45 protein-coding genes are annotated in these 46,219 nt (G+C 36.6%); 9 read left to right on the forward strand and 36 right to left on the reverse strand.

The window, feature by feature from the left end; genetic code table 11:
- Positions 1-10: 10 nt before the first annotated feature.
- The 5 genes from HBB17_RS03040 to HBB17_RS03060 form a co-directional block, all read right to left on the reverse strand.
- Positions 11-148 carry a hypothetical protein gene (locus HBB17_RS03040; RefSeq protein ID WP_167955289.1) on the reverse strand — a complete coding sequence of 46 codons (138 nt, stop codon included), beginning with the start codon at positions 146-148 and terminating at the stop codon, positions 11-13.
- A 913-nt stretch (positions 149-1,061) separates the two neighbouring features.
- Positions 1,062-2,687, reverse strand: a complete 1,626-nt coding sequence (locus HBB17_RS03045; RefSeq protein ID WP_167955720.1) for a Na/Pi cotransporter family protein — start codon at positions 2,685-2,687, stop codon at positions 1,062-1,064.
- Positions 2,688-3,193: 506 nt separating this feature from the next.
- The gene (gene spoVG, locus HBB17_RS03050; protein WP_167955643.1) at positions 3,194-3,475 is read right to left on the reverse strand and encodes a septation regulator SpoVG; all 282 of its coding nucleotides are present in this window, start codon (positions 3,473-3,475) and stop codon (positions 3,194-3,196) included.
- Between the two features lie 108 nt (positions 3,476-3,583).
- Positions 3,584-4,705, reverse strand: coding sequence for a glucose-1-phosphate adenylyltransferase subunit GlgD (glgD, locus tag HBB17_RS03055; protein ID WP_167955644.1), 1,122 nt, complete (start codon positions 4,703-4,705; stop codon positions 3,584-3,586).
- Positions 4,705-5,976, reverse strand: a complete 1,272-nt coding sequence (locus HBB17_RS03060) for a glucose-1-phosphate adenylyltransferase (RefSeq protein WP_167955645.1) — start codon at positions 5,974-5,976, stop codon at positions 4,705-4,707. Before HBB17_RS03060 ends, glgD begins: the two co-directional genes overlap by 1 nt.
- A gap of 324 nt (positions 5,977-6,300) precedes the next feature.
- Between HBB17_RS03060 and murC the strand changes: the two genes are divergently transcribed.
- The 4 genes from murC (at position 6,301) to HBB17_RS03080 (ending at position 11,372) form a co-directional block, all read left to right on the forward strand.
- Positions 6,301-7,692, forward strand: a complete 1,392-nt coding sequence (gene murC, locus HBB17_RS03065; RefSeq protein WP_167955646.1) for a UDP-N-acetylmuramate--L-alanine ligase — start codon at positions 6,301-6,303, stop codon at positions 7,690-7,692.
- A gap of 291 nt (positions 7,693-7,983) precedes the next feature.
- Positions 7,984-9,090: a DnaD domain protein gene (locus HBB17_RS03070; protein WP_167955647.1), complete on the forward strand. Its 1,107-nt coding sequence runs from the start codon at positions 7,984-7,986 to the stop codon at positions 9,088-9,090.
- A 14-nt stretch (positions 9,091-9,104) separates the two neighbouring features.
- A complete protein-coding gene (locus tag HBB17_RS03075; RefSeq protein ID WP_167955649.1) occupies positions 9,105-10,097 on the forward strand; it encodes an ATP-binding protein in 993 nt (330 codons plus the stop codon).
- 105 nt (positions 10,098-10,202) lie between these two features.
- Positions 10,203-11,372, forward strand: a complete 1,170-nt coding sequence (locus HBB17_RS03080) for a ribose-phosphate pyrophosphokinase (protein WP_167955651.1) — start codon at positions 10,203-10,205, stop codon at positions 11,370-11,372.
- A 93-nt stretch (positions 11,373-11,465) separates the two neighbouring features.
- Here HBB17_RS03080 and HBB17_RS03085 read toward each other — a convergent pair whose 3' ends face one another.
- The 6 genes from HBB17_RS03085 to HBB17_RS03110 all read right to left on the reverse strand — a co-directional run bounded on the left by HBB17_RS03085 (position 11,466) and on the right by HBB17_RS03110 (position 19,152).
- The gene (locus tag HBB17_RS03085) at positions 11,466-13,910 is read right to left on the reverse strand and encodes a PBP1A family penicillin-binding protein (protein ID WP_167955653.1); all 2,445 of its coding nucleotides are present in this window, start codon (positions 13,908-13,910) and stop codon (positions 11,466-11,468) included.
- On the reverse strand, positions 13,907-14,074 hold the full coding sequence (locus tag HBB17_RS03090; protein ID WP_167955655.1) for a hypothetical protein: 168 nt from the start codon (positions 14,072-14,074) through the stop codon (positions 13,907-13,909). The genes HBB17_RS03085 and HBB17_RS03090 overlap by 4 nt, the downstream gene beginning before the upstream one ends.
- Before the next feature lie 261 nt (positions 14,075-14,335).
- The gene (locus HBB17_RS03095; protein ID WP_167955657.1) at positions 14,336-16,324 is read right to left on the reverse strand and encodes an ATP-binding protein; all 1,989 of its coding nucleotides are present in this window, start codon (positions 16,322-16,324) and stop codon (positions 14,336-14,338) included.
- A gap of 14 nt (positions 16,325-16,338) precedes the next feature.
- Positions 16,339-17,400, reverse strand: a complete 1,062-nt coding sequence (locus HBB17_RS03100; RefSeq protein ID WP_167955659.1) for a metallophosphoesterase family protein — start codon at positions 17,398-17,400, stop codon at positions 16,339-16,341.
- Positions 17,401-17,751: 351 nt separating this feature from the next.
- The gene (locus HBB17_RS03105) at positions 17,752-18,243 is read right to left on the reverse strand and encodes a QueT transporter family protein (RefSeq protein ID WP_167955661.1); all 492 of its coding nucleotides are present in this window, start codon (positions 18,241-18,243) and stop codon (positions 17,752-17,754) included.
- Between the two features lie 168 nt (positions 18,244-18,411).
- Positions 18,412-19,152 (reverse strand): AAC(3) family N-acetyltransferase, encoded by a 741-nt coding sequence (locus tag HBB17_RS03110; protein ID WP_167955663.1) that lies wholly within the window; start codon positions 19,150-19,152, stop codon positions 18,412-18,414.
- A 765-nt stretch (positions 19,153-19,917) separates the two neighbouring features.
- Between HBB17_RS03110 and HBB17_RS03115 the strand changes: the two genes are divergently transcribed.
- Both HBB17_RS03115 and HBB17_RS03120 read left to right on the forward strand, forming a co-directional pair.
- The gene (locus HBB17_RS03115) at positions 19,918-20,193 is read left to right on the forward strand and encodes a CD3324 family protein (protein WP_167955665.1); all 276 of its coding nucleotides are present in this window, start codon (positions 19,918-19,920) and stop codon (positions 20,191-20,193) included.
- A 241-nt stretch (positions 20,194-20,434) separates the two neighbouring features.
- Positions 20,435-21,238 (forward strand): GNAT family N-acetyltransferase, encoded by an 804-nt coding sequence (locus tag HBB17_RS03120; protein WP_167955667.1) that lies wholly within the window; start codon positions 20,435-20,437, stop codon positions 21,236-21,238.
- Here the strand turns inward: HBB17_RS03120 and HBB17_RS03125 are convergent.
- The 14 genes from HBB17_RS03125 to HBB17_RS03190 form a co-directional block, all read right to left on the reverse strand.
- Positions 21,233-21,844 (reverse strand): hypothetical protein, encoded by a 612-nt coding sequence (locus tag HBB17_RS03125; protein WP_167955669.1) that lies wholly within the window; start codon positions 21,842-21,844, stop codon positions 21,233-21,235. The genes HBB17_RS03120 and HBB17_RS03125 overlap by 6 nt on opposite strands.
- 238 nt (positions 21,845-22,082) lie before the next feature.
- Positions 22,083-23,180 (reverse strand): PRK06851 family protein, encoded by a 1,098-nt coding sequence (locus HBB17_RS03130; protein WP_167955671.1) that lies wholly within the window; start codon positions 23,178-23,180, stop codon positions 22,083-22,085.
- 100 nt (positions 23,181-23,280) lie between these two features.
- On the reverse strand, positions 23,281-23,850 hold the full coding sequence (locus tag HBB17_RS03135; RefSeq protein ID WP_167955673.1) for a hypothetical protein: 570 nt from the start codon (positions 23,848-23,850) through the stop codon (positions 23,281-23,283).
- A 227-nt stretch (positions 23,851-24,077) separates the two neighbouring features.
- Positions 24,078-24,578 (reverse strand): flavin reductase family protein, encoded by a 501-nt coding sequence (locus HBB17_RS03140; protein WP_167955675.1) that lies wholly within the window; start codon positions 24,576-24,578, stop codon positions 24,078-24,080.
- Between the two features lie 113 nt (positions 24,579-24,691).
- Positions 24,692-25,762, reverse strand: coding sequence for a hypothetical protein (locus HBB17_RS03145; protein ID WP_167955677.1), 1,071 nt, complete (start codon positions 25,760-25,762; stop codon positions 24,692-24,694).
- Positions 25,763-25,969: 207 nt separating this feature from the next.
- Entirely contained in the window at positions 25,970-26,260 is a 291-nt protein-coding gene (locus HBB17_RS03150) for a hypothetical protein (RefSeq protein WP_167955679.1), read from the reverse strand.
- 15 nt (positions 26,261-26,275) lie between these two features.
- Positions 26,276-27,520, reverse strand: coding sequence for a phosphodiester glycosidase family protein (locus tag HBB17_RS03155; RefSeq protein WP_238483659.1), 1,245 nt, complete (start codon positions 27,518-27,520; stop codon positions 26,276-26,278).
- 112 nt (positions 27,521-27,632) lie between these two features.
- A complete protein-coding gene (locus tag HBB17_RS03160) occupies positions 27,633-28,697 on the reverse strand; it encodes a bifunctional glycosyltransferase family 2/GtrA family protein (RefSeq protein ID WP_167955681.1) in 1,065 nt (354 codons plus the stop codon).
- Between the two features lie 97 nt (positions 28,698-28,794).
- Complete coding sequence (locus HBB17_RS03165) at positions 28,795-30,777, reverse strand: carbohydrate-binding domain-containing protein (protein WP_167955683.1); 1,983 nt, start codon at positions 30,775-30,777, stop codon at positions 28,795-28,797.
- 71 nt (positions 30,778-30,848) lie between these two features.
- Positions 30,849-31,523 (reverse strand): DUF4956 domain-containing protein, encoded by a 675-nt coding sequence (locus tag HBB17_RS03170; protein WP_167955685.1) that lies wholly within the window; start codon positions 31,521-31,523, stop codon positions 30,849-30,851.
- Positions 31,516-32,232, reverse strand: coding sequence for a polyphosphate polymerase domain-containing protein (locus tag HBB17_RS03175; protein WP_167955687.1), 717 nt, complete (start codon positions 32,230-32,232; stop codon positions 31,516-31,518). The genes HBB17_RS03170 and HBB17_RS03175 overlap by 8 nt, the downstream gene beginning before the upstream one ends.
- Before the next feature lie 316 nt (positions 32,233-32,548).
- Positions 32,549-33,874, reverse strand: a complete 1,326-nt coding sequence (locus tag HBB17_RS03180; RefSeq protein ID WP_167955689.1) for a glycoside hydrolase family 5 protein — start codon at positions 33,872-33,874, stop codon at positions 32,549-32,551.
- Between the two features lie 162 nt (positions 33,875-34,036).
- A complete protein-coding gene (locus tag HBB17_RS03185; protein WP_167955691.1) occupies positions 34,037-34,579 on the reverse strand; it encodes a DUF2812 domain-containing protein in 543 nt (180 codons plus the stop codon).
- Positions 34,560-34,901: a PadR family transcriptional regulator gene (locus tag HBB17_RS03190; RefSeq protein WP_167955693.1), complete on the reverse strand. Its 342-nt coding sequence runs from the start codon at positions 34,899-34,901 to the stop codon at positions 34,560-34,562. The genes HBB17_RS03185 and HBB17_RS03190 overlap by 20 nt, the downstream gene beginning before the upstream one ends.
- 307 nt (positions 34,902-35,208) lie before the next feature.
- Between HBB17_RS03190 and argC the strand changes: the two genes are divergently transcribed.
- The gene (gene argC / locus HBB17_RS03195) at positions 35,209-36,156 is read left to right on the forward strand and encodes an N-acetyl-gamma-glutamyl-phosphate reductase (RefSeq protein ID WP_167955694.1); all 948 of its coding nucleotides are present in this window, start codon (positions 35,209-35,211) and stop codon (positions 36,154-36,156) included.
- A 121-nt stretch (positions 36,157-36,277) separates the two neighbouring features.
- Here argC and HBB17_RS03200 read toward each other — a convergent pair whose 3' ends face one another.
- Positions 36,278-37,831, reverse strand: coding sequence for an alpha-amylase family glycosyl hydrolase (locus HBB17_RS03200; protein WP_167955696.1), 1,554 nt, complete (start codon positions 37,829-37,831; stop codon positions 36,278-36,280).
- Positions 37,832-38,279: 448 nt separating this feature from the next.
- Between HBB17_RS03200 and HBB17_RS03205 the strand changes: the two genes are divergently transcribed.
- Positions 38,280-39,164 (forward strand): AraC family transcriptional regulator, encoded by an 885-nt coding sequence (locus HBB17_RS03205; RefSeq protein WP_167955698.1) that lies wholly within the window; start codon positions 38,280-38,282, stop codon positions 39,162-39,164.
- A gap of 63 nt (positions 39,165-39,227) precedes the next feature.
- On the opposite strand, the gene HBB17_RS03210 is transcribed toward HBB17_RS03205, so the two are convergent.
- From HBB17_RS03210 to HBB17_RS03255, 10 genes are all read right to left on the reverse strand, one after another.
- Entirely contained in the window at positions 39,228-39,527 is a 300-nt protein-coding gene (locus HBB17_RS03210) for a WXG100 family type VII secretion target (RefSeq protein ID WP_167955700.1), read from the reverse strand.
- 71 nt (positions 39,528-39,598) lie between these two features.
- The gene (locus HBB17_RS03215) at positions 39,599-39,904 is read right to left on the reverse strand and encodes a WXG100 family type VII secretion target (RefSeq protein ID WP_167955702.1); all 306 of its coding nucleotides are present in this window, start codon (positions 39,902-39,904) and stop codon (positions 39,599-39,601) included.
- A 14-nt stretch (positions 39,905-39,918) separates the two neighbouring features.
- Entirely contained in the window at positions 39,919-41,232 is a 1,314-nt protein-coding gene (locus HBB17_RS03220; protein ID WP_167955704.1) for a tetratricopeptide repeat protein, read from the reverse strand.
- The gene (locus HBB17_RS03225; RefSeq protein WP_167955706.1) at positions 41,223-41,438 is read right to left on the reverse strand and encodes a hypothetical protein; all 216 of its coding nucleotides are present in this window, start codon (positions 41,436-41,438) and stop codon (positions 41,223-41,225) included. Before HBB17_RS03225 ends, HBB17_RS03220 begins: the two co-directional genes overlap by 10 nt.
- A gap of 34 nt (positions 41,439-41,472) precedes the next feature.
- Positions 41,473-42,135, reverse strand: a complete 663-nt coding sequence (locus HBB17_RS03230) for a hypothetical protein (RefSeq protein ID WP_167955708.1) — start codon at positions 42,133-42,135, stop codon at positions 41,473-41,475.
- Positions 42,136-42,165: 30 nt separating this feature from the next.
- Positions 42,166-43,686: a hypothetical protein gene (locus tag HBB17_RS03235; RefSeq protein WP_167955710.1), complete on the reverse strand. Its 1,521-nt coding sequence runs from the start codon at positions 43,684-43,686 to the stop codon at positions 42,166-42,168.
- A gap of 56 nt (positions 43,687-43,742) precedes the next feature.
- Entirely contained in the window at positions 43,743-44,165 is a 423-nt protein-coding gene (locus tag HBB17_RS03240) for a hypothetical protein (protein ID WP_167955712.1), read from the reverse strand.
- Positions 44,166-44,180: 15 nt separating this feature from the next.
- The gene (locus HBB17_RS03245) at positions 44,181-44,507 is read right to left on the reverse strand and encodes a WXG100 family type VII secretion target (RefSeq protein ID WP_167955714.1); all 327 of its coding nucleotides are present in this window, start codon (positions 44,505-44,507) and stop codon (positions 44,181-44,183) included.
- A gap of 637 nt (positions 44,508-45,144) precedes the next feature.
- Entirely contained in the window at positions 45,145-45,561 is a 417-nt protein-coding gene (locus HBB17_RS03250; protein WP_167955716.1) for a hypothetical protein, read from the reverse strand.
- 17 nt (positions 45,562-45,578) lie between these two features.
- A complete protein-coding gene (locus HBB17_RS03255; RefSeq protein ID WP_167955718.1) occupies positions 45,579-45,737 on the reverse strand; it encodes a polymorphic toxin type 35 domain-containing protein in 159 nt (52 codons plus the stop codon).
- Between the two features lie 294 nt (positions 45,738-46,031).
- Here HBB17_RS03255 and HBB17_RS03260 point away from each other — a divergent pair.
- Positions 46,032-46,219 (forward strand): helix-turn-helix domain-containing protein (locus HBB17_RS03260; RefSeq protein WP_167955719.1); only part of this gene is annotated, 188 nt, incomplete at its 3' end.

A 46,219-nucleotide genomic window follows, 5' to 3' on the forward strand; every position in this document is an offset into this window, starting at 1 on the left:
AACAATTTGTTTAATCTTTTTCAGAATCAACTAACCAAACTGGCTTATTGTTTCCGTTTGTCTTTCGACATTTGGGTGTATCTTCCGTTATCTCTAACTTCCGATACGGTTTGTTCTTTATAAGAACCGAAAATCTTTTCGTGTTCATCTAAGTCAATGACTTGTGAACACTGGAATTTTCAAGGTTGTTTCACTGTTCAGTTTTCAATGTTCCATGTTAGGTTCGAGAACTTGTCTCTTACTAACATTCTTGCCGACCGCTTTCGATTTGTTTCATTCGTTTGCGACAGCTTATCTAGTTTATCATGTTGCTGTTTGTTTGTCAAGCATTTTTTTAAGAAATATATTCATTTCTCGTTTTTTCAGTAAATGTTTCCTTATCTTTCTTAGACTTGAACCATGATACTAATACATCGAAATATGCTCTCACAAACAACTTTTTAAATTATACAACATGTACTCTGATATGTCAACAAGTTTTTTGTTTTTTTCGAAATGTTTATACTATTCAAACATTTCGTAATCAACTTGTATTACTATAACAGCTTTTATTATAAATGTAAAGTATATTTTCACTATATAATCATGTTATATTATTCCATTGTATTCATTGCTCAGATTTATTAAACATAGTATCTCTTTATATTTCAATATGATTCTAAAATGATACTAGCTCTGTTAAAGTTGTTTATCATCTAATTCAGATATATATTCCTATAATGACATAATATCTAACTCCATAGACATTATATCATTATAAGAATATATTACCTCACAGATATTATAACTTTATAAAGCACATTACCTCATAGTCATTATATTATTTTAAAATTATATTACCTCACAGTCATTATATCATTTTAAGAATATATTACTTCACAGACTTTATATCATTATAAGAATATATTACTTTACAGACTTTATATCGAAATAAGAGTATATAAGATTACAAGTATTATTTCATTATAAAAACATCTAGCTTCACAGCTATTATCTAATACAGGCAAATTAAACAGGCACAAACATAATTCTTCTCATGTTCGTGCCTGTCTAGCCATTATTTAAGCGCTCATATATTCAGCAATATTTAAGATATGATCTCCAATTCTTTCAAAATCAGTGATCATTTCAGAATAGATTACACTAATATCACCCTTTGATTCATTCTTACGCAATCGACATAATTGATTTTCTCTATAAATAACAGCCATTTCATCAATTCGTTCTTCCGCTTTCTGTACTTCATGAAATTTTTCTTCTATAATATGTGTTTCAAATAAATTAACATTATTTAATCCTGCTAATGTAACTCTCTTCATATCTTTTACTTCCATAATAACGGTTTCATCAAGCATCGAGTTTTTCTCTTGAAGTAGTTGTGAATAGCCGGAAATATTTACAGCATGATCACTTATTCTTTCTATATTACTAATTATACTAAAATACATACTAATTTCCGTACCATCTTTTTCTGACATTTCCATTGACATAATGCTAGAAATGTATTTTGAAATTTCAGCATTAAGGAAATCGATGTACTCTTCATTCATATTAATCTTATCTATTGCTTTTTCATCATAATGTAAAACTTGTTCAAATGAAAGATCAACGTTCTCTACCGCCAACTTATACATTCTGTTTACTTCATTATGAATCTGTGAAACTGCAACGCTAACACTACCTAATTTGTGGTTAACTACTGTAGCTGGCGAAATAAATTGTAAACTCATCTCATCTTGTGTTTCATCTTCTCGTTCCGGAAGAATCTTCTTAGCAATAGCCTCAAGTTTTGTCCCCACTGGTAAAAGAAGTAATGTTGTTACGATATTAAATATTGTATGCACATTTGCAATCTGTGCTGCAGAATTATTTGGTGTCAAACTTACGACCCAATCCGTAAATGGTACCAACATACAGATCGTAGTAAATACTACTGTTCCTATAATATTAAACATTAAGTGAATAATTGTTGTTCGTTTTGCATTACGTGTCGTCCCAATAGATGCTAAAACTGCTGTAATACAGGTTCCAATATTTTGTCCAAATAATACATAGACAGAATTATGCAAAGAAATTGCTCCACTCATAGATAGTGCTTGTAATATTCCAACAGATGCAGAGGATGACTGAATAATTGCAGTAAATATTGCTCCAATTGCAATTCCTAGAAAAGGATTTGATAGATTTGTTACAGCATCCATAAATATTTGAGAGTCACGTAAGCCGCTCATGCTACCACTCATCATCTCCATACCAATAAACAATACCCCTAGACCACTTACTATGTATCCAATATGATATAGTTTCTTAGACTTAACAAACACAATAAATACGATACCTAAAAACGCAAAAACTGGTGCAATCACACCAACATCCAATGCAATTAATTGTCCCGTTATGGTAGTACCAATATTTGCACCCATAATAACCCATATTGCTTGTCTTAATGTCATCAATCTTGAATTAACAAATCCAACAACCATAACTGTTGTAGCAGACGATGATTGAATAACTGCTGTGATTGCTGCTCCAACGATTACTCCTGTGATTCGATTGGAGGTTAATTTCTCAAGAATCTTCTTCATTTTATTACCGGCAGCTTTCTCTAGTCCGTCACTCATCATTTTCATTCCTAACAAAAATAATGCCAAACCACCTAGCAACGATAACACCTGTGTACTATTCATCTTAATATCCATTCCCTTTCATAAGTCTGGCGACTTTGCATAAAGCACAAATCGCCGTGTGTAAGGTTCCTCACACACACCAGTACTCTTCCTTTTTTGTTAAGCAGTCATATCTTTTGTAGAGTAAAAACATAAACTGCCATTATTATTATACATCAGGTTTTCTATTCTTTATGCTAATATTCCGTTAAGAAAATTCTTCATCAATTCTTCATGTATTCTTTTAATTCAACCTCTTTGTAGACTTAAAGAAATCAACTGTTTAGAGGCAAATTCATTTCATTTAAAAAACTGCAAAGAAAAAAATGTACTTCGTACACTTTCACGTTAATAACAATTTCAAAATACACTTTGTTCTTCGCACAAGCACAGTCACCTTCAGCTAACATCTACCTAATGTGCGAGTGTGCTTCTCTCGGAGGTTTTTTTAATAGGAACGTCGGAAGACTTTCCTATTACAAAAAAAACTATCATCTCAGCATAACTGCGAAATGATAGTCTCTTTATTATTCTTCGTCAACAGTATCAGTTTCTAATATTGCAATTTCATACTTTTCAAGAATGATCTTTTGAATACGATCTCTTGTTTCTGAATTAATCGGATGTGCAATATCTCTGTATTCTCCATCACCTGCTCTGCGACTAGGCATTGCGATAAACAGTCCTTTCTCACCTTCTATAACTTTGATGTCATGTACGACAAACTCGTTATCCAATGTGATTGATACAACTGCTTTCATTTTGCCTTCTTTACTTACTTTTCTTACTCGAACGTCTGTAATCTGCATTTGAGTAAACCCCCTTTGGTTTGAACTTAAGTCAATTTTTAGGTCATATTCTCGCTATATTTATGAAGAGAATCTTAAAGATTCTCTCTGCGACATAATTATAAATTGCTATAATACATATCGTTCATTTTTCTCAATGACAATCTTAATATCTCCATTTTCACCAACATGTCTTGTATTCGAACGAATGGTATCTCGACTCTCAACGATACAGTTTTCAATGTAAGTATTGTCCCCAATATGAACATCATTCAAAATAATTGAGTTCTTAATAACACAATTATTTCCTATATACACCTTCTTAAATAGAACAGAATTTTCTACAACACCATTAATAATACAACCACTAGAGACTAAGCTGTTTGCAACATATGCACCTTTATTGTATTTGGCTGGTGGCAGATCATCAATTTTACTATATACACCTGGATACTCCTTAAAGAAATAGTCTCTGATCTCTTTGTTAAGGAAGTCCATATTTGTCTTATAATAAGACTCTACTGTCGCAATATTGCTCCAGTAACTTTCCAAATTATACGCATAGATTTTCTTCAAGTTTTTGTATCGGATTAGTATATCCTTTACAAAATCATGACGTTCCTCTAATGCTGATTTTTCAATCAATTCAATTAATTGTCGTCTTCTAATTACATAAACCCCTGCTGATACGGTATTTTCCGTAGTTACAATTGGTTTTTCTTCAAATTCCTCAATTCTACCGTCTTCGTTAGTCTTAATAACTCCAAATCGACTGGCATCTTCGTTTTCATCGAGTTTTTTGCAAACAACTGTTATGTCTGCTTTCTTAGCAATATGATATTCTAAGACTTTATTATAATCTAACTTATAAACTCCATCACCAGAAGCAATGATGACATATGGCTCATGGCTATTCTTTAAGAAGCTTAAGTTCTGATACATCGCATCTGCCGTTCCACGGAACCAGAAACTATTATCAACTGTAATTGTTGGATTGAATACGAACAATCCTCCTTGTTTTCTACCAAAATCCCACCATTTAGAGGAATTCAAGTGTTCATTCAATGATTTAGCATTATATTGTGTAAATACTGCTACTTTTTGTATATGGGAATTTGACATATTACTCAAAGCAAAATCAATGCTTCGATATCCACCTGCAACAGGCATTGCTGCTATTGCACGCTTGTTTGACAATTCCTTCATTCTGTTACTATTACCACCCGCTAATACAATTCCTATTGCTCTCATTATAGATCACCTGCCTTAATTAAAGTCTCTCCACTTGGTAAATAACCATCCGGATAATCCTCTGGTACCGTTGCTCCTGAAATAGCGGTATTCTTACCAACTTTAACATTGTCAGGTATATACGAATTCTCACCGATTGTCACTAAACCAAAAGCATAGATATTAGGTTCTACAACATTAGGTACTTCATCACCAATACCAAGTTCAACATTATTTCCAATATCAACATTCTCGGCAATGATTGCTTTGTTAATCTTGCAATTATTCTCTATTCGGGAGGAGGTCATAATGATTGAATCTCTTACTACGGTACCTTCTCCTATATAAACGCCAGAACCAATGACAGAATTATAAACCTCTCCATATATTTCTGCACCTTCTCCAATAATTGCCTTGTCAACCTTTGCTTGGCTTGCAATGTATTGTGGTGGAATAATCTCACTCTTTGTATAGATCTTCCAGAATTCCTCATACAGATTGAATTCAGGTATTAAATCAATTAATTCCATATTCGCTTCCCAATAGGCGCCCAAAGTACCTACATCTTTCCAATATCCGTTATACTCATATGCAAAGATGCGGTTTCCATTCTCATGACAGTATGGAATAATATGTTTACCAAAGTCACAGCCCTTTTGGTCTGATAATTGAATCAATGCATTCTTTAGAATCTTCCAACTAAATATGTAGATTCCCATAGAAGCTAAATTACTTCTTGGCACTTTTGGTTTCTCTTGAAAGTCTTTAATTTGCCCATGTTCATCAGTGATTACTACTCCAAATCGGCTTGCTTCTTCCATTGGCACTGGAATTGTTGCGATTGTTACATCTGCATTATTTGACTTGTGATACTCTAACATTACTTCATAATCCATTTTGTAAATATGATCTCCGCCAAGGATTAATACATATTCCGGATTATAATACTCCATATATTCAAGGTTTTGATATATTGCATTCGCAGTTCCCGTATACCATTCACTACTATTACTCTTTTCATAAGGAGGTAAAATGGATACACCACCAATATTCCTATCTAAATCCCATGGAATTCCTATCCCAATATGTGTATTAAGACGTAGAGGTTGATATTGTGTTAGTACACCAACGGTATCAACTCCAGAATTAATACAATTACTTAGCGGGAAATCAATAATACGATATTTCCCTCCAAACGCAACAGCAGGCTTCGCAACTTTTGATGTTAATACTCCCAGTCTTGAACCTTGTCCCCCAGCAAGTAACATTGCTATCATTTCTTTTCTAATCACGTAATCACCTCTTGTTGTTTTATAATTATAATTATACCATGAATTCTTTTAAATGTGAACAAATTTTTCCATATAAAATTTATTTTTTTGTAACTAATCTACTAACCCATTTTTTTCACTACTCCAATTCATTGTAATATTTGCCTTCTCCTTAGCATATTTTCATAATTTTTCCGAGCCATTCCATATCATGGTATAATGAATAAAGATAAAATATGTATAGATATATTTACCATACCTCATTTTCTATTTGTTTTTTTCATAGAAATGGTTATAATAACAATATATTATCATATACTAATTTAGAATAGGAAGTGTCGTTCCATGTATAAAATTAATTTTAACGAACCAATCCACATTCATTTTATAGGCATTGGTGGAATCAGTATGAGTGGTTTTGCTGAACTGTTACATACAGCAGGTTTTACTATCAGTGGTTCCGATTCAAAAAAGAGCAAAATAACAGAGCACCTAGAAGCAAAAGGCATTACTATATTATATGGTCAAAAAGCTTCAAATATTACTCCTGATATAGATTTAGTTGTATATACCGCTGCAATTCACGAAGATAATCCGGAAATGCAGGCTGTATTACAACATAACATTCCTCGAATGGACCGTGCAGAAATGGTTGGTCAGGTTATGTTAAACTATCAGAATGCGATTGCTATTTCAGGTACTCACGGCAAAACAACTACTACATCTATGCTTTCCCAAATCTTTCTGGAAGGCAACCTCGACCCAACAATTTCTGTTGGCGGTATACTCAAAGCAATCCACGGAAATATCCGAATCGGTAATTCAGAGAACTTCCTTATTGAAGCTTGCGAATACACCAATAGTTTTCTAAAATTCAATCCAAAATATAGTATTATCCTGAACATTGAAGAAGATCATCTTGACTTTTTCAAAGATATTAATGATATCCGACATTCTTTCCATTTATTTGCTAAGAGACTTCCTGATGATGGTGTATTATTCATTAATGGAGAAATCGAAAATTATGAAGAGATTACCAAAGATCTTGCCTGCAAAGTTGTAACCTATGGTATTGATAATGGAAATCCAACTGCATATACGTATAGTGCAACGAACATTACGTTTAATGAAGATGGCTATGGCGAATATGATTTACTTCATAATGGTTCATTCGTAGACCATATCACATTAGGGGTTGTAGGAATTCACAATGTATCAAACTCCTTACCTGTTATTGGTTTATCTATTGAACAAAATATTCCTATGGAAGCCATTAAGAAAGGACTTACCATCTTTCATGGTACAGAAAGACGATTTGAATACAAGGGTGAAGTTGCTGGCATTACTATCATTGATGATTATGCCCATCATCCAACAGAAATCAAGGCAACACTTGAAGCAGCAAAACGTTATCCACATAAATCTACTTGGTGTGTTTTCCAACCACACACCTATACACGTACAAAAGCTTTCTTAAAAGAGTTTGCAGAAGCACTTACTTTAGCTGATAAAATTGTTTTAACAGATATCTATGCAGCACGTGAAGTCAACACAGGAGAGATTTCTGCCCGCGATCTGCAAGCTGAGCTCCAAAAACTTGGTAAGGAAGTTTACTATTTCCCTGCTTTTGATGAAATTGAAAACTTTTTATTACAAAATTGTACTAACGGTGATTTGTTGATAACTATGGGTGCTGGAGACGTTGTTTCTATTGGAGAATCCCTATTAGGTAAATAGTTATCCACATAATCCACAATCTTATCAACAATTTTTTTCGGATAAGATTGTGGATTATTTTTTTATTTTTTTCTTGCAGGGGTATCCTGTTTCTCGGTACCTGTCCTATTTTCTTTTTTCACCGCCATATGTTATCCACAATATCCACAATTTCTATCCACATTCCAAAAACATTCCCATCCAAAATCCCCTATTTGCATTATGACCTGATTATGCTATAATGTTAAAACATTGGGTAACAAAGCAAGAAACCGCACGTAAATCGCAAGTTAGCAGAAAGGATATGTCCGTATGAAACCTATTACGTTACATACTAATCATATGAATGATGTAACAATAATCTCAAATATCTTTATCGATGAATATATGCCAAAAGCAAACGGCTCGTTTGTAAAGGTATATCTTTATCTTCTTCGTCTCTTATCAAGTGCTGATAAGATTGTTTCTGTTGCTGTTATTGCAGATTGTCTGGAAGTTACAGAAAAAGATATCATTCGTGCTCTAAATTATTGGGACAAGACAGGGGTTCTTTCCTTAGAGAAAGATCGAAAAGATACGATTATTGGTATTACCTTAAACGATCTGGCTTTGCTAGATCAAACTGCACTTGATGAAATTGCTGCTTCTTCTGATGAAGACGTAACAAGCGTGAATGAATCAGATGTAGAAATAGGTTCTACTTTGTTAGCAGAGAACGATTCAAAAACTGCAACTTTTGAAAAGCCTACGTATTCTCCTTCACAAATCGAAGCATTAACAAAGAGCGATGAGATCAAATGGCTTATGAATATTATTGAAATTTATCTAGAACGGTTACTAAAGCCAACGGATATTCAACTCATTCTCTTCTTATATGAGAACGTCGGCTTTTCTGTAGAATTAATCATGTATCTATATGAATACTGTGTTTCAAAGAACAAGAAGAATTCTTCCTATATTGAAGCGGTTGCTTTACGATGGGCAGAAGAAGGAATTGATACAGTAGAAAAAGCAGAAGCTACTGCTATTGCCTACAATGCGAACTTTAATGCCGTATCCAAAGCTTTTGGATTAAATCGTATGCCTGGTGCAATCGAACAAAAGTACATCACCAAATGGATTCGTACTTATGCATTTAGTATCGATATTATTGTTGAAGCTTGTAACCGGACAATCTTGTCTACTAAAAAACCAGATTTTAAATACGCAGATAAAATCTTAGAAAGTTGGTCTAAGAAAGGAGTTCATCACTTGAGTGATATCGAAAAACTTGACTTAGAACATGCCAAGAATACAGCTACCCCTAAGACAAGTTCAATGCCAAAACAACCAACGAACAAATTCAACGCATTTCCTCAGAGGACATACACAGCTACGGATTATTCCTCTCTTGAACAACGTTTATTGAATAAGCAATAAAAAGGAGGGAATCTATGCAACTAAAGAATTTTCAATATAACAAGATCATAAGGGAGTATGATAAACGTCAATTAGATAATCGGCATCAATTAGAAGAACGAATCAAAGAAATCTACAATCTTTTTCCTGAGATGAAAGAAATTGATGACCAGATTGTATCAAATTCCATACAAAGTGCTAAACTATCTTTAATGGGAGATGACCAAGCGCTAACAACACTAGCAGACCGTAACATGGATTTATCCATGAGAAAAATTGAGATTCTAACGGAAAACGGATATTCTTCCACGTATCTGACACCTTCCTTTCAATGCAAGGACTGCAAGGATACTGGATATATTGGAAAAGAAAAATGTCATTGTTTTAAGCAGGCCATCGTCGACTTGCTCTATTCACAATCGAATATAAAAGGTATTATGCAACAAGAGAATTTTTCATCGTTTCGTTACGATTTCTATCCGGATTCTTATGTAGAAGAAACAACTGGTTTGACTCCCCTCGCAAATATTCGTAAAGTGGTAGCCAGTTGTATGGAGTATATTGATTCCTTTGATACGACGTACGCAAACTTGCTTCTATATGGAAATGCAGGTGTAGGGAAGACCTTCCTTGCAAATTGTATTGCGAAAGAACTATTAGACCGTTCCCACACCGTGATTTATCTCACTGCATTTCAATTATTTGATATATTAGAAAAGAATAAGTTCAATAAAGATCAAGAAAAAGAAGAAGCAAACGAACAATTTGCCTATATTCTTGATTGTGATCTGTTGATTATTGATGACCTTGGTACAGAATTAAATAATAGCTTTGTTACATCGCAATTATATCTTTGTATCAATGAACGCCACCTCCGTAAAAACTCTACGATTATCTCAACCAATCTATCCTGGGATAATCTTAATACAAACTATAGCGAACGTATCTTTTCTCGAATTGCTAGTAATTACAAATTACTTAAAATTGTTGGAGATGATATACGAATCAAGAAAGCATTTTCCAACTAATTTTTACTGTTACGCCTTGACTTGCGTGTAACATAATGGTATAAATTTAATGGACATTTTATGACACGTGTATACAACCGTTTACATTTTATGGAGGACGAAGTAATGCCACAACAAGAAAAATTATTTGAAACAATACCTGTAGGAACATTGGGAATTATCGCTTTAGAAAGCAGTCAGTCTTTAGGTCAAAAAGTAAATGACTACATTGTAAAGTGGAGAAAGGAACGAGAAAGCGAACACAAAACAACAATCGCTTTTGCTGGATATCAAAGAGATTCCTACTTGATCAACGCTTCTTGCCCACGTTTTGGATCAGGTGAAGCCAAAGGATCCATCAACGAATCTGTACGTGGTACAGACCTTTACTTATTAGTTGATGTATGTAATCATAGTCTTACTTATACGATGAGTGGACATGAGAATCACATGTCACCAGATGATCATTACCAGGATCTTAAACGTATTATAGCAGCCGTTGGTGGTAAGGCTCGTCGAATTACCGTTATCATGCCATTCTTATATGAAGGAAGACAACATAAACGTAGTTCAAGAGAATCCCTAGACTGTGCACTTGCACTTCAGGAATTAACAAATATGGGTGTAGAAAGTATCATTACATTTGATGCACATGACCCTCGTGTTCAAAATTCAATTCCACTAAAGAGTTTTGAAACAATCAAACCTACGTACCAGTTCATCAAAGCTTTATTAAAGAATGTTCCTGACTTAAAGGTAAATGCAAAAGATATGATGATCATCAGCCCTGATGAAGGTGCAATGGGACGTGCCGTTTACTTTGCCAATGTATTAGGTGTAGATATGGGTATGTTCTATAAACGTCGCGACTATACAACAATCGTGAATGGTCGTAATCCAATTGTGGCACATGAATTCCTAGGAACTGATGTAGAAGGAAAAGATGTCGTAATCATTGATGACATGATCTCATCAGGAGAAAGTATGCTTGATGTAGCTGCCGAGTTAAAGAGAAGAAAAGCCGGAAGAATCTTTGTTGCTGCTACATTCGGATTATTTACAAATGGATTCGATAAGTTCGATGAAGCTTACGAACAAGGATTGATCTACCGTGTAATCACAACAAACTTAGTTTATCAGCCAGCTGAATTATTAACAAAAGAATACTATATCAGCGCGGATATGAGTAAATATATTGCTTTATTGATTGATACTCTTAATCATGATGCATCAATCAGCGAATTACTAAGTCCAACAGAACGTATTCAAAGTATAATAAACAAATACAAAAAATAAGTATTCCATAAAAGTAAAAAAGAAGGTTGCTGTTGCAACCTTCTTTTTTACTTTTATATATTGAAAACACACGGCTCACAGTTATCTAGTCTTTTACGGCACTTGTCCCCCATTCTCTGTATTACCAGTATCCTCTTCCGGTTCATCAACCGGATTATCACCATCGTCTGGTACCAATCCATCGTCTTCCTCATCCGGTAATGGTTCTTCTCCACCATCATCTACGACTCCGTCATCTTCCTCTGGAATATCCGTATTACCAGAATCATCTTCTGGTGTAGTATCCTGCTCTCCGCCGTGAATTACATCTGAATCATCTGGCGTCTGGTGTTGAGTATCTGTCTCTTCCTCTTCAACCATACCACCTTGATCATCTATAATCTCATCCTCTACCTCTGAATTATCAATCTGGGCTTCCCCTTCTTCTTTCTTTGGTGATGTATCCTTGTATGCAGGGAACGTTGCTTTCTCTAATCCTTCGTGTATCTGCGTCATATAATCATACCAGATCTGCCCCGGATATGTGGAACCCATTAATCCATCTAATTTCTTTGGCATATCATATCCTACCCATACACTTGTTGTATAATATGGGGTATATCCAACAAACCAACCATCTTTCTTCTCATTGGTTGTTCCCGTTTTTCCTGCTGTATCCATGTTCGGAATACTAAGGCCTTTTCCTGTACCATACTTCACAACGCCAGTAAGAATATTCGTCATCATTCGAGCTGCATTTTTATCATATACCTGATAATCACTTCGCTCTCCACTAATGATTACCGCACCTTCCGCATCGGTAATCTTCACAATACAGGTTGGTTCACGGTAGATTCCATCATTCTCAATCGTTGCATATGCAGATGCCATCTCTACAGCACTAACACCGTTGGTAAATCCACCAAGTGATGCTGCTGGATAGTAATCATTTTTATCGATCTTAGCAAAATTCATACGTTTCAGATAACGTAACCCTACTTTCGGTGTAATCTCTTCAAACAATTTCCATGCAATTGTATTCTTAGATTGTTCCACCGCCTTTCGTAAAGTTATCTTACCGGAATATACTCCATTGGAATTACTTGGTCCATCTTTAAACTTCTCATCTACCACCGTTTCTTCTGGATAATGTCCATTCTCTAATATAGGTGTATATACGATTAATGGCTTGATGGAACTTCCTGGTTGTCGGTAACTTTGAAATGCACGATTTAGTGTATAACCATTACTCTTTTGCTTTCTACCACCAACAATCGCTGTAACATAACCGGTCTGGTTATCAATACATACTGCCGAACCTTGTAACTTATAAACACCGTCTTCTGTTACCTCGGTGAATTTTTCAAGTGCTTCATCAACAGAATTCTGCAGCAACTTCTGTTGATCCATATTAATTGATGTATAGATTCGATACCCCTCTCTATATAAGGATTGCTGGCAATCGCTATACATATTGTTGTAACGCTCATTGTAATCCTCTTCATCTTCTTCTGATTCAAACTCATAACGGAATACAAAGCCATTTGCCTGCATAATCGCACGTGTTGCACAATAATTCACATATGTCTCAACATAATCTTTCTTCTTGATTTTCTTAAGTTTTAATGTAATCTCTTGATCATACGCTTCCTGATACTCTTCTTGTGATATCTTCCCATCTTCCCACATCTGTTTAATAATCTTATTACGACGAGAAATGGTGTTATCATAATTATCAATCGGATCAAATACCGTTGGATTGTTAGGAATTGCACATAAGAAAGCAATCTCTGATAATGTCAGATCTTTTACTTCTTTGCTAAAATAACCTTCACTTGCTGCTTGAATTCCATAATAACCGTTGGCAAAATAGATATTATTAATATAGAACTCAAGAATCTGCCATTTTTCATACTTTTTCTCTAATTCTGTTGCTATAAATATCTCCTCAATCTTACGATCCCAACTTACTGTATGTGTCAAGAATATATTACGACTTAGCTGCTGTGTTATGGTACTCGCACCTTGCTTAATCTTGCCTCGATTCTTAATAAGTACTAATACTGCACGTAGATTTGCCTTTAAGTCAACCCCTTTATGTTTTAAGAAGTTTTTGTCCTCAATGGTGATAAATGCATCGATTACCTCCTGTGGTATATCCTGATAGTCCAGATAATACACATCTTTTTCCCCTTTTAATTCCGATATGACATCACCTTCGACATCATATACCAAACTCGTTTCGCTGGCTCGGAATGTATCTAGGGTAGACTCACTTACAAACTTTTTCGCTTCTGCCTGCATACGAAGAATCTTCTTTCCGTACTTGTTATAGAAAAGAAGTATCAGGACTAGTGCTACGATTAACATAACAAGAAACATGATCTTCAGACCTAATTTTAAGTGATACCGTACCGGGTGTTGTTTCTTAAAGCGAATAGCTTTTTCCCGCTTCAGCTGTTTCTTTGATTTCTGTGGTTTCTTAGCGTTGGATTGATTACTTTGTCCATTGCCAGTATTACTTCCTGCGGAAGTTCGACTTTCCGAAGCTGCTCTCATGTTTGATGAAGGATTTGTGGTTCTGCTATTGGTTGTTCGATTAGTCGTCCCACTTGTTGTCCTTCCCGTGGTTCTACCTGTGGTTGATCTACTTGTTGTTGACTTTCCTGTGGTTGACATATAAGATCTTCCACTACCTGATTGTTGTCTAGTTCTTTGAACACTAGAGTTCATACTTCCCCTATTTCTGTTACTATCATTATTCATAATAATACCATATCGATCGTAATTCCTACGATACTGCCTCATAATGATTTTGAAGCATATTCCTTTCTCTCTTAATCTCTATTCCTCTTCTATTGTTGCTTTCTTTCATTAATCTTGCTTTTGCTTTCACATACCTATATATGCTCTTAACTCAATTTCTATTGAAAAACAAGCATATAAACAAGCATTGTTAATGGACTTCTTATCCCTAATATTCGCTATACTTCAATATAGGTATATGGAATCTGGCAGCGTTCTAGAATCTCATGTTCTCTGTTATGACAAGTAAACAACAGAATCTGCCTCTGGGATTCCTTAGCAAGTCTCTGAAGAGTTTCCTCCAGACGCCCCTCGTCATAGTAGACAAATGCATCATCTAATATGATTGGCATCTGTTTATCCTTGAGTAAAAGATCCGCAGCGACCATTCGTATTGCTAGATATAATTGTTCCAGTGTACCTGTACTCACATACTCCATTGGTACATAATCACTGCCTTTCACAATCTTCATATTCAGCTTTTCATCCACCCGTACATCATAACAGCTTCCGCCTGTAAATGCTGTTGCTGTTTCCGATATGATCTGGTTAAGTCTTTCACCGAAATCATCATGTATGCGTGCTGACAATTCTTGAATGGTTTGTATACTGATTTCTAGTGCCTTTAATTGTTTCTCTTCTTTATCACGTTTTTCCAACAGTTCATCCCGTAATGCTCTTTTTTTTCCATAGTCCGCAACATTTTCTTCTAATTTAGCAAATTCCCATCTCAGTTTTTCTTCCTTCACATGCAAGGTTTCCTTCTGCTGTCTAATTTCTCTCTCCTGTATCTGCTTCATGGAAATTCGCTGTTTTTGTTGATCGACCTGTTTGGCTATGCCTTGGATCTCTCCTCGTAGATTTTCCATACTATTCACATCTACCATTTCCATAGCCATCACTTTGTTTCCATATTGAAGAATTTCCTGATCCAACTGTTGGATACGACCTTGAAGTCTCTTTCTTGTTGTTTCATACTCTAAAAGTAACTGCTGTTTTTTTTGTTCAGACTGCTGCTTCTGTTCGTATTGTTGTTTCTGAGGGGGCATTGGTGTATGCGGCGAAATCTCCTGCCCTTTTATAAATCCCGCGTCGTTCTTTTTTCTATTTCCTATTCTGGACCATATTTGTATTAGAATAATGCCAATGACCATCAATATCGCACCTGCATATGCTACGGTATCTTCCACTAAATCAAGTGGAATCAGTATACAAAGAGCGAAACTAAGAACTGCTAGAATAACACTTGTAATCATCGTCTTCTTATTGACGGTCCGTTTTTCTTGCTTCTCCATGATCGGTGGACTGTTATCCATCATCTCTGTATCATCCAACAACTTGATCTGTTGTTCAATCTGGTTCTGATAGGACTGACAATCCATTCGATTATTGTATTTTTCCATAATCAGATCATAATCCTTAACAAACGACTCTAGTACTTGTATTTTCTTAAGATAGTTAGGTTCAATCTTACATTCTACTAAACTCTTATCCAGTTCCTTCTCTTTTTGATCTAAGCTTATAATCTGTCGTTCCAATTCTTTTAGCATAAAATCCGTAGACTGAATCTGCTGCAACTCCAATTGCAATTCTTTCAATTGTTGATTCGTTTGTCTAGATTCAATCTCTTTTCTTTTGCCTTGCAATTCTTGGATCGCTTGATTTACATTCACTTCGCTGTTTTGTGTGGTGGACATATTCGTGATGTAATTATTCACGCGATAGGCTAATTCTTTGCCTGTAGCTGCCTGCTGCTGTCCCATTAATACGGTATTTACATAATTACTTTCTGTTACCCCCTCAATAAAACAGCTTCCTCGTTGCTCTTTGTAAGGTATTTCCCTGCCTGTTTCCTTGTGAATAATCTGAAGGGATTTTTCTTCCTTATAAAAATTACGTTTGATCACATAGGTCTCACCATCTACTTCAACTTCCATTTCACCGTCATATAATGTCGGTGTGTCCCATGGACGGTATTTCGTATAGGAATCAAAACTTGTTCTCCCTCGCTGCTTTTCGATTCCAAACAACATTCCTCGAATAAAGGTATGAATGGTACTCTTTCCTGCTTCATTATCTCCATATAAGAGATTGATGCCATTCTGAAGTTCCATCTTTTTGTCTTGGAATTTTCCAAAATGTTTTAATGTCAATGAGTTAATCATCATAATACGATTCACCTCTATTTCAGTTTCATCAAGGCCTTTACCCCTAGAAATAATGCTTGGTTTATAATATCATCTTCGTAATCCAACCCATTTACTTGATCGATAAACATCCCAATAATATTGTCCTGATTTTCTCTTTGTAAGGCCTCAAAATCATAATCTGGCACGGTTTGATCCGATACTTCTATGATTCTACCAAGGGATAAGATTTCCTCCTCCTCTAGTGTAATCTCTGGATCTCTTGCACCTTCCAAAACAATAAGATAGGTATGTTGTAAACCTTGGCTCCTCATACATTCCTTAATGGTATCTAGCCACTCTAGTTGGGTCATTGTTGGATTTCCTTCTATAGTAAGAAGCCTATATTGTCTCTGGCTAAATGGAACAAACCGAATGGAGGTCTGGTAACCGATTTCGCTTTCTGTTATCTCCCCCTCCACATAACCATGTTCTCCTATTTCTGTCTTATCCAATGGTTCTAGGGAACCTGCATAAGCCATCTGTCCCGTAATCTTTGCCGGTTTATGAATATGTCCTAGAGCAATATAATGATATCCTAGAGATTGCATTTTCCTAAAATCCATAGGAATATCCTTCTCATCTCCTCCATGCGCCAACAAGATTCGTATCTCCTGTTGGTTTTGCAATACAGATATATCATATTTGCTTTCTGTAATATCACGATTACAATAACTTAATCCATAGATTCTTGTATTCAATTCCTCTATATAAATATCAGTCAGTTGCTCCTGTTCAAACATATGTACACGAGCGTTCCAAGGAAAGTGCAGATAATTCGATGTATGACTTATGTAATCATGATTTCCTGCCATAAGTACAACATGGGTTTTCGTTAATCTTCCAAAAAGATAATTTACCTCTTTTAATTCACGCAACAATGGCTGTTTATGAAAGAGATCTCCTGCGATCAATAAGAGATCAATCTGCTCTTCCTCACACCGGTTGATTACATTCTCAAATGTTTTCCAAATTTCCTTGCCTCTTTCCTTACTCCAGTCTCTCCTAAGGTCTGGCTGCATTCCCAAATGCACATCTGCCAAGTGAATAAACCGCATTGTCTCACGCTCCTTACTCTTCCTTGCTATTCTCTACTTCTCCTTAATTATGCATTGCATTATACCATATTCCCAATCGTCTGGCAATGCAAACCGAACACCTGTTTCCTTAATATTCCCTTAATATTTTCTTAAGTCATTCCAGTATACGACCAACTTATGTCTTTTTTATGACGATTTTCTTTATGATTTGTCCGCTTTTCTATGAATAAATACCATTTTACAGCCCCAAAGTCGGTGGACTTTCCTAATAGAAAAGAATGCGGTTATCATAGAATTTCTTCTTTGATAACCGCATTCTTTTCTTTCCCGTTGTTGACCTTGTTTTTGTTCTAAACAAATATATGATATTTACGCTACACGTTGTTTAAAGATTACATTTTTATATTTATCCAATGCCATTAGTAACATTGTTCCTAAAATTCCACAAGAAATGATTTCTCCGATTCCTACGGTGAGCATCATTAATGGAATTGGTGTTGGAATTGCATATCCAATTCTAAGAACAAATGGTACAACCAGCGCATTCCCAATGATTGGTGGAAGTGCTACCAGATACTTGTTTTTTCTAAGTAAATAGGATATTGCCGCTGCTGCAAGTGTTGTCAAACTTCCAAGAATGATATCTAACAAACACGCTCCTCCAAGGATATTACCAAGGAAACACCCTACGAACAAACCTGGTATGGCTGCCGGTGTAAAAAATGGTAAGATCGTTAAGGCTTCTGCAATACGTACCTGAACATCCATAAAACCAAATGGTTGGAACAAGTACGTCAAAACGACATAAAGAGCAGCAATCATCGCTGCCTGAGTTAAAAATTGTACTTTTGATCTCTTCATATTCTATTCTCCTTTAGTTTTGTTTAACGAGTGGAAGGTCTCGAACACTCGATTGCATTTGCGAACCAATTAAGAATTGGCTCAACTTTATCACTATATCATAAAGTCCTTGATAAGGCAAGTGCTAGAACCCTTATTGCTTTTTCCATAGAATGAATCGATGTAAGCTTAATCCCGCACGATGCCATATAGCTTGTACGGATTTGTTTTTAGTTCTTTCTCATACAACTGGACCACATCCCAAACGTCAAAAAACATGACCTTACAGTCCCCAATCTTTCCATCGGTGATTATGCCTTTTTCATATGCCATTTTTTGAATCGTATACCAGGCTTTGATTGGTGGATGTCCTGTCTCGATAAACCATTTATCGGGTGGGTAGATTTGATTGACTTTTTCACTCGGTGCAAATATTGCACCGATATCTTCTGGCATATAACACTCCACATAATGCATTGCGGTTAATTTGTAGATATCAACTCCTAGTAACAATGCTTTTCCACCATGATGAAGGACATAATCAAGACCACCCTTCGCAGCCTCTACTGCATGTTTTCCCCAGCCTGAAGTTTGCATGATCCCCTCTCCCGTAATTGTTCCTTTTTCCATACGAAATGTATCTGCGATGACTCCCATTGCGCTTTTGGTCCGATTCTCAGGCAAAATCTCAATCTTACAGGTAATTCCTAGCTTTCGATCTGCCTCCGTAATTGGCAAGTCGGGACTTAACCGAAGCGCCGGCATAAATATACTTCCTTCTTCTCCAACACATTCTTTTAACGCCGCTATTACTGTTTGGGCTCCACCTTCAACATACCCGAAACTGCTTAAGCTACTGTGAACTTCTAATGCCATCCCCTCTGTGACACCGAGCTTTTTTAATTCTGTCACTATGTACTCTTTATTCATGATACGTTCCCCCTCTTCGATTTACTTATTTGTTAATTTGCTTTGTTATGAAAAGCGTAAACATCAAAACAATGCTTTTCTCCTTCTCTATTTTCCTTCTCGTTTCCTCGACTTCAGTAGTGTTTGATCCCCATTAAACTGTTATGCAAACAATACCCCAGTATCATTAAATTATATCACATAATATTTATTACAACATACGAAAGATCCCTATTTCAATATTTTTCGACATATTTTCATGGGTTTATTCTTCCTTCCTGTTTGTATAATCGTTTTCTCTTGTACCCATTGCTAATATACTTCTCTTTATACTTTTCCCATATCCCTTCCATATATAAAATTTCCTATCGAAACTTTACAATTGCCAAATCTTTTGATAAACTACAAACAACAAATCAATTATTTCAATCTTCCTGATCCTTTTGTTTGAAGAAAGTCAGGATTACTTACAAAGGAGGGAATTACAATGTTTACACTAAATAAAAATAGTCGTAACTCCATGCAATGTCTGCAAAACCATACGAATTTGTATGCGTAACAGATGGCGATCTTTACATGGAGGTTAAGCCTGTTATTATCTGATCCACATTCGGACGGACCAGACAATACAACTTTCGCCATTCGTACTTATCCTTACTCAACACATCCATTGTGATTTTGTTGAAAAGGAGCATTACAAACATTCTAACAAGTGGTTTTGCATACTTGCATCTGAACAAATGGTAACGAGAAACCGTCACATTTCAGTAAGGAGCAGGAGTTAGAATGAAGTATAAGAATGCAAAGGATATATTACCACCAGAATTAGTACAGGAGATTCAAAAATACTTAAAAGGAGAATTGCTGTATATTCCCAACGACGAAACCAAGCGCAAAAAATGGGGTGAATGTTCTGGTATACGAAAAGAATTATTACATAGAAACCAAGAAATCAAACGTCTCTACCTTGATGGACTTACATTTGATGAATTATCCGATCAATATGCACTTTCCGTAGAGACCGTCAAAAAAATTGTCTATACTACAAAGTTGGTTGCATAGACAATGACACGATCCACATATAAAACAAGTAAGGACGACAGCTAAGCTTTCTAATTAGCAGTCGTCCTTACTTGTTTTTTTATAATCATTTTACTCCTATTCTTCCTATCGTTCACGTTGTATACTATTCGTATACCTGCTACATACCAATATCTCTATTTCACTTGTTTTATTTAAAATACTAAGGTCAAACGTTCATTTCCGTTTGCATTCAATACTACAATAAAGGAGAATAAAACATATGATAACACAAGACACCTATCAAGCAATCATTGATCAACTCGATGATTTTACCTATACTTCCATGCGCTATACCCCTTACGAATATGTAGAAGACGCTTCTGTCTGTATTCATACAAAAGATCTTATCCTGATCAAAGGCTATAGCAAAGAACTTTCCATGACAGAGATTTATTTCTGTGTGAATGACATCCAGATTCTTCTTCATGCACTGGATGAGATAAAAGAACCTGTCTACCTCCAATTTGTTCCGAATGAACATACCACAGAATTCACTAGGCATGGTTTTACTCACTTTGCACATTTTCGAGAAATGTATGCCTACTCCTTTCCAGAAGGAACACCGATACAAATCTTATCCTTAGATGAAGCCAAAGATGCCGCTGCAATCACAAGAGATTGCCGTTTACAAAGCCGTGGCTTTCTTGGTGAAACCGACAGCTGGGCAATTAATTGGATGCAAGGCAAAGATCCCAATGCCGATTATTGTAAATACTGTGCCATCTTAGGTACAAAAGCCGGTAATACCCTCACTGGTATGGTAGCTGTTGCTCTTTATTCCTTTGATAAGCCAGAAGGTCCAACTCTTTGGGTTCGTGAAGTTTGTGTAAAACCAGAATATCAAGGTCAAGGCTATGGAAAGCAACTGCTCGCGCAAGCATTGGCTTATGGAGCGAAGTACCATGCGCATAAAGCCTTTTTAATGGCGGATGTCTTAAATAAGAACGCCATCTCCTTGTATGAGAAGAATGGATTTACTTTTCTTGATGATGATGGACAGATTGACATGATTCGCGAATCATAGGGTTTCCTGATCTAACAATAGTCTATGATACAGCTCATTGCCTAATTGGAGCTGTTCTTCATTCATCAGAATTAACTTACGGTAAAGAAATGGTTGCAGGCTATGCAATGTCTGCTGCCGCTGCTTTACCTGTTCTATATCTTTTAAAATTGCAATGATAAGTTTTGATCTTGCATGATAAAACTTAAGATTTGCTAGTAGGGGATCCAGTGACTTTTGCGTGGAGTCACACGTATAGGATTCAAAACATTTTCCCATCTGAAGATAGGTAGCGGGCACCACCTCATTTTCTATGGTCTCTTCTCTACGATAATGGACAAGGTTCATTCGTACTGTTCGAAATACTTCTCCAAAACCTTTTAAGGCAGAGACAATTTCCTTTATGTAAGTAGATATCTCTTCTTTTTCATAACTATGATCCACCACAATGGTCATCTCAAGTACGCCACCTGTATAATTTCCTGGTACATGTAACACCCGTTCTACTGCATTCTTTAACTGCATCTTCTGTACTGTTGATAATTTCATTCCATTCACCCTTTGTTCCCTATTTTCTATTCCATTCATCTCTGTATCTGATGTTAAAGACTCTATCCTGTTATTCATATGAATGAATACATATGTTTTATTGATTACAAAGATACCATTCGAAACCACATATATAAAACAGCTATCTTACAAATGTGTTCGTACGTGTTCTATCTAAGACCAAATCCATCTATAAACAATTCCATTGCTTACTATCTATAGTACAATCCGAATAGAAATGATGCAAGAGTCAAAAGTGAATATGACCTTTGACCCTTGCATCTTATTCTGTCAAGTAACTTCCTCTATTGGAATTTTAAATCTGTTTATTTGGTTCTATGGAAGCAATGCGCTCTAGGATCTGTTCTGTAATCTGATCAATTATTGTATAATCTGTTGCAGCAATATAATATTTCTCCAGATCATCATGAAGGTCTTTTGCCTTCTTCAAGTATGCAATTCCTTTCGCTACTGTATCACGATATCGTTTTTTGATATCCTTCAATTCCTCTTCATACTTCTCATCCGTACCTGGTGTGATAAGTTTCTCATACATATCAATAACCTCATCATTCTCACGATTTGGTTCATATTCATGTGGTGCCGTAGAATCAAATATACATACCTGCAAAGATGGTAACAAGATCATGTCCAAGCTATTCGGATCAAAACCACAATGATAGACTTCCACATCAAGTCCCAAACTTTGTGCTCTTCTCCATATCTTTTTTAGCATAGTGGATTTTCCAGAACCTGGTCTACCTTTAATCAAGTAACGCTTTTTACAAGTAGCAGTGATATTCTCCACATAATCCATTGCACCTTTTGGCGTGGAACCACCAAAGAAACGATGTCGTGTAACGCCTCCTGTCTCACTATTACACTCTCCAAGAATCTTCTTAACCACTTGCTCTGTCAGGATATTCGCCCCTTCCAGATCCATATTGGTTATATAGATTTTCTCCCATTCATCATGTATGGATAGGGCTTTGGCAAACTGGTCGTACGCTTTTGGATAGCAACTATGGATTTCATCTAATACTCGTTTGATTACCTCAACTTTTTCCTCTAACATACGGATATTCCATGCAGTTCCAAGGTTCACATATTCCTCTATTCCACCAGCTACTTTTGGTTCGATTACGTGTGGTGTTGTTCCATCTACGATTCCCACGCCTAGTGCACGTACAATAACTCCATCGAGTGAATCCGGGTCCGATGAACAATGAATATATTCCACATCATACCCTTTCTCTACATAGACTTCTCCTACACGTTTCATTAATGTTGATTTTCCAGTGCCTGGACCACCTTTTAAGATAAAGATTTTCTTAAGTCCTGCTAAATTGGAGTCAAACATATTCTGAAAGCCTTTTGCTGTATTTCCACATGCAAAATAATGTTTCTCAGCCATGATTTCTACTTACTCCTTTCAGGTAATTCCTACTCTTTATCTTATGATGTGTTTTCCATATCGTGCTTATTCACAAAAATTCCTACATTAGCCTATCTACTCATACTCGTTTTTTATAATAGATATGTAAGTAATTCCACTCTCTTCGGTTCTCATCGGGAGAGACCTTACTACTGACAATTTTCTTAAATGCTTTTTTCCCACGGCATTTCTTATAGATATGGACTTGATCATCCTCCTCCGTAAAAACTACCTGTTCCTTCTTATATATCTTCCCCTCATAGGAAAGATGGGTAGCACCTATTCCATTTTCCATCTTTGCAACCAACAAGTGGTTAATAATCCATAAGATACTTAACAAGCCATACACTATTAAAAAACAGTAGTAGTATCGCACATCCTTTTCTAAACCTGCATTCTGACTTTGATCAATTCTGAATTTAATCTGAAGTACGAATACAAGGAGTGCAAAAATCCCCAATAAAAATTCACCAAAATTATTCCAAGATCGATCTTGTTGCTGAAAAAATGATACATAATCCTCATAAAATTCTTTTCTTTTTCTAGTAAACCGAATTAATTTTATGAATTCCCATATTGCAAGCATAAGGAAGCCAAATAAAAACAAGTGGATGATCTGATTATCATTTAATTCCTGTAGTATATGCATATCTATTCCTCCCATAAGCAGTTATTACCTTGTTGCGATTACTAACAGTATATTACATTTCTTGTAAAATTGAAACTATTATCTTCTACAATACCGAAATAGTCCTACTCCCCTTATCAAAAAGAGTACAAAAAGAGCATTGTCTTACGATGAATTATTACTATTACGTCATAAAACAATGCTCTCTACGAAACAATTTCCATTATATTTTATTTCTGTTATTACATTTATTCTGCTATATACGTTGGTGCATTCTTTGGACTCTTTCCTTTGATCACCTTATGATAATAGGAATACGTCATTGGGTCTGCTGCTTCCATAAGATCTGCATCAACGATTTTTCCAAGGAATACGGTGTGACTACTGGTATCCATTTGATCAATAATCTCACAAGTCAAGTATCCACAGGAATCTTTTATAACTGGTAACATTCCCTTGATCTCATAGTCTACTTCATCGAATTTGTTTACGGTCTCACCGGATTGATAACCAAAGGTTCCGATAATCTTCGGATCTGTTTTTTCTGACACGATGGAGATTGCAAATCGGCCACTTTCTGTTAGACATTTATGTGTGTAATTATTGTGGTTGATACTAATTGCAATTGTTGCAGGATCCGATGTAATCTGCATTGCACTATTGGCAACACAGCCTGTTGGTCTTCCATTATCCCAAGTGGAGATAATATAGACTCCATAACTTAAATTAAATAATGCGCGGTTATTCATAGAATTCCTCCTTTTGTTTGTTTAAGATATTGTTTATATTAACCATCTTTTGTATTTTAAACCATACTTCATTATATATACTGCTTTAGGTGTCAAAAGCCCTTGCATTCTCCTTACGCTCTATTCTCCCAACTACTGATTGACTTGCCTGTGTCAAGTTGAATTGTTTGCTTATATACATAGTATTTTGACCATGTGCGAAATACAGAATTTTTGTTCAACATACATTTGGTTAGGAACATGGTGTTCTTACTTTTCCAACCTTCCGTTGGTATAAGTTCGATGTTTACTTCTTCTCCTTGCTTATGAACAGTATACGTTCCTGCAAAGTATCCCATGCTTTCATCCATCTTCATCTGAAAGGTACCTTGCTCCGTGCCCTCTTGCATTCGAAGGAGATCTGGAAAAGAGGGTTCTAATTCTACTCGGAACACATGTTGCGTTTCCTCAAACTCGACTGTTTGCAGATGATAGCTTCCTTGTAATTTCTCATACCGAGCAACCACGCCATCCTCTTGTATTGTTAGATGTTCGGTAAGTTCCCTTGGTTCCATCGACCATTCTCCTGTTCTTCCAAATTCAACAAGCTGACAGTCATCCGAATATCGTGTAAAATGTCGCATCTGACCATCTTTCGGTATTGGTACGGGAAATGGATCTGGCTTTCTCTCTTTTCCATCAATGGATATAAGCAACTCGGTATTCTTTTTTCGAACAAGATCAAACCCATACATAGCATATGCCGGAAAGATTACTGGTTTCTTAGACGATACACCAATTGGTGCAATCAAGTCAAATGCTCTACTTGGTTTTTTCCCATGTTCCCGTACCAAGACTTCGATTGGTCTTCCCAGATAATCTTCGATTCGAAAGGATACGCAGATTCCTTCTTTGGTCTTTTGAAAGCATGTATGTTCAAATGCTACTCTACGATAATTCGCAAGCCCTTTGTTACAAACTTCGAATTTTCCAACTTCTTTGATCTGTAAACATTCTTCATCATAGACATCCACATACCCATCCTTGCGATATGCAATCAGTCGATATCCCTTTCCTTCCTCTTGTGTTACAAGATATTGTAACTCCAATCCTGCATAAACCTCTTCTGGATCCTTTTCAAAGTTAAATAGAATTAATTTTCTAATTGGAACAACTTCCATACGAAATGGTTGCAACACTTTCATACGCTTCTCTCCCCTATTGCCAATCAATACTTCCTGTGCTTCTATGTACAAATACTTACAGGAGCGTCAACGTATATTGATGCTCCTGTATTATGAGTCCGTTTATCAGATGCTTTTGGTTCTCCCGTAGTATAGGAACAAATCACTCTTTCTATCCTAATACTACCTTACTTCCGTAAATTAGGCAAATGAAATAATTATAAAGAATTACCTTCTACTTCTGCGATACCAGGCAATCGAAAAAATAGAATTAATCAATGCAGTAATACTAAAGGTGATCAGCAACAGATTTGAGATGGTATTATTAATAAAATTCATTATCGGGTTTAATTGATCTAATATCCAAAATGTAATAAACATTGCTGCTAGGACAATAACAATATGCGGTAGAATTGCAGCAACGATGTTTCGGTGGTTCTTTGTATTATTCATAGGAAGCTCCTCATTTTGTATCAAAGTATGTGTATCCAATGGTTCTATCCTATTCCCTGTATTCATGTTATTCACTCCTTCCTATTCTTCCCCAATGTAGATGATATCACTAATCGTTCTTCCACCATCTGCTGGCTGATTAACATATTCCCCATCGTATACCATCGCAGAAGATTTTCCACCGTCTAGATTGTATGCGACTTGGCAATCTAGTGAAGACATAATCCCCGCAAGCTCACTTAATGTAACACCACGACTATAGCCTTCATCTCGTCCATCAACGACAACGAATACATAGTGTCCTGGTTCAATATAACCAATGGCAGCTCTTGGATTTTCCGTATTTAGATAGGAAGTTGTGTTAAAGGAAGAAGATATATTTCCTCCCTCATCAAGTAGTGAAGGTCCAAAATTCCATGCTTGCCATGCTCCTGCTGCAATAACCTCATCTGCATCGAATTCATCTGGGGAATAGGTTTTCATCGTTCCATCCGTAAATAATACACAGATATCGGTTCCTGTGATATCCTCTCGGTACAAAACACCATTTCGAATTACCACACTGGTATCTGTATTCCCGTAGTAATCGCCTGACATTGCCAAGATTGCATTATATTCCTCAGCCATATCCTGCACACTTTCCCGAATGTTCTTGCCGTATTCACCGGAAGCAAATCCTGTTCGAAGATACGTGATATTACTTACCTGTACATCAGCAACATAATAGGTAACAGTATCCGAACCAGATCCTGTTGTTACTTTGTTAACTGTGATCTTCGCTTTGTCATCAGCATAATTCTGAATCTCCTCTACCGTCTTATCTACTTCTTTCATAGATTCTCCAGCACTTGTATCCGCTTCCTGTTCACTGGTATTATCATTACTCACATTTCTTGATACACGATCGGAACGTCCTGAGCCAGAAGGTTTCTCTCCTTTACTACCACGTTTTGACGTTGTCTCTCCTGTATCTGTTGTGGAATCAGATGTGGATTTTTCTGTAGTTGACTCCTCAGATGAAGCTGATTCCTGATTATCCACTTCTAAGGAAAACTGTTCTGTCGTAGGATCTGTAGATGCAACGACTTTTCCTTTGTTATTGGAATAATGGGGTAATACATAAAAGTATAAGAGAAAACTTCCCATACATATTAGGTATAATGCAACATCTATAACAATCATAGCTGGTATTGGCATACCATTTTTATGCTTTTTCTTCCTTCCACTTTGGATCTTCTGCGTATTCTTTATTGATTCATTTTTCTCGTCTATAGGTAACAATTTTTCATTCTCTGCTTCCTGCTTTTCATTTATCGGTTCCTTCATATCGTCTCCTTCTTTCCAACATAAATGTCATGTTCTTTTTTACTCTTACTTCTATTTTTGTTAATGCTTTACGTTCTATGCGACTGTCGCTAGCTATACGAATACGTGATACTCATACCTCCACTGACTCTTTCTCCATATGGAATACATAGTGTTTCTGTATCGTATAACTCACGAAAAACATGATGCATTCCACTAGAATCTTAGAAAGATATACATTGGGGAGGACAGTATGAACCAAACAGAGTAACAGTATCGTATTCATTGCCAATATTATGAGAACAAGTGTAAAGTATCGAATGGCAGAACGCACGATATTCTCTTTGTTCTGAAACACATACCGTTTATTCATACTATAATTACAAATCGAACTGACCACTCTTGCTCCTAGATTACTAGGCACCACCGCTTGTTGTACACCAAGTGCAGCACATAACAAGTGCAAGATCCAATACATTCCATAATCAATTAAGAAGGAAAGAAAGGAAGAACAGGAGAATCGAAGAATCTCCTTGTATATCCGGCAAGAATCCTTGATCACCCGAAAATGTGAGGACTGATTTTCTTCTATGTACACCGTTTCAATTGGTACTTCAACAATATTAACTTTGTCCCTTGCACATTGGAGTAATACATTCATCTCATATTCATATCGCTCTCCTTCAATATGTTCCATATAAGGAATCATCGATACAGGAAAAGCCCGCAATCCTGTCTGGGTATCCGATACCCTGACTCCAGTTGCCAAACGAAAGATGCCTCTTGTTACCGTATTCCCAAATCGACTCCTCGCTGGAACATTACCAATGAATGCTCGACATCCAAGTACAAAGGAATCGGTCTCTCCTGCTTTTTTCGCCACTTTACGAATATCATCGATCGTATGTTGGCCATCGGCATCTGCTATAACGATGCACCGATTCTTTATCGCCTGTTTTTCAATATAGGAGAGTGCCGTTTTAATGGCACTTCCTTTTCCTTGGTTCTTCTCATGATGTAAAATAAGGGCATACGATTCAGCCTCTGTAAAAAGCTCTGCTTTCTGTATTCCACTTCCATCATCTACAACAATAATCTGTGCCTGTGTCAGGCTACAAGAAATCTGTTTTAATAATAATAACATCTTCTCATCTGGTTCATATGCAGGGATAATGACCACGACTGGCTTTTCTTGCATTCTATTCCTCCTATTGGATAATGACAATTCTATACGATCTATGTTTGTTTGGTTGGTTACCATACGTAATCCGTGCATTGGCTACTTGCTATACTTATTAAGGACGATTTCCACGGTTTCCTTTGCCACCGCCCATTCCTCCACCAATCATACCACCAGTTCCCATACTGCTGTTATCTCCCGCTGTTACGGTCACACTTTGTGATCCAGCTGTTATGGTATAACTTTCTCCTTTGACTAAGTCTGGAGCAGAAATGGCTACCATGGCAAATGTTTTCGTTGGGGTATATTCATAAACCACCTTTCCATCTGCATCGGTTACAGTTACCTTCGTTCCGCCTTCGATGGTACTAGAAAATGCTGTTGCAACTGTTGTTTGTGTAGAATCCTCTGATGGAACTTGTGCCATTCCTGCACTACCCGCCAGATACAATTCTCCGCCTGTTATCTCACAGGTTCCATTGTAATCTAAGGCTCCATTGCCATCACCTGTTGGTCCATCTACCGTTATTACTCCACCACTAATCTCCATACTACCATTGGAATCCAAGCCATCTCCTTGGGCATTCACAGCTAAAGTACCTCCTGTAATTGTTAACATACCAGCCGTTGTCTCACTAAACTGGTTCTGGCCTGCTCTTCCGTTAACAGAAGATCCATCATTACCACCAGAGATATTGACTCCATCATCTGAAGCAATTACAGAGATTACACCATCATTTATCGTTATGTTCTGACTCTCTAACCCTTCATAGCTTTTATTAATCGTAATCGTTCCACCTGCTAATAACATGTCATAATCACTATGTATTCCATCGTCTCCAGAAGTGATCTGGATCTCTCCTGCATCGATTCGTACCGCACTATTGGAATGAATGGCATCGTCTGTGCTATTCATTACAATGGTACCACCGAATACTCCGATGGCATTGGTTGCCTTCAAAGCTTTCGCACTTGTTGAACTGCTCTCTGTTGTTTCTTCTGTTGTTGCTGTCTGTGTTCCACCTGTTACTGTAACTGTGGAATCCTTTGTCGTATCCGTACCACCCATCGCAGTATCTCCATTCATCTTACCGCCCATCATACGGTTATCATTGGAGCTATGATCAATAATCTCTCCTTCTGTAATGATGTTCAGATTACCCGCATTGATGATTACCTGTGTCTCTGCCTGAATTCCATCTGCTCCTGTTGTTAACTCCAAATTTCCTCCATCAATGATCACCATGCCTTTTGTGGAATCCTCCGTATTCGTAGATTTGATTCCATCTCCTTTGGCTTGAATCGTAATCTCTCCATCCAATATGTTCACAGAATCCTTTCCTACAATTCCATCATCTTCTGCTTGTATGGTAAGGTTTCCTGATATGATCTGTAGATCGTCTTTTGATGTAATCGCATCTTTGTAGTTTCCTGTCACGGTTAATGTTCCGGTACCATTTATGATTAACTCCGTCTTACTATAGATTGCTGCTGTTGCTTCTTCCTCTTCACTGGTTGCTTCATACGCTGCACCATCTGCGATGCTATTCTCTGTACCATCTTCTACAGTCAGATACATATTCTTCGTATTTTTTATTAGAATTGCCGCATTTTTTGTATTCGTTATATTGGCGTCATTTAGTACTAATTGTACATTCTTATCCTCTTTGGTATCTACTACTATTTGCCCATCTGTCAATGTTCCGGATAATACATACGTTCCGCCTTTTGTAATGGTTGCCACATTATCTTCAACAGTTACACCACTTCCTTCCGCCTGAATGGTAGTTCCATCAAGCGTTATATTCACTGCTTCTGAATCAGCCCACGAACTATCCATCGCATTATCAGAATACTCTCCTTGTATAGAAACTACTTCTGTTGCCTTCATCGTTACCGCTTCCGTTGTACTCCCATCTGTTGTTTCATCCGTGGTTTTGGTCGTATCTTCATCGGCCTCCTGCTGCTCTGTGGTTTCTGTTTGCGCAGCATTCTGTGTTTGTGTGCTATCTGTCGATGACGTTTTTCCCTGACATCCCACCAACGTGAAACACAATATGACTGTCATCATATATCGTAATAATTTTCTTCTAATCATAGGTCTACCTATTCCTTTCTTGGTACAAGTCCCATATGCCCCATCTCAAGCAGTGTAATCGTGTAGTACTTTTATAACTCATCTGAACCAATTGCAGGTCTTCCACAGATGATGGTAAGATTTCCATTCCTGCATCGGATCTCATCAATGAACTTCTTCTGTAATCGTTCCTCTTTCAACTCAATTCGATAAAGCAACTCATACATGCTTCCCATATTGGTTGTTTTCACTTTAACAAGTTCACTTTCTTTTGTGTACTTCTCCAACAAGTCATCAAAAACTTCGGTATAATCCAAACTTTCTGGTATTGTAATCTTAAGGTCTTTTGTTGCACTCTTACTCTCTGCAAATCTGGTTCTGCTTAATACGACCATTCCAATTGCAATACAACCTGTAATCAATCCTGCATAACCAAGGAAGCCCATTCCTGTTGCAAGCCCGATCACCATAGCAAAGAAAATGGTACTGATATCTCTTGAACTTCCTGGTAAGGAACGGAAACGAACTAAACTAAAAGCGCCCATAACCGCAACACTGGTTCCAAGATTCCCATTCACTAGCATAATAACGCTTTGTACAAGTGCTGGTAACAACACTAACGTAATTACAAAATTCTTTGTATATTTTCCTTGTAACATATACGCACCTGCAATCACAAATCCTAATATAAGTGATACTACGGTGCAGATTATTGCACTATGTATGGATAACGATCCTTCAATTGAACTAATTACACTATTAAACATATACTTTCTCTCCTTTATTCTTCATTATTTTTTTCATATAGAAACGACCGTATTTGGAAAATGTGATTGGATAGATTTCCAAATCAGACAGGCTATCTACTAGCCACATTGGATACGCTCCTGCTACCTTAATCTCCATTAGTACATAATGGGGATCTAGAAGAAGATCTCCATTATCTCCTTTTGCCAGATCAAGATCATATTCTCGATTTCGTATATTCCAATCGAATGTGATTCGAATACTGTCATCTTGTTTTCCGAACATGGCAACTCGGTCATAGGCGATATACATTTTCTTCACAGGTTTATAGTACTGTAGAAAATAATCAATTTCTCTCATTATTTGACTGTTAATTGTAGGATGAATTCCTTCCTCTAGATATGCCCTTGCCTCCTTAAGAGGCAACTGCACTCTTCGTTTATATACAATCCCATCGTATTTCTTCTTTATCTCAATGAAGGTCTTATCTCCTTCTCCTGGAACTCCATAACTACGAATGCGTAGTTTCTCTTTATAAACAGGCTTGCATAATGAATTACGGATTAATGCATCATTGGTTGTGTCATAATATACATTGCAGATGGTACTAAGTCCATACTGGTCAATCTCCATATACTCTTTGATTCGATCACGTAATTGTTCGTATTGTTTCTCATTTAACAGATATTTCTTTTCAATTCTTTGAAAGATTTCATTACTTTTTTGCATTTACCTCACTCCTTTCAAAATACTTTCATTTGGTCTATTGCTTCAATCCATATAGAAAAGATAACAAAAAAAAATGTTCGGAGTTTGATAAAACTACGAACATTCTGTGAAATCTATTTTATGATCTAAGTGATAAAAGAAGATTTTCATGTTTACGGGTCAACACGCCATATTCACTTCCTCGCGAGCTAGGCGTGAAATAACCTTTTGACCCTTGTATTATTTTATTTTAATGGTAAATTGTCAAGAAAATATACTAAGAAACGCCAGTATTACTTGCACTCCAGCACTTTACACCAAAGTAACCTGGTGTTTATTATCGTAATACCTGTTGCATGAGTACTTTCATATTCTCATAAATTTCACAATTCTCATAAGCAAAATCCTTCGCCATAGACAGCATGTTATCTAGTGGAATCTTCTGTAACTTTGGTATCACGACATGATTCCTCTGTAACACATACAAAGCAGCACGTAGACGGAATTGAAGTAGATAGCGTTCTTCCTCTGTAATCTGCGTAAAATCTTTCTCTGCGATTTCATCAAGAAGTTTTCCTGCTTGTTCCTTTTCTATATCCTGTGTCCATTCCTTCTGAATCTGACTTACGAGCTTCATCCAATTCGTTTGATAGGTAGGTGAAATTAAACTCATGAAATGTGCATCTTTGTAGCACCAAAGCAACCAGTCTATTTCTCTCTCTTCCATAAGTTCCATGGTATCCTTCACCAGTTCAATGGTATACTCTGGTTCTCCACAATCTGCCCCATAACCATACTCACCACAAAATGCAGGACAACCAAATTGCTCTCGAATCTGAACCAACTGATCCAGTCCATTTGCAATTTGTTTCATACGTTCCTTTCGGTCCAAATCTCTTTCTAATAGATTTGGATGCCATACGGTAGGGTAATAATGAAACCCTAAGGCAATCTGACTGTCATCAAAGTGCTTCAATCCAGAGAAGTCCATGGAGAATTGGTCTCCTTCTAATACGATGACATGGTTCTTGTCTACTTTTCGAATTTCTTCAATCGTTTCTTCATAGAATTCATTCATGCAATCCCAGTTTGCCATAGCTGGCTCATTCAATAGATCATATCCCATTAAGTATGGCTCCTCACTGTATCTTGCAGCAATTGCACCCCATAATTTTGTCATTTGACGTCGTAATACTTGATATTTCCAAAAGAGAGGTACTCCATAGGAATTATCGGAATGCCAATCTGGATTTTGTGCTCCCGGTGTAGTATGTAAATCCGGCATGATGAAGATTTCATATTTTTTTCCTAATGCAAATAAACGATCGAAGCAACGAAAACCTTCTTCTTTCCATTCTCCAATCCCATTATCATTGATAAATAGACGGTAATTAAATGGAACTCGAATAAAATTCACGCCACACGCCTTCAATAATTGAAAATCTTTTTCTCCCAAAAAAGAATCCCGATAAACTTTGAAAAATTGACCTGCTCCTTCTTTCCCATAAACCGTTTCAAATGCAGATTGAATCATCTGATCAGATGTAGGAATACCGAACATAAAATGCTCCAGATTCAACCATGTTCCTACTCCAAATCCTCTTAAGCGGATTTTCTCTCCTTTATAACAAAAATGTTTTCCTACTACTTTTATAAATTCCATCCTTGCCTCTCCTTCTTGTATATTCTTTCCAACCTTGTTTATTTCACATTGATTGAGGATGTAACTAACTTATCCATCTTCTATTCGTATCCTCCATCTTACACTTCGTTCCGGCAACTTACTATGGAATTATTCTACAAGATATACAGCAAGAAAAGGAGTTTACTCATGCAAGCTACGTTCTGCCAACAGGCGTTTTTTATTGCGATAAAGAGTGAATAAACCAGAGCCAATGATTAATACAAAGAACGTAAACAAAAGACAAAGTACCAGTTCTCCTTTATGCCCATTCTCTCCATACTCTGCCCAACATTTTACAAAATACATGAATTCCAGTGGAAAAATAACGGATAATAGCGTAATGATCCGATTCAAGTGTTGTAGTCTGGAATCCAAATCAGAGAACAGTTGGAATTCTCCCTCATCCTTTTTCTTACGTAGATATACCCAACGCATATAACTTCCGCACATGTCAATGCCTGCTTCTTTTAGAAACAGAAGGTATTCCTGTCCTTTTTCTGTATAAGGACCGTGTTCTAAAAATTCAATTCGATAATTGTATTCCTGTGAACTATTCGTATCGAATGTATAACGTATAAAACTTACATCCACTAATTGAAATCCACGATTCGACATCTGATTCAGCCATCGTTCTTCTTTTTCAAACTGCCATGCCCAAAACCATCTATACTTCGTTAATGACATATTCCTCTCCTCCTATAATCCCTTCGCCATTCTTAACCAATTCATGTAGCCGTTTTAATTCCTGTTCAACCACATATTTACCATTCTCTGTAATGATATATTCTTTCTTTCGACTACTACTTTCCCCTGGTAAAGACTGAATCCATTGCTTCTCTACCAGTGTATTGATGGCACCATACAATGTTCCTGCTGCTAATCTTACTCTTCCCGCTGATAATTCTTCAATTGTTTGCATGATTCCATAACCATGCATCGGTTTATATAAGGTCAGTAGAATGTAATATACAGCCTCTGTCAGCGCCACTGACTCTGTGTTTCCCATTATGATCACCTTTTAATTTTATTTCGGTCACCAATATAACGGCTGCCGATATAGTTTATTATATCGGCAGCCGTTATATATGTCAACTATTTTCTACTCTTTTCTATTATCATGCTGTCGAATCTCGATTTTCTCTGTCCTCTACCATTCCTTTTACACAAGGAAAGAGCCTGTTTTCTTTGAAAGTTATTGTATTTTATAAAATATCGCGTTATAATTATGTATATTTATACTTACTTATGAATACTTATAAACCCTATTCTATAATTATTCAATACGTTACAAACCCATAAGGAGGTTACATATAATGAAAACAAAGATATTTATCGATGGAAGCGAAGGAACTACTGGGCTTCGTATTAACGAACGTTTTGCTGGACGTGATGATATCGACTTGATCACCATAGACCCTGCTTTAAGAAAAGACCCAACAGAGGTAAAAAAGAAGATTAATGAATCGGATATTACATTCTTGTGTCTTCCTGATGCTGCAGCCAGAGAGGCTGTTCAATTAATAGAGAATGATCATGTTCGCATTATTGATTCTTCTACTGCACATCGTACCGAAGCTGGCTGGGCTTACGGTTTTCCAGAATTATCAGTCGAACACAGAAAAGCAATTGAGACAGGACGTTTTGTCGCTGTTCCAGGTTGTCATGCAACCGGATTAGTTTCCCTTGTTTACCCACTGGTAGCTGGCAATATTCTTCCTAAGGATTATCCTGTTACTAGTTTCTCCTTAACTGGTTACAGTGGTGGTGGCAAAAAAATGATTGCAGAGTATGAAGAGGAATCTCGTGCAATGGAATACTCTGCTCCAAGAGAATATGCTCTCAGTCAACAACATAAACACCTAAAAGAGATGAAATACATTCCTGGCTTAACAAGAGAACCATTATTTTCCCCAATTGTTGCAGACTATTACAGCGGAATGGTTGTTTCTCTTCCTCTATACACGTCTATGTTAACAGGAACTCCTTCTCCAGAAGATATACATGCCTACTTAACGAACTATTATGCAAATCAACCATTTATCAAAGTTATGCCTTTGGGTTCGGAAGCAGATAGCCGTGGTTTCCTAAGTGGCATTAGCTGTACAGGCTGGGATGGTTTACGAATCTTTGTTACAGGAAATGAAGAACGTATGGTTATCTCTTCTCAATTCGATAACCTTGGAAAAGGGGCTTCTGGTGCTGCCATCCAATGTCTTAACATCATGCTTGGTTGTGATCCAACAAAAGGTTTGAATCTGTAAGTACTAATAGACGATCGGTAATAAAAAAACAATTTTCTTTAATCAAATGTTCTGTTTTTGAACATTATTTAAAGAAAATTGTTTTTTATTTTTGTTGTTTTATGCTAATGCAAAGTTTGTATTAGATTGTAAAGAATGTTACGCTTGTTGCTGGAACGGTAAGCATTCCTGCTTTTAATGAAGCTTTATCACCATAATGATACAAGACTTGTTTTGCTTCCTTGGTTTCTATCTTACAGGTTACTTCTTGTCCGGATGGATTGATGGCAACTAACACCTGTTGTGTCTTTCCATCTCTGCGATATACAAGGGGATATGCATGATCCTCTACATATTCAAACGCAATCGTTGCATTGCTTTGTAATGCTTCATTCTCTAATCGAATCTTTGTTAATGCTTGTACATGATGAAGTAAAGAATCCGGATCTTCTTCCTGTTTCTTCACAGTTGGGCGTTGTTCATTGGTATCCATCGGAATATAGAGTTTGTCCGGACTTGCTGTAGAGAATCCGTCATTCACTCCATCCCCCCATTGCATTGGCGTTCTTGCACCCGTTCTGCTAAATCCACCTTCAACTGATTGCAGATTTTCTACATATTGCATACCAATCTCATCACCGTAATAGATAAATGGTGCTCCTGGCATCGATAGCAAGAATGCAAACGCAATCTTCATCTCCTCTTCATCAAGCCAATGGCGCATACGTGGCATATCATGATTTCCACTAGGAATACAGATTAATCCTTTTCCATTGGTAGCTTGATAGTTCTTCTTATAGGTATCGACAAATTCCTTGCAATCACCTTTTCCTCTTTTTGAGAAGAATGGCTCATCCACGCGGAATAGGTCCATATAATGAGAAGGGCCAAAATGTAACAAAAAGTCCATATGAAAACCACCCTTCAGCGATTTATCTGGTTCTCCCCATTCTGAAATCATCGCCGCATCAGGATATCGCTCTTCCATAAACGTACGTACCTTTTGCCAAAAAGCAATGGTTGCTTCACCACTCTCATCGCCTTTTACCATACTGCCTGCCATATCAACACGGAAACCATCACAACCCATATCTAACCAGAATGCCATAATATCCTGCATGGCAATACGAGAAGCCGTTGCTTCTTCAGAATCCGGTCCAAATTGCCAGCTTTCCGTTGGATGTGCAAATCCATAATTAAGAGCTGGTTGTGTAGAGAAGAAATTCACCGCACAGGAGCCATCACGGTCCGATATACCACGTATACACCCCGCTATGTTATTGACTCCATCAAAACCTTTCCATATATCATCTGTCCATATATAACGATCTGTATATGCATTCTTTTCCGCTTTCATTGATTCCTTGAACCATGGATGTTCCACAGATGTATGTCCAGGAACCAAATCCAAAATTATATGCATATTCCTATTATGGATTTCTTCAAATAATTCTCTTAATTCTTCATTGGATCCATAGCGTGGTGCAGCCTTATAGTAATCTGCAACATCGTATCCTGCATCAGAAAAAGGTGAAGCAAAGCAGGGATTCATCCAAATTGCATTACAACCTAATGCTTGTATATGATCCAATCTCCTCTTGATTCCGTTAAAATCACCAATACCATCTGCATTGGAATCTTGAAAACTTTGTGGATAAATTTCATAAAATATTGCTTGATCTAACCATTCTACCATAATTATATATCCTCTCTTTCATCACTATTGGTTCACTCCTAATAGTAGTATATCTCTGTTATTTATGATATACTTGTATAAAATCCATGTAAAATAACACAATTTCCATCTGCAAGGGTCAACAAGTCATATACACGACCGGCTTGCACATAAGTGTATATGACCTGGTGACCCGCTAAACATGAGCAAGTAGCGCCTTTGCGCGGATTGCGAATGTTTAGAATTGTGGGAGTTGCTATGCAACGGAACAATTCTTGTATCGCAAGGGTCAACAAGTCATATACACGACCGGCTTGCACATAAGTGTATATGACCTGGTGACCCGCTAAACATGAGCAAGTAGCGCTTTTGCGCGGATTGCGAATGTTTAGAATTGTGGGAGTTGCTATGCAACGGAACAATTCGTGCATCGCAAGGGTCAACAAGTCATCTCAATCTAGGAGGTCTCATGAAAGAACAGTATAAGGAGCAACGTACACGAGGTAGTATTCTATTTCCCTTTGAACAATATAATATGATAAATCCAGCAGGGAATCTCTTCGTACCTTATCACTGGCATAATGAAATTGAGTTAATCTACCTGCATTCTGGTACCCTGACTCTTTGGATTGAAGAGAATGAATATCATCTAAAACCTGGTGATCTGTACTTTATCAATATGGAAACACTCCATCAATTTGCTTCCAATGACCGCAGTACCTGCTATTTTGCCTATGTATTCCCATTGGAATCCCTAACGTTCTCTTCCTCCGATTATTGTGAAACGCTTTTGCAACCTTTGCTTAACCACTCCTTACGATTTCCAGATTATCTTTCCAAAAAACACCCTTTGTATCAAACGGTGCAGAAAGAAATTATGGAATTAATCCGGCTTAATGAAGAAAAAGAGTATGGATATGAATTAATCACGAAAGCCTGTATATTAAAAGTGATTGGATATCTGGTTCACGGAAATCTACTTGTTTCTCCTACTCACCAGCTGCATCAGACCTTTCTACAGAGAAATGATAGTAAGAAACTAATCCTTTCTTATATTAATAATCACTATGAAACCGCAATCCACCTAGAAGATCTAGCGAAACTACTCCATATGTCTCCCAAATACTTCAGTCAATATTTTAAGAAGAATTTCTCTATGACGTTTATGGATTATGTAACCCGTTTTCGCATAGAAAAAGCCAGCATCCTATTACGTGATACCAGCTACCCTGTTATGGAGATTGGTTTTTTAGTTGGTTATGAAAACTTTAGCTATTTTATCCGAACCTTTAAACGAATTCTAGGGATGACTCCTGCCAAATACCGTATTGCTTCCTCAAAAAAGGAATGTTAGACGTATCCAACATTCCTTTCTGCTCAGTGACCGTATAAATTGTTTTGTTTCTATACTCTTATCTTAGTTAATTTTGAATGCATCAGCAACTTGTTGATCTGCATCTTCAATTGCATCAGCAGCTCCATCAAGTTGTTTTACAATTCCTTCCATGACAGCTGGGAAATCCTTTGTCAACATTGGACTAAATGTATCAGTGAATGTGATAACAAATTGCGATTGTGCAGCACCTTCCCAACTTGCTGTTACCTCCTCAATCTTACTATTTAGAGCTGCAACTTCTTGATCAATCGCCTCTTTTTTTGTTGTAATGAAATCAGCAGCATCTCTTAATTCTTGTGGTGTCATTTTAATTGTTAACATATTCTTTTTTCCTCCTAAATATATTATTTATAATCTCGGTTTGAACCGAAGTTACCAATGGTTTTTATGAATTAGGAATCAAGACCAATCGCTAACTCATTTGCTTTTTGAATCAGCGAGTCATACTCTGTCTTGGCATACCCTAATTCCGTTTTTAAGAATTCTAGTACTTTTAGATATACATCTACATTCTTCGCCCAGCTATCATCATACTTTTTAAAGAATGCCTCCCCACCTTCACTTTGCCAGTAAACTGCTTTTAAATCTTCAATTGTTTTTGTTAGATCTTCTTTTAATGTGTCAATCTCTTTATAGATTGTCTCATACTCCGTAATCGCTGTTTGAATTGCAGCTGTATCTACCTTCAAGTCGTACATGTCCTTCACTCCTTCTATTGGGGAATATACATCGTAGGATTCATTGTTTTCGCAATAGCAATTTCTTCCTCTGCTTTCTTGTCTTCTCCTTTAGCACGTAAGATATGGCTCCGAATTAAATGTAAATCCGCACTATTCTTATAGATCAACATAACATAGTCTACTAATTCCAGTGCCTTATCATATTCTTCGATATCTTTTAAACACATACAGCGAAACAGATAACAATCAAAATTCGTTGAATCTTCAAATGTTCTCTTTCTATAGTACGAGATTGCCTCCAAGTACTCCTTTTTATAACCCATTCCCATCTTCTTTACTGCAACTGCCTGATAATACCAACCGGCGGTACTAAAATTATCTGCTGGTTCAACTTTTGTAAGAAGTTCCGCATGACTTAACAGTTTTGCATATTCTCCTAAAATCATGTAGATGTTCAATAGATAGTAGTGGCTTTCCGTATCAATCTGTTCTACCTGTTCATATAGAATTGCATCTTCTAATAGCTTGGCTGCTTGCTCTAATTTTTCCTGTTGCATATACAACTTTGCCTTTTCTACCATTAGATTTCTCATATCTTCATCGGAAGTTGTCATACCTTCTAATTTTTCTATATATGTAATCGCTTCACTTGATTTTTGACGTACTGCAAGAAGTCGTATACGATCAAACATAATCTCTGTATCACTAGGAAACAGAATTTCTGCTTTATCAAGAACCTCTTCTGCCTCGTCATACCGATTTAACAATATATACGCTCCTGCAGTCATATGATAGCCCTCGAACTGATCTGGACAATTAAGTATTAATTCCTTGCTGGCTTGTAATGCTTCTTCGAACTCTCCTATTTGTAGATATAAAGATGCTTTTCGTACACGATAACTTGGTTCAATTGGATCCTGATAAATGGCTTTAGAATAGTTACGAATTGCCATATCAACATTTCCATGCTGTTCATATACCAGGGCTAAATTATAATAGATCCGGCTATCTGCATATCCTAGCGAGATGGCTTTATTATAGTTCTTAACCCCTTCCATAAAGTTATCTAATACAAACGCTACATTCCCGAGATGATAATAAATATTGGGATTTTCTCGATCGAGTATCTTGGCTTTTTCAAAACTCTTTTGGGCTCGAGTATACTCTTCTAGATTGGCATATATAATTCCCTCTGTAATATAGATCTCTGTTTCCATTTGATCGATCTGTTTTGCCTTATCAAGATAAAGTAATGCTTCCTGATATAATCTTTGTCCAAGCAATAGTTTTGCCTGTTGTATGTATTCTTGTGAATCCTCCATTATTATCTTGTTCTTTACTGACATGATGAAACCTCCTTATATCGTAATGTACATTTATTCTGTGTAGAATCCTTATATCTGCATTGCCAACACTCCACATGGTCTGTATTCTTATACACCTGATCACACTTTAGCTGATTCAAGCATTCATCACAGCCTCTTCTCTCAATCTCCTCGCATTCTTCTACACAATCAATCATCTCTCTTTTTTTCCGTCTAAATAATCCCATGGTATCTCCTTTATCCAATAGAAAACTACTGCTCCTATTCAGACGCTATCGTTTTCCATTCAATTTGTAAATCTGTGGCTTTTACGATCTCTGACTTGAATTCCTCAAGATATTCCACTGGATATACCCAGTAAATATGATAGGGTTCCTCTAAGTTACCTGTATTCTTACTTTGATGATCGACTTTACCTGATATATAATCTACGTACTGTGTCTTTACTGATATTCCATACACTTCAAATCTTTGCTGGCATTCGTTCCAGATAATCCTTGTTATGTCGTTATATTCGAAGCTGATCTCTGTTTTCATCCTACTACTTGTGTTTCGCATACCGTAAACATTTTGTAATTCAGTATCCGTTAGTAGCAATACTTCGTCTATTTTTAATTGTAATGCTCCTAAACACCTTCCCTTACGTACATAGGTACTTATAACATAGGCGAGAAACAATAGAAAGCAACAGCCACCTGCCACTATGAATGTATCACCAACTTGCTCATAACCATAATAGTTTTCCCTTGTAAGCTCTGTATTTGTCATTTTATTAATCCAATAAATCGAAAAGATTGTACAACTAATACACGCAGCAAGCAGCATAAATCTTGCAAATCTGCTACTCTTCCATCTTGGATGTACTTTGTATATCGTCTTGCGCAGATATTTCAACCTTTTTCTGTCCGTCTCATATTGCCTCATTCCAAATCCTCCTTATCAAATTAAACTTGATCAGAATGTTGTAACCGGTTTTATATTGCCTAAATGTTCGGATATACTTCCTATACTCTCCTTAATGCTTTTAATATTATCCATTCCTTCACTAAAATTATTGGCCTTGGAATCCATGGATTTGTAGATTTCCTTGATCCTTCCTGTGATATCTGACATGGATACGATGTTAATATCTCCAGATGAAGCACTTGTACTAAAATTCGTCAAACCAGTGCTCGTCAATTTTAAAATGTTCTTCATACCCTTAACATTATCTATGGTATTGGCGCTACTCATTTTCCCTACTGTATCACTCCATACTTTCGTCGCATTCTTTCCTACTTCAACTTTTAGTAAACCAGCATAACGGCTTCTCGCGTCCGCTGATGTTGCCAAACTTGTTGCTGTCTGTTTGATATTAAATTTCCATTCATAACGGATCGTATCCTTGATCGTTGCAGGGTTAAAATGAAAATTCACATCCGCTTTAAACTTTGATGCAATCTGGCATCTTACATTAGGATTGGTTACTAATGTCTTCAATCCATCTCGGAAGCTCTTAAATGTTACAACTGCATCTCCTTTTACATTTCTTGCAGACTTATCTAAAAACACTTTTAACAGTCCTTTGCTTTCATTTCCAACTAAGTTCTTAATAGCTGGTAATCTCTTGCCTAATTCCGCTACACTAGATACAATCGTGACAACCGCACATCCTGCTTCAACAATATCGATTCCTCCTGCCAAGACACTTAATGCCGTATTTCCTGTTTTACTTCCTGTATCCGTCTTTCTAAGTAAAGTTGTAAACTTTGTTACCTTGGATAGCTTCAATGCGTATGCCGGGTCGGAGCTTTCACACGCGATTGCCTTCCCATTCTCACAGCAGGTTACCAGACCATCTATGATTGCAATGCTTGATCCTATTATTGCACAGATTGCTACAAGTCCCACTCCCCCGGTTAGAACTGTTACGGCAATTACAGCAACTGCGATTCCGATACATACAATCGCCTTTCCTATATTCGTCCAATACTTTCCACCCTCATAACGATACCAATCCTTAACGCTGTCCCAGGTATTATCAACCCAGTTTCCCGCATGAGAGAATCCATTACTGATTGTACGTGCTAAGTCTCCGGAGTTAGAAAAGCCACATGACAGATAGGTAAAAAACTGTGTAACAGGATTTATCTTCATATTGTTGTTACTCCGGAATTCTTCTGCATCCTTCTTGAATAAATCAGCAACTTTTTTATCGATCGCTTTTGCACCTACGGTATCATCATCTACGAACTTTTCCAGTTTCGCTGCATAATCCGTGTAAATGGTACTTTTCTTCTGCAACTTCGTAATCTTATCATTGACATTACCAATGGTATTACTTGTATATGTTGTATTACTCCCCTTCAAATCATCAATCTTATTAATAATCTTCTTTTGCAATGCGCTTACATAATCGTCTGCAGATTCCGCCACATTTTTTGCATGTTTTGCAGCTTTATATATATGATCATAATTAAGTACAATCGTTCCCATATAGACCTCCTTTGTAATTTACTCTCCCACAAACTCTTATACCTACATTCGGTATTCTATTTCGGTGTTCCCTTCTTTTTTTCTTCCTCTTCTTTTCTTTCTCTCTCTTCCTCTTCTTCGATTTGACGTTCCAAGGATGAGATCTCTGCTTTTATCGTATTGATTTTATCGTTGGCAGCGGATTTATCTAACACAAGATTGGATCTCGCCGCTGATAAATCCCCATCTTCCCCTATACTTTTTTCCTTGTTCGCCTCAATTTGGCCATTCACCGTTTGTATATGTACATGGTCCACAAAACCATCTTCACTTTTTTCAATTAGCTTATCTATGTATGTATTAACGTCATCAATATCATCAACGAATTTGCTATCTAGATTTGATATAATATCTCCTAACTGTTTATATCGTTTTTCATAAGTTTTGAGTTCCTCCTGCTTCTCACGAAGTTGTTCTTTTAAACTCGATAATGCAGACATCACGATACTCCTTTCCTAACTCTCTACGGAATACTTAATTGCTTTTGATACCTCTTCATCTGCTTCTACATACGTAACCTCTGCTTCCTGTAAGGAACTATAGATTTCATATAGGTCATCTGAGATATCTTCAAACTTCCCCTTTAATAACTTATACTGGTATTCGAATTCCTTTCGTCCTTTTCCTTCCCAAGTATCCAATAATGTTGTTGATGTTGTTTCAATTTGTTTGATATAGGTCGTAAAGTCCTTGCCCGCTTGTTCGAATTTTTTGCAAGCTGCTTCAAATCCACTTGTGTCTAACGTCTTTACTCCTTTTATCGATTGATTTTCTGTAGACAACCTAGCCCCTCCGTTCTCATTTCTTACATTGCTTTTTAATCTAGACCGAACCTTCCCAATCGTTTCTGTATCATACCATAATTCTTTCCAAAAATGTTAAAATCCTGACAGATGACATCAAATCCTGACAGATGACATCTTTTTCCCTTTATTTTACATATTAATTTTTTAGAATAGTATTATCTAATTCTATTAGTTGTAATGCGGCTTTGTGACTTCCTTCATTTCTTTGAGAGTAGATTCTCCTTGGTTTGGAGTTGGTGGTATGTAAAAACGACAAAGTTTTAATTAAATAAAAATACAATCTATCAATATACATTTTCTATTTTGAAAAGATATATTGATAGATTGTATTTTTTACTCGATAAAAGGATTTTATTTTCCTTGCTTTGCTCGCTTGTCACACATATTGTCTTCCACTCTTTAGACAGTGTTGACCTACCAGACTTGGTTAATTCGGTGCTCTATCGTTCGCCCTACTACCTAACTTTCCACGCTTAGAATATGACAGTACTGCCACAAACCCAGGATTGCTACTAATGATGTGTTAGCATCTTATCAGACGGGATTTCCACCCGCTAGACGGTGCGCCTTTTGCTGGGCGCACCGAAAGTATAACCATATTAAATATAGACAACTATATACTAAGTGCCACTTCATTATTAGGTTCTTCTTTTAAAATTTCCTTTTCTATGTATCTTGCTTCTACTTCATCCACTAATTTTTCAGGTTTATTGTAAAAAAATAAAATTCTTTCTAAGTTTTTAATACTTTTTTCAAGAAGAATTAATTCTCTAGCATGAAATAGTGCAATTGAATATGCTCCTTCTATAAAACATAATGGATTAAGCATTATGTCTATTGCTAATTCTATCCAGCCTGCTTTTTGAGTTTTATTTATCATATACTGCACAAAACAATATACACTTATATTCTCTGTATCATAAGCAATAGTCATCATCATATCTCTTATACTATCCTTATCCATACTTTTACATAATTCTTCTATAACTTCATATTTTCCTTGAAATAAGTTTCTTTTTAATTCTTCCATAATAGCTTGCTCCTTCTTTAATGATTTACCCATGCATCTGAAATTTTTATAGTGCCATCACTTAATTTAGCATATGTAACTTCTACTTCATATCCATTAATCATAGCTTTTTTTGAAAAAACTGATTTATATGGTCCTTCCATCCCAGTATCCATTTTCACTTCATATTTTCTCATTTGGCACTTAAAGTGGCTATATCACTGGATTTGTATACAATCAGGTAAACATTAGTTCTGTGGAAGATTGATTTTTTCCATCTTGGAAAATCCGATGAAATCCAGTCTTCGCAGAACCACCATAAGAAAATGTCGGACAATTTCTTTCGTATACCTAGGGGCGAATTTCGCAATAAGGTGTCCTTTCCCCTTTAGGTAAATGACAAAAAGCTATTATTAATCTCTGTGTGTCATTCTGTACCGACCCCCAAAAGTTAGACCTAAAAAATCTAATGATTGGAGATCGGTATTTTTATGGCAAAATATAGTTATGAATTAAAGAAAAAGGTTGTTACTTCGTATCTATCTGGAGAAGGTGCATACTCACTAGCAAAAAAATACGAAATAACGCACAAAACATCTATTGATAACTGGGTTAAAAGCTACCAAGCAGAAGGTGATAATGGATTATTGCGTTCTAGACAAAATAAAGCTTATTCTTT

The organism is Anaerosporobacter faecicola (genome assembly GCF_012070565.1).
Lineage (GTDB): Bacteria > Bacillota > Clostridia > Lachnospirales > Lachnospiraceae > Anaerosporobacter > Anaerosporobacter faecicola.

Coding starts and splice junctions, on each gene's coding strand:
- HBB17_RS03225 (WP_167955706.1), bottom strand. CDS start 41,438: ATGGGATTATTTAGACGGAAAAAAAGAGAGATGATTGATTGTGTAGAA.
- HBB17_RS03185 (WP_167955691.1), bottom strand. CDS start 34,579: ATGTCATTAACGAAGTATAGATGGTTTTGGGCATGGCAGTTTGAAAAA.
- HBB17_RS03150 (WP_167955679.1), bottom strand. CDS start 26,260: ATGAATACAGGGAATAGGATAGAACCATTGGATACACATACTTTGATA.
- HBB17_RS03215 (WP_167955702.1), bottom strand. CDS start 39,904: ATGTACGACTTGAAGGTAGATACAGCTGCAATTCAAACAGCGATTACG.
- HBB17_RS03190 (WP_167955693.1), bottom strand. CDS start 34,901: ATGGGAAACACAGAGTCAGTGGCGCTGACAGAGGCTGTATATTACATT.
- spoVG (WP_167955643.1), bottom strand. CDS start 3,475: ATGCAGATTACAGACGTTCGAGTAAGAAAAGTAAGTAAAGAAGGCAAA.
- HBB17_RS03160 (WP_167955681.1), bottom strand. CDS start 28,697: ATGCAAGAAAAGCCAGTCGTGGTCATTATCCCTGCATATGAACCAGAT.
- HBB17_RS03120 (WP_167955667.1), top strand. CDS start 20,435: ATGATAACACAAGACACCTATCAAGCAATCATTGATCAACTCGATGAT.
- HBB17_RS03070 (WP_167955647.1), top strand. CDS start 7,984: ATGAAACCTATTACGTTACATACTAATCATATGAATGATGTAACAATA.
- HBB17_RS03095 (WP_167955657.1), bottom strand. CDS start 16,324: ATGATGATTAACTCATTGACATTAAAACATTTTGGAAAATTCCAAGAC.
- HBB17_RS03175 (WP_167955687.1), bottom strand. CDS start 32,232: ATGCAAAAAAGTAATGAAATCTTTCAAAGAATTGAAAAGAAATATCTG.
- HBB17_RS03110 (WP_167955663.1), bottom strand. CDS start 19,152: ATGAATAAAGAGTACATAGTGACAGAATTAAAAAAGCTCGGTGTCACA.
- argC (WP_167955694.1), top strand. CDS start 35,209: ATGAAAACAAAGATATTTATCGATGGAAGCGAAGGAACTACTGGGCTT.
- HBB17_RS03075 (WP_167955649.1), top strand. CDS start 9,105: ATGCAACTAAAGAATTTTCAATATAACAAGATCATAAGGGAGTATGAT.
- HBB17_RS03235 (WP_167955710.1), bottom strand. CDS start 43,686: ATGGGAACGATTGTACTTAATTATGATCATATATATAAAGCTGCAAAA.
- HBB17_RS03145 (WP_167955677.1), bottom strand. CDS start 25,762: ATGAAAGTGTTGCAACCATTTCGTATGGAAGTTGTTCCAATTAGAAAA.
- HBB17_RS03240 (WP_167955712.1), bottom strand. CDS start 44,165: ATGTCTGCATTATCGAGTTTAAAAGAACAACTTCGTGAGAAGCAGGAG.
- HBB17_RS03250 (WP_167955716.1), bottom strand. CDS start 45,561: ATGGAAGAATTAAAAAGAAACTTATTTCAAGGAAAATATGAAGTTATA.
- HBB17_RS03135 (WP_167955673.1), bottom strand. CDS start 23,850: ATGCATATACTACAGGAATTAAATGATAATCAGATCATCCACTTGTTT.
- HBB17_RS03100 (WP_167955659.1), bottom strand. CDS start 17,400: ATGCGGTTTATTCACTTGGCAGATGTGCATTTGGGAATGCAGCCAGAC.
- HBB17_RS03165 (WP_167955683.1), bottom strand. CDS start 30,777: ATGATTAGAAGAAAATTATTACGATATATGATGACAGTCATATTGTGT.
- HBB17_RS03220 (WP_167955704.1), bottom strand. CDS start 41,232: ATGTCAGTAAAGAACAAGATAATAATGGAGGATTCACAAGAATACATA.
- HBB17_RS03180 (WP_167955689.1), bottom strand. CDS start 33,874: ATGGAATTTATAAAAGTAGTAGGAAAACATTTTTGTTATAAAGGAGAG.
- HBB17_RS03045 (WP_167955720.1), bottom strand. CDS start 2,687: ATGAATAGTACACAGGTGTTATCGTTGCTAGGTGGTTTGGCATTATTT.
- glgD (WP_167955644.1), bottom strand. CDS start 4,705: ATGAGAGCAATAGGAATTGTATTAGCGGGTGGTAATAGTAACAGAATG.
- HBB17_RS03125 (WP_167955669.1), bottom strand. CDS start 21,844: ATGAATAACAGGATAGAGTCTTTAACATCAGATACAGAGATGAATGGA.
- HBB17_RS03140 (WP_167955675.1), bottom strand. CDS start 24,578: ATGAATAACCGCGCATTATTTAATTTAAGTTATGGAGTCTATATTATC.
- murC (WP_167955646.1), top strand. CDS start 6,301: ATGTATAAAATTAATTTTAACGAACCAATCCACATTCATTTTATAGGC.
- HBB17_RS03205 (WP_167955698.1), top strand. CDS start 38,280: ATGAAAGAACAGTATAAGGAGCAACGTACACGAGGTAGTATTCTATTT.
- HBB17_RS03170 (WP_167955685.1), bottom strand. CDS start 31,523: ATGTTTAATAGTGTAATTAGTTCAATTGAAGGATCGTTATCCATACAT.
- HBB17_RS03040 (WP_167955289.1), bottom strand. CDS start 148: ATGAACACGAAAAGATTTTCGGTTCTTATAAAGAACAAACCGTATCGG.
- HBB17_RS03130 (WP_167955671.1), bottom strand. CDS start 23,180: ATGGCTGAGAAACATTATTTTGCATGTGGAAATACAGCAAAAGGCTTT.
- HBB17_RS03200 (WP_167955696.1), bottom strand. CDS start 37,831: ATGGTAGAATGGTTAGATCAAGCAATATTTTATGAAATTTATCCACAA.
- HBB17_RS03210 (WP_167955700.1), bottom strand. CDS start 39,527: ATGTTAACAATTAAAATGACACCACAAGAATTAAGAGATGCTGCTGAT.
- HBB17_RS03105 (WP_167955661.1), bottom strand. CDS start 18,243: ATGAAGAGATCAAAAGTACAATTTTTAACTCAGGCAGCGATGATTGCT.
- HBB17_RS03115 (WP_167955665.1), top strand. CDS start 19,918: ATGAAGTATAAGAATGCAAAGGATATATTACCACCAGAATTAGTACAG.
- HBB17_RS03080 (WP_167955651.1), top strand. CDS start 10,203: ATGCCACAACAAGAAAAATTATTTGAAACAATACCTGTAGGAACATTG.
- HBB17_RS03255 (WP_167955718.1), bottom strand. CDS start 45,737: ATGAGAAAATATGAAGTGAAAATGGATACTGGGATGGAAGGACCATAT.
- HBB17_RS03085 (WP_167955653.1), bottom strand. CDS start 13,910: ATGAGAGCAGCTTCGGAAAGTCGAACTTCCGCAGGAAGTAATACTGGC.
- HBB17_RS03155 (WP_238483659.1), bottom strand. CDS start 27,520: ATGAAGGAACCGATAAATGAAAAGCAGGAAGCAGAGAATGAAAAATTG.
- HBB17_RS03230 (WP_167955708.1), bottom strand. CDS start 42,135: ATGAGGCAATATGAGACGGACAGAAAAAGGTTGAAATATCTGCGCAAG.